This window comes from uncultured Cetobacterium sp., assembly GCF_947038635.1.
Lineage (GTDB): Bacteria > Fusobacteriota > Fusobacteriia > Fusobacteriales > Fusobacteriaceae > Cetobacterium_A.
The window spans coordinates 1-57,557 of sequence record NZ_CAMQXC010000003.1 but is presented as its reverse complement, the minus strand read 5'-3'; the positions used below and the strand labels follow the sequence as shown (position 1 = coordinate 57,557).

46 protein-coding genes, 3 tRNA genes and 1 riboswitch are annotated in these 57,557 nt (G+C 29.2%); of the genes, 41 read left to right on the top strand and 8 right to left on the bottom strand.

Features of this window, described 5'->3' with window-relative positions; genetic code table 11:
• The 11 genes from Q0V08_RS00835 to Q0V08_RS00785 form a co-directional block, all read left to right on the top strand.
• A partial coding sequence (locus tag Q0V08_RS00835; RefSeq protein ID WP_297431225.1) for a nicotinate-nucleotide--dimethylbenzimidazole phosphoribosyltransferase occupies positions 1 to 604 on the top strand: 604 nt, incomplete at its 5' end.
• A 35-nt stretch (positions 605 to 639) separates the two neighbouring features.
• Positions 640 to 1,317, top strand: coding sequence for a DNA repair protein RadC (radC, locus tag Q0V08_RS00830; protein WP_297431227.1), 678 nt, complete (start codon positions 640 to 642; stop codon positions 1,315 to 1,317).
• Between the two features lie 52 nt (positions 1,318 to 1,369).
• A complete protein-coding gene (uvrA, locus tag Q0V08_RS00825) occupies positions 1,370 to 4,210 on the top strand; it encodes an excinuclease ABC subunit UvrA (RefSeq protein ID WP_297431223.1) in 2,841 nt (946 codons plus the stop codon).
• A gap of 4 nt (positions 4,211 to 4,214) precedes the next feature.
• The gene (ruvA, locus tag Q0V08_RS00820) at positions 4,215 to 4,814 is read left to right on the top strand and encodes a Holliday junction branch migration protein RuvA (protein ID WP_297431221.1); all 600 of its coding nucleotides are present in this window, start codon (positions 4,215 to 4,217) and stop codon (positions 4,812 to 4,814) included.
• 4 nt (positions 4,815 to 4,818) lie between these two features.
• Entirely contained in the window at positions 4,819 to 6,123 is a 1,305-nt protein-coding gene (locus tag Q0V08_RS00815; RefSeq protein ID WP_297431219.1) for a PhoH family protein, read from the top strand.
• A gap of 77 nt (positions 6,124 to 6,200) precedes the next feature.
• Positions 6,201 to 6,425 (top strand): preprotein translocase subunit SecG, encoded by a 225-nt coding sequence (gene secG / locus Q0V08_RS00810; RefSeq protein WP_023051568.1) that lies wholly within the window; start codon positions 6,201 to 6,203, stop codon positions 6,423 to 6,425.
• Positions 6,426 to 6,494: 69 nt separating this feature from the next.
• Positions 6,495 to 7,724 carry a replication-associated recombination protein A gene (locus Q0V08_RS00805; RefSeq protein ID WP_297431217.1) on the top strand — a complete coding sequence of 410 codons (1,230 nt, stop codon included), beginning with the start codon at positions 6,495 to 6,497 and terminating at the stop codon, positions 7,722 to 7,724.
• 13 nt (positions 7,725 to 7,737) lie between these two features.
• Positions 7,738 to 8,979: a histidine--tRNA ligase gene (gene hisS, locus Q0V08_RS00800; protein ID WP_297431215.1), complete on the top strand. Its 1,242-nt coding sequence runs from the start codon at positions 7,738 to 7,740 to the stop codon at positions 8,977 to 8,979.
• A 16-nt stretch (positions 8,980 to 8,995) separates the two neighbouring features.
• The gene (gene aspS / locus Q0V08_RS00795; RefSeq protein ID WP_297431213.1) at positions 8,996 to 10,780 is read left to right on the top strand and encodes an aspartate--tRNA ligase; all 1,785 of its coding nucleotides are present in this window, start codon (positions 8,996 to 8,998) and stop codon (positions 10,778 to 10,780) included.
• A gap of 323 nt (positions 10,781 to 11,103) precedes the next feature.
• Positions 11,104 to 12,816 carry an arginine--tRNA ligase gene (gene argS / locus Q0V08_RS00790; RefSeq protein WP_297431211.1) on the top strand — a complete coding sequence of 571 codons (1,713 nt, stop codon included), beginning with the start codon at positions 11,104 to 11,106 and terminating at the stop codon, positions 12,814 to 12,816.
• A 105-nt stretch (positions 12,817 to 12,921) separates the two neighbouring features.
• A complete protein-coding gene (locus tag Q0V08_RS00785) occupies positions 12,922 to 14,091 on the top strand; it encodes a putative manganese transporter (protein WP_297431209.1) in 1,170 nt (389 codons plus the stop codon).
• A gap of 35 nt (positions 14,092 to 14,126) precedes the next feature.
• Here Q0V08_RS00785 and Q0V08_RS00780 read toward each other — a convergent pair whose 3' ends face one another.
• Positions 14,127 to 14,450, bottom strand: coding sequence for a hypothetical protein (locus tag Q0V08_RS00780; protein WP_297431206.1), 324 nt, complete (start codon positions 14,448 to 14,450; stop codon positions 14,127 to 14,129).
• A 20-nt stretch (positions 14,451 to 14,470) separates the two neighbouring features.
• Positions 14,471 to 15,673, bottom strand: coding sequence for an SAM-dependent methyltransferase (locus Q0V08_RS00775; RefSeq protein WP_297431204.1), 1,203 nt, complete (start codon positions 15,671 to 15,673; stop codon positions 14,471 to 14,473).
• A 144-nt stretch (positions 15,674 to 15,817) separates the two neighbouring features.
• Here Q0V08_RS00775 and Q0V08_RS00770 point away from each other — a divergent pair, with 144 nt between their 5' ends.
• Positions 15,818 to 17,947: a heavy metal translocating P-type ATPase gene (locus tag Q0V08_RS00770; protein ID WP_297431203.1), complete on the top strand. Its 2,130-nt coding sequence runs from the start codon at positions 15,818 to 15,820 to the stop codon at positions 17,945 to 17,947.
• Between the two features lie 76 nt (positions 17,948 to 18,023).
• Positions 18,024 to 19,013, top strand: a complete 990-nt coding sequence (locus Q0V08_RS00765; RefSeq protein WP_297431201.1) for a hypothetical protein — start codon at positions 18,024 to 18,026, stop codon at positions 19,011 to 19,013.
• A 9-nt stretch (positions 19,014 to 19,022) separates the two neighbouring features.
• Here the strand turns inward: Q0V08_RS00765 and Q0V08_RS00760 are convergent, their stop codons facing one another.
• Complete coding sequence (locus Q0V08_RS00760; protein ID WP_297431200.1) at positions 19,023 to 20,492, bottom strand: ATP-dependent helicase; 1,470 nt, start codon at positions 20,490 to 20,492, stop codon at positions 19,023 to 19,025.
• A 228-nt stretch (positions 20,493 to 20,720) separates the two neighbouring features.
• On the opposite strand from Q0V08_RS00760, the gene adhE reads away from it, so the two are divergent.
• Positions 20,721 to 23,345, top strand: a complete 2,625-nt coding sequence (gene adhE, locus Q0V08_RS00755) for a bifunctional acetaldehyde-CoA/alcohol dehydrogenase (protein WP_297431198.1) — start codon at positions 20,721 to 20,723, stop codon at positions 23,343 to 23,345.
• A 74-nt stretch (positions 23,346 to 23,419) separates the two neighbouring features.
• Here the strand turns inward: adhE and Q0V08_RS00750 are convergent, their stop codons facing one another.
• Positions 23,420 to 23,881 (bottom strand): DUF2147 domain-containing protein, encoded by a 462-nt coding sequence (locus Q0V08_RS00750; protein ID WP_297431196.1) that lies wholly within the window; start codon positions 23,879 to 23,881, stop codon positions 23,420 to 23,422.
• Between the two features lie 235 nt (positions 23,882 to 24,116).
• Here Q0V08_RS00750 and Q0V08_RS00745 point away from each other — a divergent pair, with 235 nt between their 5' ends.
• The 6 genes from Q0V08_RS00745 (at position 24,117) to Q0V08_RS00720 (ending at position 31,036) form a co-directional block, all read left to right on the top strand.
• Positions 24,117 to 25,619, top strand: coding sequence for a glutathione ABC transporter substrate-binding protein (locus Q0V08_RS00745; protein WP_297431194.1), 1,503 nt, complete (start codon positions 24,117 to 24,119; stop codon positions 25,617 to 25,619).
• Between the two features lie 72 nt (positions 25,620 to 25,691).
• Positions 25,692 to 26,618, top strand: a complete 927-nt coding sequence (gene nikB / locus Q0V08_RS00740) for a nickel ABC transporter permease (RefSeq protein ID WP_297431192.1) — start codon at positions 25,692 to 25,694, stop codon at positions 26,616 to 26,618.
• 14 nt (positions 26,619 to 26,632) lie between these two features.
• Positions 26,633 to 27,514 carry a nickel transporter permease gene (nikC, locus tag Q0V08_RS00735; RefSeq protein ID WP_297431190.1) on the top strand — a complete coding sequence of 294 codons (882 nt, stop codon included), beginning with the start codon at positions 26,633 to 26,635 and terminating at the stop codon, positions 27,512 to 27,514.
• Between the two features lie 23 nt (positions 27,515 to 27,537).
• Positions 27,538 to 28,539 carry an ABC transporter ATP-binding protein gene (locus Q0V08_RS00730; RefSeq protein WP_297431188.1) on the top strand — a complete coding sequence of 334 codons (1,002 nt, stop codon included), beginning with the start codon at positions 27,538 to 27,540 and terminating at the stop codon, positions 28,537 to 28,539.
• Positions 28,529 to 29,503, top strand: a complete 975-nt coding sequence (locus Q0V08_RS00725; protein WP_297431186.1) for an oligopeptide/dipeptide ABC transporter ATP-binding protein — start codon at positions 28,529 to 28,531, stop codon at positions 29,501 to 29,503. The genes Q0V08_RS00730 and Q0V08_RS00725 overlap by 11 nt, the downstream gene beginning before the upstream one ends.
• A 63-nt stretch (positions 29,504 to 29,566) precedes the next feature.
• Positions 29,567 to 31,036 (top strand): nucleoside kinase, encoded by a 1,470-nt coding sequence (locus Q0V08_RS00720; protein ID WP_297431184.1) that lies wholly within the window; start codon positions 29,567 to 29,569, stop codon positions 31,034 to 31,036.
• Positions 31,037 to 31,072: 36 nt separating this feature from the next.
• On the opposite strand, the gene folP is transcribed toward Q0V08_RS00720, so the two are convergent.
• The 3 genes from folP to folE are packed head-to-tail and all read right to left on the bottom strand — an operon-like array spanning position 31,073 to position 33,298.
• Entirely contained in the window at positions 31,073 to 31,900 is an 828-nt protein-coding gene (gene folP / locus Q0V08_RS00715; protein WP_297431181.1) for a dihydropteroate synthase, read from the bottom strand.
• 9 nt (positions 31,901 to 31,909) lie between these two features.
• On the bottom strand, positions 31,910 to 32,731 hold the full coding sequence (gene folK, locus Q0V08_RS00710) for a 2-amino-4-hydroxy-6-hydroxymethyldihydropteridine diphosphokinase (RefSeq protein ID WP_297431179.1): 822 nt from the start codon (positions 32,729 to 32,731) through the stop codon (positions 31,910 to 31,912).
• 12 nt (positions 32,732 to 32,743) lie between these two features.
• Positions 32,744 to 33,298: a GTP cyclohydrolase I FolE gene (folE, locus tag Q0V08_RS00705; RefSeq protein WP_297431177.1), complete on the bottom strand. Its 555-nt coding sequence runs from the start codon at positions 33,296 to 33,298 to the stop codon at positions 32,744 to 32,746.
• A gap of 129 nt (positions 33,299 to 33,427) precedes the next feature.
• On the opposite strand from folE, the gene ylxM reads away from it, so the two are divergent.
• From ylxM to Q0V08_RS00640, 13 genes are all read left to right on the top strand, one after another.
• Complete coding sequence (gene ylxM, locus Q0V08_RS00700; RefSeq protein WP_023051403.1) at positions 33,428 to 33,739, top strand: YlxM family DNA-binding protein; 312 nt, start codon at positions 33,428 to 33,430, stop codon at positions 33,737 to 33,739.
• An 11-nt stretch (positions 33,740 to 33,750) separates the two neighbouring features.
• Positions 33,751 to 35,094 carry a signal recognition particle protein gene (gene ffh / locus Q0V08_RS00695; RefSeq protein WP_297431175.1) on the top strand — a complete coding sequence of 448 codons (1,344 nt, stop codon included), beginning with the start codon at positions 33,751 to 33,753 and terminating at the stop codon, positions 35,092 to 35,094.
• 66 nt (positions 35,095 to 35,160) lie between these two features.
• Positions 35,161 to 35,424, top strand: coding sequence for a 30S ribosomal protein S16 (gene rpsP / locus Q0V08_RS00690; protein ID WP_023051405.1), 264 nt, complete (start codon positions 35,161 to 35,163; stop codon positions 35,422 to 35,424).
• Positions 35,425 to 35,538: 114 nt separating this feature from the next.
• Entirely contained in the window at positions 35,539 to 37,704 is a 2,166-nt protein-coding gene (locus Q0V08_RS00685) for a Tex family protein (protein ID WP_297431173.1), read from the top strand.
• 3 nt (positions 37,705 to 37,707) lie between these two features.
• Complete coding sequence (locus Q0V08_RS00680) at positions 37,708 to 40,047, top strand: sensor histidine kinase (protein ID WP_297431171.1); 2,340 nt, start codon at positions 37,708 to 37,710, stop codon at positions 40,045 to 40,047.
• Positions 40,047 to 42,842, top strand: coding sequence for an isoleucine--tRNA ligase (ileS, locus tag Q0V08_RS00675; RefSeq protein ID WP_297431169.1), 2,796 nt, complete (start codon positions 40,047 to 40,049; stop codon positions 42,840 to 42,842). The genes Q0V08_RS00680 and ileS overlap by 1 nt, the downstream gene beginning before the upstream one ends.
• A 19-nt stretch (positions 42,843 to 42,861) precedes the next feature.
• Positions 42,862 to 43,320 (top strand): signal peptidase II, encoded by a 459-nt coding sequence (gene lspA, locus Q0V08_RS00670; protein WP_297431167.1) that lies wholly within the window; start codon positions 42,862 to 42,864, stop codon positions 43,318 to 43,320.
• 11 nt (positions 43,321 to 43,331) lie between these two features.
• Positions 43,332 to 44,204 (top strand): glycine--tRNA ligase subunit alpha, encoded by an 873-nt coding sequence (gene glyQ / locus Q0V08_RS00665; protein ID WP_023051410.1) that lies wholly within the window; start codon positions 43,332 to 43,334, stop codon positions 44,202 to 44,204.
• 25 nt (positions 44,205 to 44,229) lie between these two features.
• The gene (gene glyS / locus Q0V08_RS00660) at positions 44,230 to 46,305 is read left to right on the top strand and encodes a glycine--tRNA ligase subunit beta (RefSeq protein WP_297431165.1); all 2,076 of its coding nucleotides are present in this window, start codon (positions 44,230 to 44,232) and stop codon (positions 46,303 to 46,305) included.
• Between the two features lie 53 nt (positions 46,306 to 46,358).
• Positions 46,359 to 46,446: riboswitch (SAM riboswitch) on the top strand.
• Between the two features lie 81 nt (positions 46,447 to 46,527).
• Positions 46,528 to 47,682, top strand: coding sequence for a methionine adenosyltransferase (gene metK, locus Q0V08_RS00655; RefSeq protein WP_297431163.1), 1,155 nt, complete (start codon positions 46,528 to 46,530; stop codon positions 47,680 to 47,682).
• Positions 47,683 to 47,766: 84 nt separating this feature from the next.
• Entirely contained in the window at positions 47,767 to 48,123 is a 357-nt protein-coding gene (locus Q0V08_RS00650; protein ID WP_297431160.1) for an arsenate reductase family protein, read from the top strand.
• Positions 48,124 to 48,192: 69 nt separating this feature from the next.
• A tRNA-Glu gene (locus tag Q0V08_RS00645) sits at positions 48,193 to 48,267 on the top strand.
• Positions 48,268 to 48,270: 3 nt separating this feature from the next.
• Positions 48,271 to 48,346, top strand: a tRNA-Val gene (locus tag Q0V08_RS00640).
• Positions 48,347 to 48,425: 79 nt separating this feature from the next.
• On the opposite strand, the gene Q0V08_RS00635 is transcribed toward Q0V08_RS00640, so the two are convergent.
• Positions 48,426 to 48,932 carry an OmpH family outer membrane protein gene (locus tag Q0V08_RS00635; RefSeq protein WP_297431159.1) on the bottom strand — a complete coding sequence of 169 codons (507 nt, stop codon included), beginning with the start codon at positions 48,930 to 48,932 and terminating at the stop codon, positions 48,426 to 48,428.
• Positions 48,933 to 49,029: 97 nt separating this feature from the next.
• Here Q0V08_RS00635 and Q0V08_RS00630 point away from each other — a divergent pair, with 97 nt between their 5' ends.
• From Q0V08_RS00630 to Q0V08_RS00595, 8 genes are all read left to right on the top strand, one after another.
• A complete protein-coding gene (locus tag Q0V08_RS00630; RefSeq protein WP_297431157.1) occupies positions 49,030 to 51,138 on the top strand; it encodes a penicillin-binding protein in 2,109 nt (702 codons plus the stop codon).
• A 9-nt stretch (positions 51,139 to 51,147) separates the two neighbouring features.
• Entirely contained in the window at positions 51,148 to 53,430 is a 2,283-nt protein-coding gene (gene priA, locus Q0V08_RS00625) for a primosomal protein N' (RefSeq protein ID WP_297431155.1), read from the top strand.
• Positions 53,431 to 53,471: 41 nt separating this feature from the next.
• Positions 53,472 to 53,975 carry a peptide deformylase gene (def, locus tag Q0V08_RS00620; protein WP_240218840.1) on the top strand — a complete coding sequence of 168 codons (504 nt, stop codon included), beginning with the start codon at positions 53,472 to 53,474 and terminating at the stop codon, positions 53,973 to 53,975.
• Positions 53,975 to 54,244 (top strand): septum formation initiator family protein, encoded by a 270-nt coding sequence (locus Q0V08_RS00615; RefSeq protein ID WP_023051418.1) that lies wholly within the window; start codon positions 53,975 to 53,977, stop codon positions 54,242 to 54,244. Before def ends, Q0V08_RS00615 begins: the two co-directional genes overlap by 1 nt.
• A gap of 8 nt (positions 54,245 to 54,252) precedes the next feature.
• Entirely contained in the window at positions 54,253 to 55,278 is a 1,026-nt protein-coding gene (gene glpX, locus Q0V08_RS00610) for a class II fructose-bisphosphatase (RefSeq protein WP_297431151.1), read from the top strand.
• 70 nt (positions 55,279 to 55,348) lie between these two features.
• Positions 55,349 to 55,843, top strand: coding sequence for a hypothetical protein (locus Q0V08_RS00605; protein ID WP_297431149.1), 495 nt, complete (start codon positions 55,349 to 55,351; stop codon positions 55,841 to 55,843).
• Between the two features lie 10 nt (positions 55,844 to 55,853).
• On the top strand, positions 55,854 to 57,365 hold the full coding sequence (locus tag Q0V08_RS00600; protein WP_297431147.1) for a family 10 glycosylhydrolase: 1,512 nt from the start codon (positions 55,854 to 55,856) through the stop codon (positions 57,363 to 57,365).
• A 54-nt stretch (positions 57,366 to 57,419) separates the two neighbouring features.
• Positions 57,420 to 57,495: transfer RNA gene (locus Q0V08_RS00595), tRNA-Gly, on the top strand.
• Positions 57,496 to 57,557: the final 62 nt, after the last annotated feature.

Here is a 57,557-nt window from a genome sequence, read left to right as displayed (position 1 = left end):
GGTAGTAAGAGCAATCTTAGTTGGAGTAGAAATAATAAAAGAAAAAAAAGAGTATGATTTCTTCTCTAATGGGGAGATGGGAATAGCTAATACAACAACAAGTTCAGCTATATTATACGCTTTAACAAAAGAGGATATAGAAAAAGTTGTAGGTTGTGGTGCAGGACTTTCAGATGAGGGATTGAGAAGAAAAAAAGATATAATAAAAGGTGCATGTGTGAAATATGATTTGTTTAATAAGGAGCCAATAGAAGTTTTAAGATGCGTTGGTGGACTTGATATAGCATGTATGGTTGGACTTTACTTAGGTGCAGCATTAGAAAGAAAGCCTATGCTAATAGATGGTTTTATATCAGCAGTAGCAGCATTAGTTGCAACTAGAATAGAACCAAAGGTAAAAGATTATCTAATAGGAACTCATATGAGTGAAGAACCAGGAATGAAAGTCGTTATGACAGCACTAGATTTAAAAACATTTTTACATATGGAGATGCGTTTAGGAGAAGGAACTGGAGCAGTTTTGGCGTATCCTATTTTGAAAGCAGCAGTAGAAATTCCTAAAATAATGAAAACAAAAGATGAGGTTTATGAAATATTTCAATAAAGTAATAAGGGGTGATTATTTTGGAAAAAAACCAAATGCAAGGACACCGAAAGAGATTACGAGAGAAGTATTTAAAAGTTGGATATAAAGGGTTAGAAGATTATGAAATTTTAGAGCTACTGTTAACTTATTCAATAAAATTAAAAGATTGTAAAGGTATTGCAAAGAATTTATTGTCAAAATTTAAAAGCATAGATAAAGTGATAAATGCTGAATTAAATGATTTAAAAGAAATTGAAGGTATTGGTGCAGAGACAGCTTTATATTTAAAAGTAATTGGTGAGACTATGTCTAATCACTATTTCAAAAATGTGAAAAATGCTGATTTAACAACTTTAAAAGGCAAAAATGATTTAGTAAATTATTTGAAAGACGATGTAGGTACTTTGAAAAGTGAAGAGTTTAAAGTGATTTACCTAAGTAGTGATAATAAGATTGTATGTGATGAGATTTTATTTAAGGGAACAATTGATAGAAGTGTAGTTTATCCCAGAAAGATAATGGAAAGAGCAATTGATAATAGAGCTAAAGGAATAATATTTGCTCATAACCATCCAAGTGGAAATTTAACTCCATCTAAAAAAGATATTGAATTAACATTAGAAATGCAAGAGTTACTAGAAAAGGTAGATATAAAATTATTAGACCATATTATTGTTAGTGATGAGTCTTATTTTAGTTTTTATGAAAATGGACTAATTGAATATTATTAAAAAGTTTAGCCCTCTTACGTTGATTAAGAGGGTCTTTTAGTAAGGAGGAAAAATGTTAGACAAAATAATTATAAAAGGTGCTAGAGAACATAATCTTAAAAATTTTGATATAGAAATTCCAAAGTATAAATTTGTTGTTGTAACAGGAGTAAGTGGAAGTGGAAAGTCATCACTAGCATTTGATACTATTTATTCAGAAGGGCAAAGAAGATATGTAGAAAGTTTATCGGCTTATGCAAGACAATTCATTGGACAAATGAAAAAGCCAGAGGTAGATAGCATAGAAGGGTTAGCGCCGGCTATTTCAATTGAACAAAAAACAACAAATAAAAATCCAAGATCAACAGTAGGGACAGTAACAGAGATATATGATTATATGAGATTATTATTTGCACATATAGGTAAAGCACATTGTCCAATATGTGGAAAATTAGTAGAGAGACAAAGTGTTGATGAAATTGTAGAAAATGTATATGAAAAATTCAATAATGGCGACAGACTAATGATTTTAAGTCCTGTTATTAAAGATAAAAAAGGCACACACAAAAATCTATTTTTAAATCTTGTAAAAAAGGGATTTGTAAGAGCAAGAGTTAATGGTGAAATTCTTTATATTGAAGAGGAGATAAACTTAGATAAAAACAAAAAGCATAATATTGAAGTTGTTGTAGATAGAATTGTTGTAGATAAGGAAGATGAGGAGTTTAAATCAAGATTAACTCAAAGTATAGAGCAGGGTATAGAATTATCAGAAGGAAAAATAATAATAAACTGGGGAGAGGGAGAACAATTATATAGTGAAAATTTTTCATGTCCAGATCATGAAAATGTAAGTATTCCAGATTTAAATCCGAGACTATTCTCTTTTAATGCTCCTTTTGGAGCTTGTCCTGAATGCAAAGGAATAGGGAAAAAATTAGAAATTGATGAAAGTAGACTAATAGAAGATGAAAATTTATCAATATTAAAAGGTGGATTATATATTCCAGGAGCAGCATCAGCTAAAAAGGGTTATACATGGACAATATTTGAGTCTATGGCAAAAAAATATAAAATTGATTTAGATAAACCAGTAAAAGATTTAACTAAAAAAGAGATGGATATAATTTTTTATGGAACTGATGGAGAGAAATTTAGAGTGGACTATACATCAAAAGAGTTTAGTTTTCATGGAGAAAAGGATTTTGAAGGAATTATAAAGAATTTAGAAAGAAGATATAATGAATCGTTTTCAGAGAGTTCTAGAGAAGAGATAGAAAATAGATTTATGATAGAAAGAATATGTAAGGTGTGTAATGGAAAAAGATTAAAGCCAGAAGTTTTAGCTGTAACTGTTTATAATAAAAATATAATTGAGATAACAGAACTAAGTATAAAAGATGCTTTAAATTTTTTCGAAAATATAGAGTTAACAGAAAAAGAGAAACAAATAGCAGCAGAGATTTTAAAAGAGATAAAAGAAAGAATATCGTTTATGATAAATGTGGGATTAGATTATTTGAGTTTAGCTAGAGAAACAAAAACATTATCTGGAGGAGAGTCTCAAAGGATTAGATTGGCAACTCAAATTGGATCAGGATTAACAGGTGTATTGTATGTTTTAGATGAACCAAGTATTGGATTGCATCAAAGAGATAATGACAAGCTTTTAGCTACCTTGAATAGATTGAAAGAGTTAGGAAATACACTTATCGTTGTTGAGCATGATGAGGATACAATGCATCAAGCTGATTATATTTTAGATATGGGACCAGGAGCAGGAGTGTTCGGTGGTGAAATTGTAGCTGCAGGGACACCAGAAGAAGTTATGAATAATGAGATTTCAATGACTGGTAGATATTTGAAAGGCGAAATAGGCATAGCTATACCTGAAAAGAGAAGAGAACCAAAAGGATATATAACTTTAAAAGGAGCAAAAGGAAATAATTTAAAGAATGTAGATGTAGATATACCTTTAGGTATTTTAACTGTTGTAACAGGGGTAAGTGGAAGTGGAAAATCAACACTAATAAATCAGACTCTTTATCCAATTTTATTTAATAAATTAAATAAAGGGAAACTTTATCCATTAGAATATTCTTCTATTGAAGGACTAGAAAATTTAGATAAAGTTATAGATATAGATCAAAGTCCTATTGGAAGAACACCAAGATCAAATCCAGCTACATATACAAAGGTATTTGATGATATTAGAGATATTTTTTCCCAAACAAAAGATGCAAAAGCTAAAGGGTACTCAAAAGGGCGTTTTTCTTTTAATGTAAAAGGTGGAAGATGTGAAGCGTGTCAAGGTGCAGGGATAATAAAAATAGAAATGAATTTTTTACCTGATGTTTACGTTGAATGTGAGGTATGTAGAGGAAAAAGATATAATAGAGAAACACTGGAAGTTTATTACAAAGGGAAAAATATTTCAGATGTATTAGATATGAGTGTGGGAGAAGCATATGATTTCTTTAAAACAATACCAACATTGGAAAGAAAATTAAAGGTATTAGTAGATGTAGGATTGGATTATATAAAATTAGGTCAACCTGCTACAACGCTATCTGGAGGAGAAGCTCAAAGAATAAAATTAGCAAGTGAATTGTCTAAAGTGTCAAAAGGAAAAACTGTATATATTTTAGATGAACCAACAACAGGATTACATTTTGAAGATATAAGAAAACTTTTAGAAGTAATTAATAGATTGGTAGAAAAAGGTAATACAGTTATAATTATAGAGCATAATTTAGATGTAATAAAAAATGCTGATTACATAATCGATATAGGACCAGAAGGTGGAGATGGAGGAGGAAAAGTTATTTTAACAGGAACTCCAGAAAAAATAGCCTCTTCTAAAAAAGGTTATACAAGCAAGTACTTAAAAAAAGCATTAAAAGGAGAGAGATAAGATAATGTTTGAATACTTAAATGGAGTAATAAAAATAAAAAAACCAGAATATTTAGCAGTGGATGTAAATGGGATAGGATATAGAGTTTATATAACTTTAAAAACTTATGATCAAGTACAAGTTGGAGAGAAAAGAGAGTTATATATATATAATGTGATAAAAGAAGATGCATTTAAATTAGTAGGATTTTTACAAGAGAGAGAAAGAGTTCTTTTTGAGATGTTAATAGGAATTAGTGGAATAGGTTTATCATTGGCACTTTCGATAATGTCAACATTTTCAATAGATAACATTAGAGAGATTGTTTTAACAGAAGACTTTAAAACATTAAAAAGAGTTCCAAAATTGGGAGAAAAAAAATCAAAGCAGATAATTATAGATTTAAATAATAAGATTAAAACATTAAACTTAATGTCTATGGAAGACCCATCAGGAGATATGTTAAATAATGCTATTGAAGAAGAGCTATACATGGCATTAGACTCTTTAGGATACAGTAAAAAGGAAATAGATTCTATGATAAGTAAAGATGAGTTAAATAGTTATTCTACTTTAGAAGAAGCAATTAAGGGAGTTTTAAAAAAAATTCAATTAAGGGGATGATTTTATGAGAAAAATCTATGTTCTAGATACCAATGTTTTAATACATGACCATCGTAGTATTTATAGTTTTGAAGATAATGAAGTTGTTGTTCCTATATATGTAATAGAGGAGATAGATAATTTAAAAAGAAATAGTACGACAGCAATACAAGCTCGTTTAGCAGCTAGAGAGCTTGATACCATAAGAAAGAAAGGGTGTATTGCAAAAGGGGTAGAGCTAGAGAAAAAGATTTTTTTCAGAGTAGAGATAGAAAGTGACTTAAATTTATTACCACCAGTATTAAAAAAAGACTCAATGGATAATATGATAATAGCAACAACTCTCGGAATTAAAAATAAAAATCCAGATATGAAGGTAATATTGATAACTAAAGATATAAATATGAGAATTAAAGCAGATTCTTTAGGATTAGAAGTTCAAGATTATGAAACAGATAGAACGGATTATACAACATTATATGATGGTTATGAAGAAATAGAAGTTTCAAGAGATGTGTATAATAAATTTGATAAGTCTGGAAAAATAAATGTTTGGGAGTTAGGAGAAGAGTATCATTTTACAGAAAATATGTTTATTAAATTTAGATGTGGAGAAGATAAGACTTTTGGAAGATATATAGGTGGAAAAATTAGAAGAAATTTAGAAGGACAAATATCAGCTTGGGGTGCAAGGGCTAGAAACGATGAGCAAGAATACGCAATGGAGCTTTTAATGGATGAAAATATAAAAGTTGTAACATTGGTAGGAAGAGCCGGAACTGGAAAAACTTTGTTAGCAATAGCAGCGGGTTTAGAGCAAGTTGTTGAAAGAGGTAAATATAAAAGATTACTTATAGCTCGACCAATAATACCAATGGGAAAAGATTTAGGATATCTACCTGGAAGTGAAGAAGAGAAGTTAAGACCGTGGATGCAACCTATATATGACAATATAGATTATTTAGCTGGAGAAAAAGGTGAAAAAACTGGAGAGAAAGTAATTTTAGGGCTTCAAACTATGGGACTTTTAAAGATAGAAGCTCTTACCTATATAAGAGGAAGAAGTATTCCTAATGGATATATAATAATAGATGAAGCACAAAATTTAACTCCTCTTGAAGTAAAAACGATAATAACAAGAGCAGGTGAAAATACAAAGATAGTGTTAACAGGAGACCCTGATCAAATAGATAGTCCATACTTAGATTCAGATACGAATGGACTTACATATCTATCAGAAAAATTAAAAAATGAAAGTATAGTAGGACATGTTACTTTGAAAAAAGGTGAACGTTCAGCATTAGCTGAGTTAGCAGCAAAACTTCTATAATTTTTTCTTTTATTTTATCAATATATATATTATAATAATGTATAAGATAAAAGACGAAATTTGGGAGGAGTAAAGTTATGGAGACACTTTTAACACTGTTTTTATTTATTTTTGCTGTAGCTTTAATAATATTAGTTCTTGTTCAACCAGATAGAAGCCATGGTATGTCAGGTAGCATGGGAATGGGAGGTTCAAATACAGTATTTGGAGTTTCAAAAGATGGAGGACCACTAGCCAGAGCAACTGAAGTAGTAGCATTTTTATTCATACTTTCAGCACTTCTTCTGTATCTAGTAAAATAGTTAAAAGAGTTAAAGGCGTGTTGGGGTACACAATACGCTTTTTTATTTTAAAAAATAGGTTGTGATTGAATGCAAAGTATATTTGGTGGAAATTTTGAAGATGCAAAACCTCTATCTACTCGTTTAAGACCTCAGAAGTTTGTGGATTTTAAAGGGCAAGAAAAACTTCTAGGAAAAAATGGTGTTCTTAGAAAAATAATAGAGGGTAAATCTTTATCTAATATGATTTTATATGGACCATCAGGCTCTGGAAAAAGTTCATTAGGTGAAATAATCTCTAAAGAGTTAAACTATAATTTTGAGACTTTAAATGCAACGGTGGCAAGTTTAAATGATTTAAGAGAGATTGTAGAAAAAGCTAAAAGAAATTTAGAGTTATATGGAAAAAGAACAATTTTATTTTTAGATGAAATTCATAGATTTAATAAAACTCAACAAGATGCGTTGTTGTCTTATACAGAATCAGGAATATTAATTTTAGTTGGAGCTACTACTGAAAATCCTTATCATAGTCTAAATAATGCACTATTATCAAGGTGTTTAATCTTTGAATTTAAACCCTTAACAAGAGATAATATAAGAGAGATTTTAATAAAAGGTGAAAATTTATTAAATTTACAACTTCCTGAAGAGATTAGAGATGTTATTTTAGATATCTCTCAAGGAGATAGTAGAGTAGCTTTAAATTACTTAGAATTATATAAAAATAGTTGTATGGGATACTCTAAAGAAGAGATAATAGATATCTTCAGAGAAAGAAAAGCCTCTTATCATAAAGAAGAGGATAAATATAATATAATTTCAGCTATGATAAAAAGTATAAGAGGAAGTGATCCAGACTCAGCAGTATATTGGTTAGCAAGACTTCTTCATGGTGGAGAGGATCCACGATATATAGCAAGAAGAATATTTATTCATGCAAGTGAAGATATTGGTATGGCTAATCCAGAAGCTATGTTAATAGCAAATAGTGCTATGAATGCAAGTGAAAAAATAGGAATGCCAGAAATAAGGATAATTTTATCTCAGGCAGTTATTTATTTAGCAATATCAACAAAAAGCAATTCAAGCTATATGGCAATAGATAAAGCTTTAAAAGATATAGAGGATGGAGACTTAGAACCGGTTCCAATACATATAGGGACTGGAGCGGTAGGATATAAATATCCACATAGTTATGAAAATAATTTTGTGGAGCAAAAATATAGAGCAAATAGAAAAAAATACTATATTCCAGGAAATAACAGAAATGAAAAACTAATTGAAGAAAAATTAGATAAATTATGGAAATTAAAATAATTGAGGTGATAAAATGAAGCTAATTAAAGCGGTTAGAGGAACTAAAGATATATTTGGAGATGAAGGAATAAAGTATGACTATATAACAAGAACAGCTCAAGAGTTTTTTGGAAATTATGGATACTCAATGATAAAAACTCCTATATTTGAAGAAACAGATCTTTTTAAAAGAGGAGTAGGAGAGGGAACAGATATTGTTGAAAAAGAGATGTACACTTTCCAAGATAGAGGAGAGAGAAGCATTACTTTAAGACCAGAGGGAACAGCAGCTGTTGTAAGATGTTATTTAGAAAATAAGATATATGCAAAAGAGGAAGTTTCAAGATATTTTTATGCAGGTTCTATGTTTAGATATGAAAGACCTCAAGCAGGAAGACAAAGAGAATTCAATCAAATAGGTGTAGAAGTTTTAGGTGAAAGCTCACCAATATTAGATGCAGAAGTAATTGCTATGGGATATTCATTTTTAAGTAAAATAGGAGTTACTGATTTAGAAGTAACTATAAATTCTGTAGGAGAAAAAGAAAGCAGACAGAGATATAGAGAAACTCTTTTAAACTTTTTAGAACCAATGAGAGAAGAACTTTGTGATGATTGTAAAATGAGAATGGAGAAAAATCCACTTAGAGTTTTAGATTGTAAAGTAGATAGATGTAAAGAGTTAACAGCTAACGCACCAATTATAACAGACTCTTTATCAGCAGAGGAAAAAGCACACTATGAAACAGTAAAAAAATATTTAACACTATTTAATGTAAAGTATAAAGAAGATCCAAGATTAGTTAGAGGGTTAGATTATTACTCAAGTACAGTTTATGAGATTGTGACAAATAAATTAGGATCACAAGGAACTGTTTTAGGTGGTGGAAGATATGATAATCTTTTAAAACAACTTGGGGATAAAGAGATACCTGCATTTGGATTTGCAGCAGGAGTTGAAAGAATTATGATGCTTTTAGGAGAAGATTTTCCTAAAAGAGAGTTAGATGTATATATAGCTTGGTTAGGTGAATCTACTATGGATTCTGCATTTAAAATAGCTAATGATTTAAGACTTTCTGGAAAATCTGTTGTAATAGATTATGCTTCAAAAGGGATGAAAGCTCATATGAAAAAAGCTGATAAAGTTGGAGCAAAAAATGTTATTATAATAGGAGAAGATGAAATGAATAAAGGTATTGTTATGCTAAAAGATTTCATCAATAGAACTCAAGAAGAAGTAAGTATAGAAAATATAAAAAATATATTAAAATAATAGAAGGAGAAAAGCGATGACGTATTATAGAACTCATAACTTAGGGGAATTAAGAGCTTCAAATATTGGTGAAACAGTTACTTTATCTGGATGGGTTGATACAAAAAGAGACTTAGGTGGATTAACATTTATCGATTTAAGAGATAGAGAGGGAAAAACACAAATAGTTTTTCATACAGATGTAGCAGAAGTTTCAGTTGTAGAAAGAGCACAAAAATTAAAAAATGAATCAGTTATAAAAGTTGTAGGAGTTGTAAAAGAAAGACAAAGTAAAAATGCTAATATACCTACTGGAGATATCGAGGTATTTGTAACAGATTTAGAAGTTTTAAATAACTGTGATGTTTTACCATTCCAAATATCTGGAGATGAAAATTTAAGTGAAAATATAAGATTAAAATATAGATATTTAGATTTAAGAAGATCTCAAATGACTAGAAATCTAAAAATGAGACATAAAATGATTATGTCAATAAGAAATTATATGGATGAGAAAGGATTCTTAGACGTAGATACTCCAATTTTAACAAAGTCAACACCAGAAGGAGCAAGAGACTTCTTAGTTCCAAGTAGAATTAATCCAGGAGATTTCTATGCTTTACCACAATCACCTCAATTATTTAAGCAACTATTAATGATTTCAGGAGTAGAAAAGTACTTCCAAATTGCTAAATGTTTTAGAGATGAAGATTTAAGAGCTGACAGACAACCTGAGTTTACTCAATTAGATATCGAGATGTCTTTCATAGAACAAAAAGATATTATGAACGAGATAGAAGGATTAGCTAAAAGAGTATTTAAAAATGTAACAGGAGAATCAGCTGATTATGAATTCCCAAGAATGCCTTATGCAGAAGCGATGGAAAGATTTGGTTCAGATAAACCTGATACAAGATTTGCTGTTGAATTAAAAGATTTAACAGATATAATGGCAACTTGTGGATTCAAAGGTTTTAAAAGTGCAGTGGAAGCTGGTGGAATCGTTAAAGCAGTTGTAGCTCCAGGAGTTGCGGAGCAATTCTCAAGAAAAATTTTAACTGAATATGAGGATTATGCAAAAACATATTTTGGTGCAAAAGGAATGGCTTGGATAAAGTTAACAGAAGAGGGAGTTAATTCGCCAATAGCTAAGTTCTTTACTGAAGAAGAGATGAATGCAATCATAGCTAGAACTGAAGCAAAAGTTGGAGATGTAATAATGATTGTGGCAGATAGAGCAAAAGTTGTGTATGGAGCTTTAGGTGCTGTAAGATTAAAATTAGGAAAAGAGCTAGGATTAATCAACAATGATGAATTTAAATTCTTATGGGTAGTAGATTTCCCTATGTTCGAATATGATGAAGAGGAGCAAAGATATAAGGCTCAACATCACCCATTCACTTCAATAAAAGCTGAAGATATGCAGTTATTCTTAGATGGAGAAATGGATGAAGTTAGAACTAATTCATACGACTTAGTATTAAATGGATCTGAAATTGGTGGAGGATCAATAAGAATATTTAATCCTGAAATTCAAAGCAAAGTATTTGAAAAGTTAGGTTTATCTAAAGAGGAAGCACAAGAGAAGTTTGGATTCTTTGTGGATGCATTTAAATATGGAGCACCACCACATGGAGGATTAGCTTTTGGTATTGATAGATGGTTAATGGTAATGTTAAAAGAGCAATCAATAAGAGATGTAATCCCATTCCCTAAAACAAATAAAGGTCAATGTTTAATGACAGAAGCACCAAGTAAAGTTGATGATAAGCAATTAGAAGAGCTTTATTTAGATTCAACATATAATTCAGAAATAGTTTAGTTATAAAAAATATACTATTCATAAGGATTTTTTAATTGAAAAAATAATATAGAAGTGATATAATTGTCTTAAGAATAAATATTTCTGGTCTACTCGCTATTATCTGGAGGTTTTGGGCCTAAGGTCGCTATTGGGATTGGCGCTGTTATTTATAGTTCAGAAAAGTCACGGAAACCCTTGTTTCACGGACCCTGTGTATAGATAATATCTGGTTACCACTTATAAGAAATGGCGACCAAAACCGTAAGGAAGGCGGTAGACTGGAGTTATTCTTTTTAGGACTTTCGAGTCCTTTTTTTTATTTCACGATGAAAGGAGAATAAATGTTAACTATTGAAAAACAAATAGAAATAATTTTATTAGAAACAGTAAATAATCTTTATCCAGATAAAGAATTAAAACCAATAGAGATAACTGTAGCAACAAATGAAAAATTTGGAGATTTTCAATCAAATTTTGCTATGATGAATTCTAAAATAATTGGTGGTAATCCGAGAGCTATTGCTGAGAATGTTGTAAATAACATAGTTGAAAATAGTGTAATTGATAAAATAGAGATTGCAGGACCAGGATTTTTAAATATATTTTTAAAAGATTCATATTTAGGAGATTTAGTTAAAAAGATTTCAAAAGAGGGTTATGAATTTAAGGGACTTAATACAGAAGGAGATGTAATAATAGATTACTCTTCACCAAATATAGCAAAGAGAATGCATATTGGTCACTTAAGATCAACTATAATCGGAGATTCAATTAAAAGAATGTATAAGTATCTAGGTTATAATGTTGTGGCAGATAATCATATTGGAGATTGGGGAACTCAATTTGGAAAACTAATAATAGGATATAGAAACTGGCTTAATCAAGAAGCTTATAAAGAAAATGCTATTGAGGAATTAGAAAGAGTTTATGTTGAGTTTACAAAACAGAGTGAGGAAAATCCAGAACTTGAAGATCAAGCTAGAGAAGAATTAAAGAAGCTTCAAGATGGAGATGAGGAAAATTATAGATTATGGCAAGAGTTTATAAAAGTTTCTCTAGATGAGTATGCAAAGCTATACAATAGAATGGGTATAAATTTTGATACATATTATGGCGAATCTTTTTATCATAATTTAATGCCAGGAGTAGTTGAAGAGTTAGAAAATAAGAAAATAGCAGTTGAAGATCAAGGTGCAAAAGTTGTATTTTTCCCAGAGGAAGAGAAGCTACACCCTTGTATTGTTCAAAAGAAAGATGGAGCATTTTTATATGCAACTTCAGATATAGCAACTGTTAAATTCAGATTAGCTAATTATAATGTAAATAAATTAATATATGTAACGGATGAGAGACAGCAGGATCACTTTAGACAATTCTTTAGAATTACAGATATGTTAGGATGGAATGTTGAAAAGCAACATGTTTGGTTTGGAATAATGAGATTTGCTGATGGAGTATTCTCTACTAGAAAAGGAAATGTAATTAGATTAGAGGAACTTTTAGATGAAGGTAAGAGAAGAGCTTATGAAATTGTAAATGAAAAAAATCCAGAATTATCAGAAGAAGAAAAAGATAATATAGCAGAAGTTGTAGGAACTGGAGCTATAAAATATGCTGATTTATCACAAAATAGACAAACAGCAGTTATTTTTGAATGGGATAAAATTCTAAGCTTTGAAGGAAATACAGCTCCATATTTACAATATTCTTATGCGAGAATTAAATCTATCTTAAGAAGAGCAAAAGAGCAAAATAAAGATATTAAAGAGGATATTACAATAAAGTTTGTTGATAAAACAGAAAGAACTTTAGCTCACCATTTAACACAGTTCCCAGGAGTTATATTAAAAGCTGCAGATAGTTGTAGACCAAATTTAATAGCTGATTATTTATTTGAATTATCAAAAAAATTCAATAGTTTCTACAATGCGTGTCCAATATTAAATCAAGAGGATGAAACTTTATATTCAAGATTGTTATTAGCTGAAAGAACAGCAGCTGTATTGAAAGAAGGATTGAATCTTTTAGGAATAAATACATTAGAGAGAATGTAAAATTAAAACCAGTGTGAGAGCACTGGTTTTTTTATAAAAAAGAATAAGAAAAAAACTAAGTATAACAAGTTTAGATAATAAGAATTTGTAATACGAGGTGGAAGAATGGAGTGGATTTATCTTTTTTATAATGTTACTGTGGAGGTTTTTTATAAAGTTGGTGTTTTTGTATCGATATCTTTATTATTAATTAGTTTAATAGATTATAAGTTTAATGGAATAATAATAAAACTATTAGAAAAAGATAAGAAGAATCAAGTTTATTTTTCAGCGTTATTAGGGTTAATTCCAGGTTGTGGAGGCGCAATAGTTGTGGTTCCAATGTATATTTTAGGAAAAGTGACTTTTGGTAGCTTGGTTGCAGCTTTTATAACAACAATGGGAGATGCTGCCTTTATTTTAATTGTAGGAGATATAACTACATACTTTAAAGTATTGATAATAAGTGGAATAACAGGATTAATTTGTGGTTTATTTATAGATTATTTTAAAATTGGTGAAAATATAGTTATAAATAAAAATAAACAAATGGAAAAAGGGATGGAGTATGTAAATGAAGAGAGTGGACATAAACACCATAAACATATAGCACATAAAAAAGGGGATATAGTTGATAAAGTTTTACATAGAAGAACAGATTTTAAATATGTATACTTAATAACTCATAATATATGGTATAAAATATTTTGGTTTTTAGTAATAGTTTCTTTTCCGTTTGCATTAGAACATCTATTAGATGCTCATACGCATGAAAATCATTTTATAATTGAGTATATGAATATAAGTGGTAGTATAGGAACAATTTTATGTATTTTATATACTTTACTAAGTAGAAAAGGAATACAGGGTAGTAATTTTGATAAAACTGAAAGTAAATTAGGGTCAGTAAAAGAAACGTTGATACATACAGCAGAAGAAGTGGCATTTTTAGTGAGTTGGGTTTTTGTGGCATTTTTTGGATATGAACTATTGTTAAAATATATAGGGGGAACTGATGGTTTAAAGTTATTTTTAGAAAATAAAGGTTTTTTAGTAGTAATAGGTGCAGTTTTAATTGGATTAATACCAGGGTGTGGACCTCAAATATTATTAGCAGCCATATATATATCAGGTGGAATTCCATTTTCAGCTTTGGTAGCTAATGCAATATGTAATGATGGGGATGCATTATTTCCATTACTAGCCTTAAGTAAAAAATCAGCTTTATTAGTTACTTTATATAATGTAATTCCAGCTCTGCTAGTTGGAGGTTTTTTATATTTATTAGAAACTTAAAACAGATGGCCTATGACCATCTGTTTTAATATTTTTTAAATTTCATCTAAAAAATCATCTAATGAAACTAAAGGCTCTAAAAGCTCTAAATAGTTTTTATTTGTAGTAGTTGTTACTCGATTAATTTTTATAAGCTCCTTATCTGCTAAAATAGAGGCATTTTCATTTATCTCATTTAGAGAATAATCTTGAAAAAGAGTCTGTAAATCAATTGTTGTTAAGATTTTCTTTTGTAATTCTTTTGTGCTTCCATTAGCCATACATCCAAGAGTTATAATCTCTTTTTCTTCAAAAATATCACCTTGAGAATGAAAATTTAGAAGTTCTCTAAAAATTTTGTCTTGCAGTAATTTGTTCATAAAAATCATCTCCTAATATATTATTTTTTAAAATAATTTTTAAGTAAATTATCTAAAAGTGGATTAACACCTAAAAACTCTAAGTATTTGTCATATTCTTTTCTTTTTTCTTCTAATTTTTCTTTTGAAGGAGAACCTAAAATAGCTTTAATTAGAATATTTTTAGGAGTATGCTCCATATCTATAAATTCCATAACCTTTGTATTATAACCACAAAGTTCTAAAGAAAGAGCTCTTAGTGCATCTGTAGCTAAAGAACTAAATCTTTCTTGTAAAATACCATGATTTCCAAAAGGTGATAAAACTCCATTTAATTGTGTTGTAGAAGATTTGTCTATTTTTTGATTTATTTCTGACTGACAGCAAGGAACAGCTAAAATAGCTTTAGCACCTAATTCTAATCCTTTAAGGATTGAGTAGTCAGTAGCATTATTACAAGCATGTAATGAGAATATTAAATCAACATCTTTAAAAATATCAAAGTCTTTAATATCTCCTTTTAAAAATTGAAGATTATTAAAGTTCAAATCTTTAGCAATAGTATTACAATGATTAATAACATCCTCTTTCAAGTCTAGACCTATAACATCAATATCTAAATTTTTAATGTTTTTTAAATAATGATACAAAGCAAAAGTTAAGTATGATTTACCACATCCGAAATCAATTATCTTCATTGAATTACCAACAAGTTTTTTTTCTTGTAACTCTTTTAATGTATCCTCAATAAATTCTAAATATCTATTTATTTGTCTAAATTTATTAAATTTTTCTTTACTAACTTTTCCGGCTTCAGACATAACTCCAAGTCTAATTAAGAATGGAATGGGTGTATTATCTTGTAAGATATAATTTTTTTGTTTATTATGAGAAAGCTCTAATGTTTTACTTTCAGTATTTTTTCTTTTTATAGAAAAACCTTTTTTATTTTGTAAAATTTGAATCTCTTGATTAGATGTAACTATTAAAATTTGTTTAAAGGTATCAATAATTTCATCTAAAATTTTAAAACTGTCAATTAAGTTCTCATTTTTATGAAAAGCTTTATTATCCACAAAACTTTCAAATTGTATAAAAAACTCTTCTTTTATTTGAACAGGTTTTAAGTTTATTTTTTTATAAGAACTTTCTTTTGTAGGATTTGAAAAAATCCCTTTTATAAAATTATTATTATTAATACTATCTTTAAAAATATTTAAAATATCATTTTTTAGGTATTTCATATTAAACTCCTTATTTTCAATAATCTATATTATACTCTGTAAGAGAAAAATATTCAAAAAATTTTTGACAAAAATGGTAAATTATGGTATTTTAGAATCATAGATATAGGGGGTATAGGTATATCGATGTAAGGAGATGAAATGATGAAAAAAGAGTATGAGATTGAAAATCTCCACTGTGGAGGTTGTGCATCAAAAATTCAATATGAATTGGATAAATTAGCTGAGTTAGAAGGTGTTAACGTTGATTTTTATACAAAAAAATTGAAGTTTACACTGAAAGAAGAGGTAAATGAAGATGAACTTATTGAAAAATTAAATAAAATTGCAGATAAAGTAGAGCCAGGAACATATTTTAAAAAATTAAAAAATGATGATGTCGAATTAAATGAAATTGAAAATTCTCATGAACATGATCATTCTCATGGCAATGAATTAATTTCAAAAATAGATGTAATTATTTTAACAGTTGGAGTTACACTTTTCGTTGTTGGATTAACATTACCTAAGAGTTTACAAAAAGATATAATTTTAATTATTGCATACGGGTTATCAGGATATGATATCTTATTAAATGCTTTAAAAAATATAAAAAGAGGAAAATTTTTAGATGAGAATTTCTTAATGAGTATAGCTACAGTTGGAGCTTTAGCTTTAGGTGATTTTGGAGAGGCTGCTGGTGTTATGATTTTCTATAAAATAGGAGAATTTTTTCAAGATATGGCAGTTAATAACTCAAAAAAATCTATAGAAAAATTGATGAGTATAAAGCCAGAATTTGCAAATGTAAAAGATAAAAATGGTGTTATAGAAATGATGAATCCTTCAAAAGTAAAAGTGGGAGATATATTAGTTGTAAAACCAGGAGAAAGAGTCCCATTAGATGGTATTATAGTGTCAGGGACAACAACACTAGATAAATCAGCTTTAACAGGAGAGTCAGTTCCTGTAATAGGTGAGGCAGGGAGTGAAATATTAAGCGGATCTATAAATATAAATGGAACTATTGAAGTAAAAGTTACAAAATTATACTCTCAATCAACTGTTAGTAGAATAATAGATATGGTTCAAAGTGCAGGAAGTAAAAAAGCTCACGCTGAAAAATTTATAACAAAATTTGCAAGATATTATACACCGATAGTTGTATTTATGGCTATTTTAATAAGTATTGGAGTACCTGTATTTTATGATGGTAATTTTAAATTATGGTTTAGTAGAGCTCTTATATTTTTAGTAATATCTTGTCCATGTGCATTAGTTTTATCAGTACCTCTTACATTCTTTAGTTCTATTGGAAAAGGATCAAAAGATGGAATATTGATAAAAGGTGGAAATTATTTAGAAAGATTAAAAAATATAGATACAGTTGTATTTGATAAAACAGGGACTTTAACAAAGGGAAGTTTTAAAGTAACAAAGGTTGAAGTTATAAATGGATCAGAAAAACATCTAATGGAGTACGCTAAAGCAGGTGAGTTTTATTCAAATCATCCTATAGGAAAAGCTATATTAAATTATGGAGATGTAGAAGTTTCAGAATGGGATATACAGGGGCATAATGAGAAAGCAGGATACGGAGTTAATGCTCTTTACTCTGGAAAAGAGATTCTAGTAGGAAGTAGAAAATTTTTAGAGAGTCATAATATCAGCGTTGAATTGCCAGAAGCTTTTGGAACAGTAGTTTATGTTGCTGTAGACTCAGAGTTTGTGGGTAGAATTTTTGTAGAAGATGAAATAAAAGAAAACTCTAGAAGAACAATAGATGAATTGAAAGCACAAGGTATTGATGTATATATGTTAACTGGAGATAATAAAAAAACGGGTAAACATATAGGAGAAATATTAGGAATTGATGAAGATAAAGTGTGTACAAATCTTCTTCCTCAAGATAAAGTTAGTAAATTAGAAGAGATAAAAAGTAAAAGTAAAAAAGGAACAATATTTGTAGGCGATGGAATAAACGATGCACCAGTATTGGCAATGGCCGATATAGGAATTTCTATGGGGAAATTAGGAAGTGATATTGCAATAGAAAGTTCAGATATAGTTTTAATGAATGATGATCCTTATAAAATAATAGAAGCTTTACACTTAGGAAAAAGAAATAATCAAGTTGTTTTAGAAAACGTAGGATTTGCTTTAGGTGTAAAAGTAGTAGTTATGATTTTAGGAGTTCTTGGAATTGCAAATCTATGGTTAGCTATTTTTGCAGACGTAGGAGTATCAGTATTAGCTGTTTTAAATGCCTCTAAAATTTTAAGTAAAAAAAATTAAAGAATAAAAAGAGAGTACATATACTCTCTTTTATTTTTTGTGTTATAATATATAAAAAAAGAAAAGGGAGATAGATATGTTTTATTTTGTTTACGGAGACACTCCACTTCCATTAAAATATGAAGAGTTAATGGAAAAAATAAAAAAGTCAAATCCTAATATTCCAATGAAAGTATATGATGCTTCTCAAAGTGAGGAAGATAGCTTTTTAGAAAGTATTTCAATAAACTCTATGTTTGTTCCAAAGGAGTTAGTAGTTTTAAAAAGAGCTGAAAAGAGTAAAAAGCTAGATCAACTATTAAAAATAGTTGGAGAGTATGATCTAACGAAAAAAGAGGTTGTAGTTGTTTATGAAGAAGAGTTAAATGATTACGGTAAAGCAATAAATGAGGTTGGAAAAAAGGTTTTAACAAATGCAGAAAAATTAGGAAAAGTAATTACAGCAAGAAAAGCTTTAGAGAAAAAAGGAATACATTTTTTTATAGAGAAAGAGTTGGAAATATCTGAGTATGAAGCTGAAAAATTAGCGGAGATTTTGGGAGATGATTTCTTTAAGGTAAAAAATGAAGTAGAAAAAATAAAAAATTTCTTAAATGGAAAAACATTTATATTAGAAAAAATTCTACCTATTTTATCAGTAAGTGATGAGTATAATTTAAAAAAATTAGTAGAAGACTTTATGATTGAAGATAATATGGAAGTGTTATTAGATTATTTAAAGAAAAGTAAAGAGTATATGTTATTTTTGTATTTAATTTCAGAAGAGTTAAGTTTAGCTTTAAAATTAGTAGGGTTAAAGAAAAGTGGAGAATTAAGAGAAAATATTTCATATAATGATTTTAAAGGAAATACATATGAAAAATTAAAAAAATATTTTAAGAATAATAGAGGTTATATTAGAGAGTATCCTATTTTTTTAAAATTAAAATACATGTCTTTATTTAATGAACAATTTTTATTAAAAAAACTAGAAAAATTATTAAATGTTGAGTTTTTAATAAAAAATGGTGGAATAGAAGAGAGTATAGGAATAGAAAAGTTTATAATTGATTTTAAAAGAGGATAGTTCTTTAAACTATCCTCTTTTTATATTAAAAAAACTAGAATTAATATTTTCTATAAATTGAGATGGAGTTTTAAATAGTCCAAAGTCACTATAGAAAGATAAAGGATAAGACAAAAAAAGTTCTTTTTTAGCTCGAGTTAAAGCTACATAAAAAAGTCTTTTTTCCTCTTCTAGATTTAGAGCATCACCTATTGAACTTGGAATGATACCTTCTAAAAGAAGAGGAATAAAGACATAATCCCATTCTAATCCTTTAGAACTATGAATAGTTGAAAATGTGAGAGTTGTATTTGTATTATAAAATTTATTTTTAAAAATATTTTCTAAAAATGGATTAGAAGCAATGTTAAATTTAGTATTAGAAGATTCAAAGAATTTGATAAACTCTTCCATATAGATAAAATTTCTAAAAAGAATTCCAATTGTAGCATTTGGATTTAAATCTAAAATATTTTTTACTTTTTCAAAAATAAATGAAATTTCATTAAAATGGTTTTTAAAAATATTTAAGTTAGGTTTTTTTAAGGATGTATCTTTAGTTATAAGTGATTTTCTGAAACAATACTTTAATTTTTTAGAAAATTCATTTGATAAATTTAAAATAGGGTAGGTACTTCGATAATTCTCTTTTAAAATAATAGTTTTAACATTGGAAAATTCATTGGAAAAATTTAGGATATTTTCCATGGAAGTTCCTTTAAAACCATAAATACTTTGATAATCATCTCCTACAACCATGAGATTAGAATTTTTAGCTAGTAATTTTAAAATATCAACTTGTAAATTATCAGTATCTTGATATTCATCAATCATAATATATTGAAAATTGTTAGTAATTAAATTAAGATTTAATAATTTATAAAATTGAAGAAGTAAATCATTAAAAGAATAGAAATTCTCTGTTTTTTTTAATATTTCAAAATTATTAAAAAAATTTATAACTAAAGTTTTTGATTTTTCATCTAGCTTTTTAAAATAGTATTCTTTTAAAAGAGAGGATGATGTTAGAGAGATAATTTTTATTAAAATATCCTTAGAAAATATTTTTAAAAGTTCTTCATAAAGAGAAGTTTTTTTAGCTAAAATTAAAGCATCATCAACAGTAAGAATTTTAAAATATTTATTTTGGCTATATTTTTTTAGATATTTATATGCTAAAGAATGAAAAGTTTCAATACAAATATTTGAATCGGGTAAAAAAGAGTTAATCCTTATTTTTATTTCATTAATAGCTTTTCTGGTAAAAGTTAGAATCAGAATATTTTTAGAAGGAACTTTTAATTCAATTAAAAGAAAAGCTCTGTATATAATGGTTCTTGTTTTTCCAGAACCTGCTCCTGCTATAATTAAAAAATGGCCATTTAAATTTATTACGGCTATTAATTGATCAAAATTCAAATTATTTATTAAAAAATTTTTGAAATTATCAGATAAATCTAAATTTTTTAAAGATATATTTTTTAAATGAGTTTCGTTCATAAAAGTAATCATCTCCCCTACAAAAATAAAGCTTAATAGAATATACCTCAATAAAGTAAAAAAATCTAATAAAAGTAACAAAAAATTGAATAACGAGTCTAAAAAAATAAAATGATCAAAAATTGATGGTTAAAAATTAGAAAAATTATCGAAAAAAAATTTTAAAAAACACTAAAACACAAGTATACTAGCATTATAAAAATAAAAATTCACACAGGAGTGATGTTTATGACACTAATAAATACAATAGAAAAAGTAAGATTAGCACAAAAAGAATATTCTAAATTTACTCAAGAACAAGTTGATGAAATTTTTAGAGAAGCTTCATTAGCTGCAAATAATGCTAGAATAAAATTAGCTAAAATGGCAGTTGAAGAAACTGGAATGGGAATTGTTGAAGATAAAGTTATAAAAAATCACTTTGCTTCAGAATATATATATAATTCATATAAGGATACAAAAACTTGTGGAACAATAGAAATTGACGCAGCTTATGGAGTTGAAAAAATAGCTGAACCAATTGGAGTTATAGCTGGAATCGTTCCAACTACTAACCCAACATCAACAGCAATATTTAAAGCATTATTAGCTTTAAAAACAAGAAATGGAATTATTTTTTCTCCACACCCAAGAGCAAAAAATGCAACAATAGAAGCAGCTAAAATAGTTTTAGAAGCAGCAGTGAAGGCTGGAGCTCCAAAAGATATAATAGGATGGATTGCTGAGCCATCAGTTCAAGCATCTAATGATCTTATGAAAATGGCAGATTTAATATTAGCAACTGGAGGACCAGGAATGGTTAAAGCTGCTTACTCATCAGGAACACCTGCAATTGGAGTAGGAGCTGGAAATACACCAGTAATAATAGATGAAACAGCACACATAAAAATGGCAGTAAACTCAATTTTATTATCAAAAACTTTTGATAATGGAGTTATCTGTGCTTCTGAGCAAGCAGTAATAATTCCAGCTTCAATTTATGATAAAGTAAAAGAGGAATTTACAGCAAGAAATGCTTATATCTTAAAAGGTGACGAAGTAGATAAAGTAAGAAAAACAATAGTAATAGATGGACATTTAAACGGAGATATCGTAGGACAATCAGCTTATAAAATAGCTCAAATGGCTGGAGTAACTGTTCCAGAAAATACAAAAGTTATTATAGGAGAAGTTGAATCAGTTGAGTTAGAAGAAGCATTTTCACACGAGAAATTATCACCAGTATTAGCAATGTACAAAGCTAAGAATTTTGAAGACGCTTTAAAGAAAGCTGATAGATTAATAGAGCTTGGTGGAATGGGACATACATCAGTTTTATATGCAGATGAATTAGTTGCAAAAGATAAAATTGATTTATTTGGAAAAACAATGAAAACAGGAAGAACATTAATTAATATGCCAGCAGCTCAAGGAGCTATCGGAGATGTATTTAACTTTAAACTAGCACCATCATTAACACTTGGATGTGGATCATGGGGAGGAAACGCTGTTTCTGAAAATGTTGGAGTTAAGCATTTAATAAACATAAAGACAGTTGCTAAAAGGAGAGAAAATATGCTATGGTTTAGAATTCCTGAAAGAGTATACTTCAAATTCGGATCTCTTCCAGTGGCTTTAGAAGAATTAAAAGGAAAGAAAAAAGCTGTAATTGTAACAGATCAACAATTAGCTTCTTTAGGATATACAGATCATATAACAACAGTTTTAGAAAATATTGGAGTAGATTTTAGAGTATTCTCAGATGTACAAGCGGATCCAACTTTAAGTGTAGTTGAAAAAGGTGCAGAATTAATGAGAAACTATAATCCAGATGTAATCATAGCTTTAGGTGGTGGTTCAGCAATGGACGCGGCTAAAATTATGTGGGTTATGTATGAGCATCCAAAAGTAAACTTTAAAGATTTAGCTATGACATTTATGGATATCAGAAAAAGAATAGTTAAATTCCCTAAAATGGGAGAAAAAGCAGAGTTCTGGGCAGTTGCAACTTCAGCAGGAACAGGATCAGAAGTAACTCCATTTGCTGTTATAACAGATGATACGACAGGAGTAAAATATCCATTAGCTGACTATGAAATTACACCAAATGTAGCAGTAGTAGATCCTCAATTAATGTTATCAATGCCAGCTGGTTTAACAGCAGCATCAGGAATAGACGTAGTAACTCATGCTATTGAAGCATATGTATCTATAATGGCATCAGAGTTTACTAATCCATTAGCATTAGAGGCAACTAGATTAACATTTAAATATCTTCCTGAATCAGTTAAAGGTGGAGCATTAGCAGTTAAAGCTAAAGAAAAAATGGCAAATGCATCTTGTATGGCTGGAATGGCATTCTCGAATGCATTCTTAGGAATATGTCACTCAATGGCTCATAAATTAGGAGCAGCATTCCACTTACCTCATGGAGTAGCAAATGCATTATTACTTGATGAAGTAATTAGATTTAATGCAACAGATAGACCATTTAAAATGGCAGGATTTGCACAATATAAATATCCACATGCAAAAGAGTGTTATGCAAAATTAGCTGACTACTTAGGATTTACAAAAGGAAATGAAACTCCAGAAGAGAAAGCTAAAATATTAAGAAAGAAAATATCAGAATTAAAAACTGAGATTGGAATAAAATCAACAATAGCAGAATACGGAATTTCAGAGCAGGAGTTCTTATCTAAATTAGATCAAATGGTTGAAGATGCATTTGATGACCAATGTACTGGAGCAAATCCAAGATATCCATTAATGAGTGATTTAAAAGAGATGTACTTAAGAGCTTATTATGGTCCAGAAAAGTACTTAGCTATGCAAAAGAAAAGCGAAGAAAAATCTGAGAAAAAAGCAAAATAAAATTAGCCACCTTAATTAAATTTAGTCATATAGAAAATAAAACCTCCTAAATATTTAGGAGGTTTTATTTATAATTATTTAATTTTTGACCATATTTGTTTAGATCCAATAAAGCCTGATTTATCAAGACTTCCTTTTACTATAAGGGTATTTGGGTCTTTAAAAGAGATAGAACAGTAGTAAGTTTTTCCATTTTCTGGATTATAAATAAACCCATTTTCAAAACGGTCTTTTTCAGGGTTGTATGTGAAATCACTAACGAAATTTATGCCAACTAATGATCTTGTTTTAAGTTTTTCATCAGGATTAGCTAAATCAAGTTTTGTTTTTCCTTCTAACTTATGACCTTTCTCATAAATTGGGATAGTTAACTGTATGATCTTTCCAAAATATCTATTGTCTATTTTTTCAAACTCTACTATGATTTGGTTTCCATTTTTAGCTTTCTCAGTAATCCATTTACCTTGAATATTCTCTTCTTTTGAAAAAGTTAAGGTACTAAATATAAGTGTAATTAATAAAAATATTTTTTTCATTTTATTCCTCCAAAATATTTGTTTTTAATATTATAACAGGTGTAATTAAATAAATCAATACTGAAAAAAAGAACAAAATAAAAATATTTTTTCTTTTTTTAGTAATAATAAAAAAAATTTATTTTTTAAATAGAACATATTCATTAAATAAATTTGATTTGTACGATATAAAAGGTTATATTTTATTAACAATATTAAATTATTGAAAAATAAAATAGAAATGCAGGGGGGAAAAATGAAGAAAAAAATACTTTTATTAAGTACTTTAGCAATTTTTTTAGGAATGAATTTAGAGGCAAGAGCTGACAAGAATACCCTAGTTATAGCTAATGGAGCAGACGCTAAGACATTAGATATACATGCAACAAATGATGCACCATCAGCAAAAGTATCTGGGCAAATATACGATACTTTGGTGAAACAAGATACTAATATGAATATAGTTCCTGGATTAGCTGAAAGTTGGACTCAAGTGGATGATAAGACAACAGAGTTTAAATTGAGAAAAGGTGTAAAATTTCATAATGGAAAAGAATTAACAGCAAACGATGTTAAATTTTCTTTAGATAGAATGAAAGCATCACCTCAAGTATCTCATATAATAAAAGCAGTTGATTCTGTAGAAGTTGTAGATGACTATACTGTAAGAGTAAAAACATCGACTCCTTTTGGTCCACTATTAAGTCATTTATCTCATAATGCATCAGGAATTTTAAATAAAGAAGCTGTAGAAAAAGCTGGTGGGGCTTATGGACAACATCCAGTAGGAACAGGGCCATATAAGTTTGTTGATTGGCAAGCAGGGGATAGAATAACATTGGAAGTTAATCCAGACTATTATTTAGGAAAGGCTCCAACAGATAAGGTTATCTTTAGAAGTATTGTTGAAGGAACAAATAGAACGATAGGATTAGAAACAGGAGAGGTAGATATAGCTTTTGATATTGATCCTGTAGATAAAAATATGGTTAGAGATAATGAAAGATTAGAATTAATTGAGGAACCATCTTTATCTACAACATATTTAGGATTTAATATGGAAAAAGATTCGTTAAAAGATAAAAAAGTAAGACAAGCAATAGCTTATGCTTTAAATACTCAAGATATAGCAGATGCGGTGTATCAAGGATCAGCTCAAACAGCTAATTCGTCAATAGGACCAAAAGTTTTTGGATATAATCCCAATGCAAAAGCATATGAATATAATCCAGAAAAAGCAAAAGAGTTATTAAAAGAAGCTGGATATGATAAAGGATTAAAATTAAAGTTATGGATAAATGATAATCCGATTAGAAGAGATATAGCTGTTATAGCTCAGGATCAATTAAAACAAGTTGGAATTGATGTAACAATAGAAACTCTTGAGTGGGGAGCATTTTTAGATGGAACAGCTAGAGGAGATCATGATTTATATATATTAGGTTGGGTTTCTGTAACAGGAGATGCTGACTATGGATTAGATCCACTATTTAACTCAGCAAATAAAGGTGGAGCAGGTAATAGATCATTCTATTCAAATCCAAAAGTTGACGAGTTATTAGTAAAAGGAAGAAGTAGTGTTAATCCAGAAGAGAGAAAAACTTATTACTATGAAATTCAAGATATAGTACAAGAGGAAGTTCCAGTGTTAACATTAGTTTATCCAACACAAAATGTAGGAGAACAAAAAACTGTACAAGGATTCAAGATGCATCCTGCAGGACACCATAAAGTTTATGGGACTTATAAAACAAAGTAAAATATTTAAATTTTAGAAAGGAAACCTAAATGGTTTCCTTTCTAGTATAAAGCAAATAAAGGGGGCTACACAATGTACAAATATGTAGTAAAGAGAATACTATTGTTAATACCTGTATTACTAGGAGTTTCATTCTTAGTATTTACAATAATGTCATTTACACCAGGAGATCCAGCTCAACTTATCCTAGGAGAAAGTGCTCCTAAAGAGGCCGTGGCACAATTAAGATTAGAAATGGGATTAAATGACCCTTTTATTGTTCAATATCTAAGATTTGTAAAAAATGCAGTAGTTGGAAATTTTGGACAATCTTATACAACAGGAAGAGAAGTGTTTGGAGAAATTTTTTCAAGATTTCCAAATACATTAATATTAGCAGTTTTAGGAATAATTATAGCTGTTTGCATTGGAATCCCACTAGGGATTATATCGGCAACAAGACAATATACATTAATTGATAGTGTTAGTATGATAGGAGCTTTATTAGGAGTATCAATGCCCGTTTTCTGGCTTGGATTAATGTTAATTTTAACATTCTCAGTTAATTTGAGATGGTTACCTTCTGGAGGATTTGATGGATTAAAAAGTTTGATACTTCCATCCGTAACCTTAGGAGTGGGATCAGCAGCCATAATTACTCGTATGACTCGTTCTTCTATGTTAGAGGTTATAAGACAAGATTATATAAGAACAGCAAGAGCTAAAGGAGTAGCAGAAAAAGTTGTTATAAATAAACATGCTTTAAAAAATGCTTTAATTCCAGTAATAACAGTAGTGGGATTACAATTTGGAGGACTTTTAGGTGGAGCGGTTTTAACAGAATCAGTTTACTCATGGCCAGGTGTAGGAAGAATGATGGTAGATGCCATTAGACAAAAAGACACGCCAACAGTTTTAGCATCAGTAATTTTCTTGGCAGTGACATTTAGTGTTGTAAATCTAGCAGTAGATATACTATATGCTTATGTTGATCCAAGAATAAAATCGCAATACAAATAAAGGGGTGAATAAAAGTGGCTACTATAAAAAATGAAAATGTGGGGAAAAAAAGAAGCCAATGGGCAGAATTATGGAAAAATCTAAAGAGAAATAAGATGGCCCTATTAGGTTTAATAATAATAACAATAATAGTTTTACTTGCAATATTTGCAGACCAAATTGCAAATTATGATCAAGTTGTAATTAAGCAAAATTTAAGAATGAGATTGAAACCACCTTCAGCACAACATTGGTTAGGAACTGATGAATTTGGAAGAGATATATTTGCTAGATTAGTTCACGGTGCTAGAGTATCTTTAAAAGTTGGTATATTAGCAGTAGGTATAGCAATAGCAATTGGAGGCTTCTTAGGAGCTGTAGCGGGATATTATGGTGGAAAATTAGATAATATAATAATGAGAATAATGGATATATTTTTAGCTGTACCGAGTATACTTCTTGCTATAGCTATCGTATCAGCATTAGGTCCTAATCTTTTAAATCTAATGATTGCAGTAAGTATATCATCTGTTCCAAGATATGCTAGAATAGTAAGAGCTTCGGTATTATCGATAAGAGATCAAGAGTTTATTGAAGCAGCAAGAGCAATTGGAGCAAATGATGCAAGAATAATATGTAGACATATTATTCCGAACTCGCTAGCACCAGTAATTGTACAAGGGACATTAGGTGTTGCAGGTGCCATATTATCAACGGCGGGATTAAGCTTTATTGGATTGGGAATTCAGCCCCCTGCTCCTGAATGGGGATCAATGTTATCTGGAGGAAGACAATATCTTAGATATGCATGGTGGGTAACAACATTCCCAGGTGTATCAATAATGATAACAATACTATCTTTAAATCTTTTAGGGGATGGTCTAAGAGATGCATTAGATCCAAGATTAAAACAATAATTACAGTGGGGAGATGGACGTAAATGGAAAAACTATTAAATATAAAAAATTTATCTATAAATTATGAAGCAAATGATGAAAAAGTTATGGCAGTAACAGATTTAGAGATAGAATTAGCAGAGGGAGAAACATTAGGATTAGTTGGAGAAACAGGTGCAGGTAAAACGACTACAGCGTTAGGAATAATGAGATTAGTTCCAAATCCACCTGGAAAAATTGTATCTGGTGAGATTAATTTTCAGGGAAGAAATTTATTGACTATTTCAGAAGAGGATATGAGAGCAATAAGAGGAAGACAAATAAGTATGATCTTCCAAGATCCGATGACATCTTTAAATCCAGTATTAACTGTAGGAGATCAAATTGCAGAAGTAATACAAATTCATGAAAAGTTATCAACAAAAGATGCTATGGAAAAAGCAAGTGAAATGCTAGAATTAGTTGGAATTCCAGGAAATAGATTAAATGATTATCCACATCAATTTTCTGGTGGAATGAAGCAAAGAGTTGTAATAGCTATAGCATTAGCGTGTAATCCAAAATTATTGATTGCAGATGAACCAACAACAGCTTTAGATGTAACAATCCAAGCTCAAGTTTTAGATTTAATGAACGATTTAAAAGAGAAATTAAGAACGTCAATGTTACTAATAACTCATGATTTAGGAGTAGTTGCACAAGTATGTGATAAGGTAGCAATAATGTATGCGGGAGAAATTATAGAATCTGGAACACTGTATGACATATTTGAAAAACCAAAGCATCCATATACACATGGACTATTTGATTCAATACCTAGTTTAGATGAAGATGTAACTAGATTAAAACCTATAAAAGGATTAATGCCAGATCCTACAGACTTACCATCTGGATGTAGATTCCATCCTAGATGTCCATATGCACAAGAGGAATGTTCAAAAAGAAGTCCAAGAACATCTATTGAGAATGGACATAAAGTAAAATGTTTGGCTTACGAAGGGGTAATAAATGTACCAGAGCTACAGGAGGGAAGAAATGGCAGATAAAATACTAGAGGTAAGAAACTTAAAAAAATATTTTAATACTCCAAAAGGACTTTTACATGCTGTAGATGGAGTTACTTTTTCAATAGAAAGAGGAAAAACTTTAGGAGTTGTTGGAGAATCAGGATGTGGAAAATCTACTACTGGAAGAGTAGTTTTAAGACTTCTTGAAGCAACTGATGGAGAAATAATTTTTGAAGGAAAAAATATAAGAGATTATGGAAAAGCAGAGATGGTTAAACTAAGAGAAGAGATGCAAATTATTTTCCAAGATCCATATGCTTCTTTAAATCCAAGAATGACTATAAGTGAAATAATAGCAGAACCATTAATAATTCATAAAAAATGTAAAAATAAAGAGGAGTTACAAGAGAAAGTAGCTAAGTTGATGGAAACAGTAGGACTTAGTGAAAGATTAACTAATACATATCCTCATGAATTAGATGGTGGAAGAAGACAAAGAATTGGTATAGCTAGAGCATTGGCATTAAATCCTAAATTTATAGTTTGTGATGAGCCGGTTTCAGCCTTAGATGTTTCTATTCAAGCGCAAGTATTAAACCTTATGAAAGATTTACAAGAGGAATTTGGTTTGACATATATGTTTATAACTCATGATTTATCAGTTGTAAAACATTTTTCTGATGATATAGCAGTAATGTACTTAGGAGAACTTGTAGAAAAAGCACCAGCAAAAGAGCTATTTAAAAATCCAGTACACCCATATACAAAGGCTTTATTATCAGCAATACCTATTCCAAGTATAAAACATAAGATGAGTAGAGAGAGATTAAAGGGAGAGATAACGTCACCAATTAATCCAGGAGTAGGATGTAGATTTAGAAAAAGATGTAGTATGGCAATTCCTGAATGTGGAAATTCAACACCAGTTTTAAGAGAGATATCACCAGGACATTTCTATGCATGTCATTTGATAGGAAAAGAAGAGAAAAAAATAGAAGAATAAAAAGGATAACTCTAAATTAGGCTAAATACTAATTTAGAGTTATTTTTATAAAGGAGGAATTTTATGGAAAAATTTAAAAGTAGAAAATATCATTTAACATCAAAATTAGTTTTATTAAAAGCAATTAATGATATTTATCCAGCATTTCAAGTAGTATTTAGAAACTCTTTAAATAATGGTGTCTATGTAACTATAAATGAAAAAAAATATATTACAGAAGAAGAGATAAAAAAAATAGAGAAGAGAATGAGTGAAATAGTAGCAGAAAAAAAAGTTATAAAAAAAATTCAATTTACTTCAGAGGAGATAACAGAAAAACATTTAGAAAATATTCGTGAGGATTTGAAAGAGCTTTTAGAAACTACAGGAATAATCTCTTTTTTCGTATATGAATTAGAAAATTATAGAACTTATTTTATAGAAGAATTATATGAAAATACGGAATATGTAGATTTATTTGAAATATATCCATATGATGAGGGATTTATATTTAAAACACCAAAAGAGATAAATGGAGTTATTCAAATTCCACCAATGATTGATGATCGAAAATTAGCTAAAGTATATAAAGAAAGTTCTAAGTGGAATGATATAATGGAAGTATCATGTGTTGGAAGTTTAAACAGGATTAATCTACAAGGAGATATAATAGAATTAATTAGAGTTAATGAAACTCTTCATGATAAAAAAATAACTAATATAACTGAAAAGATATTAGAGGATAGAGAGATAAAAATAGTTACGATAGCTGGTCCAAGTTCATCAGGAAAAACAACTTTTAGTAATCGGTTAAAATTACATTTAATGGCATCTGAAATAAGGCCATTAATGATATCTTTAGATGATTATTACGTAAATCGAGATCAAATCCCTATTGATGAAAATGGAAAAAAGGATTTTGAGACAATAAAAGCCCTTGATATAGAACTTTTAAATAAAAATTTGAGAGATTTAATGCTTGAAAGAGAAGTAGAGATTCCAAAATATGATTTTACAAGTGGTCAAAGAAAAGAAAAAGGGGAAATAGTAAAAATATCAAAAAATACAATTATAATTTTAGAGGGAATACATGGTTTAAATAATAGTTTAATTGAGGGAATTTCTCAAAGTCATATTTTTAAAATTTATATCAGTTGTTTAACTCAATTGAATATAGATGCTCATAATAGAATAAAAACTAGTATTGTAAGAAAAATGAGAAGAATAGTTAGAGACAGTATTTCAAGAAATTTTGATGCAGAAGAAACTTTAGAGATGTGGAGTAGAGTTAGAAAAGGTGAAAGCAAAAATATATTCCCATACCAAGAAAATGCGGATGTTATATTTGATACGAGTTTAGCCTATGAAATAGGTGTCTTAAAACCAGCTGTGGAGAGAGAGTTAATTAAAATAAAGATGGGGAGTCCACACTATGATGAGGCTAGAAAACTTTTAAGATTATTAAGTTATTTTACAACAATTTCAGATAGATACGTACCAGATGAATCTATATTAAAAGAGTTCATAGGTGGAAGTTATTTTTATAATTATTAAATAAATTATTAGGAGAGCGATGAGGCTCTCCTAAGTTTAATTATTTTTAGAATAATAGATAATTTTATCAATAATAGATAGAGCTTTTTTATGTTCTAAAACATTATGAACACGAATTATTTTTGCTCCGTTAAGGATACCTAATGTGTTAACAGCAATAGTTCCTTCGACTCTATCGTTAGGATTAAGATTTAAATCTTTTCCTATGAAACCTTTTTTTGAAACACCTAATAAAATAGGAGCAATAAAAGTAAGCTCTTTTAAACGATTTAAAACCTCAATATTTTCATTATAACCTTTTCCAAATCCAATTCCAGGATCGATTATAATTTTATTTGGATTAAGTCCATTTTTTTCTGCAATTTCAAAAGTTTTTTTAAAGAATTTTTTCATAGAAAGAATAATATCCTCTTCATAAATTTTTGAATTTTGATTATGCATAGCAATAACAACACAGTTATATTTTGCGGCAATTTGAGCCATTTCACCATTGTCTTTTTGAAGACCCCAAACATCGTTGATGATGTGAGCACCGGCCTCAATTGCTGCTTTAGCAACTTCTGCTCTGTAAGTATCAATAGATATAATACAATCTAACTCTTTTGATATTTTTTTAATAATTGGAATAACTCTATTTATTTCAGTTGTTAAATCAACCTCTTCATGTCCAGGTCGAGTTGATTGTCCACCTATATCAATTATATGAGCTCCTTGAGCAACTAAAGTTTTGGCATGTTCAAAAGCTAAGTCAATAGAATTAAATTTTCCACCATCAGAAAATGAATCAGGAGTAACATTTAAAATACCCATAATTAGAGTTTCTTTATTTAAAATAAAAGTTTTACCTCGAGATGAAAAAATCATAATAACCTCCTATAAAGATTTATCAAGTATTCTTTTTAATGTTGAAATATATTTGTTTTCTAAAGGATGAATAACATTTGGAGCAATTTCATTTAATGGATCTAGAACAAATGAACGTTCACACATCCAAGGATGAGGAATAGCTAAATTTTCTTCTTCAACAATTAGATTGTTAAAAAGTAAGATATCTATATCAATAACTCTAGGACCCCACTTTATCTCACGTACTCTTCCCATTTTAACTTCAATCTCAAGAAGCTTTTCTAAAAGCTCTTCTGGAGTAAAAAGAGTTTCAATTTTAAGGCAAGCATTTAAAAAGTTATCTTGTATAACGTCACCAAAAGGTTCAGTTTCTAAGAAACTACTAACTTTAGTTACTTGAGTATTTTCAAGGTTTGATATATGAGAGATAGCAGTATCTAAATTAAATTTTAAATTTCCAATATTTGTACCTATAGAAAGGTATGAAATATTTCTAGAACGTGAAATTTCAACTGCGACATAATCAAAATGTTTTTTAATAGGAGCCCAAGGTTTTTTTATTTTAACTGTAACATTTTTAATAAGAGAATACTTTATAAGAATCTCTTTAGCGATTGCTTCAGCAAGAGCTTCAATTAAGTCAAATGATTTTGAAAAGAAGACTCTTTCTACATCATCAGAAACTAAACCATAGTGCGTAGAGTGATTTAAATCATCATTAACACCAGCTTTTCTGGTACACGTTTCCATTTCAATAGAAATAATAAATTTTTGTTGTAAAAATTTTTCTTCAGCAAAAACTCCATGATTTCCTATAAATTCTAAATTTTTAATATATATTTTATCCATTAAATTCTCCCTCTAATTTTTAACTAAAGTTAAAAATTCTGTTTTTAAACTATTATTAGTGTTGAAAATACCTTTTGAAGATGTTGTAGTAACTTTAGTACCAATAGATTTTACTCCTCTCATAGTCATACACATATGTTCAGCTTCCATTAAAATATATACTCCTTGACACTCAAGTCCTTTATAGATTGTTTCAGCAATTTCTTCACAAAGTCTTTCTTGTAGCTGTGGTCTTTTAGAATAAGCTTCAATAACTTTTATAATATCTCCAAAACCAACAATTTTATTATTAGGAATATAACCAATAGAAATTTTACCAAAAAAAGGTAAAAAATGATGTTCGCACATAGAATAAAAAGAAATATTTTTTTCAATGACTAAATCATTATTTTGTATTGGAAATGTTCTTTTTAAAAAGTCATAAGGATTTAAATGAAGACCTGAAAAAATTTCTTTATAAAAAGTTTCAATTCGTTCAGGTGTATTTTCAATAACTTCATCAGAGATTAAGTTATTGTCGCTGTTTATTTCAAGAATTATATTTTTAATATGTGTTTTTAAATTCATTAAATCACCTCGAAAGTTTGATATAAATTAATTATATCATAGAATAGTAAAGGTAAAAAACTTAAAGTTTTGTAAAGAAAAAATGCTTGACAAAAAATATAAATATGGATATAATATGTTGGTGATATTATGGAATTGAATGAGATGTTAGAAGTCTCTATTCTGCTTGACTATTATAGAAATCTTTTAAGTGATAGACAAAAAGAATATTTGTTAGAGCACTTCGAGGAAGACCTGTCTCTTACAGAGATTGGAAAGAAGTATAATGTAAGTAGACAAGCTGTCTATGATAACATAAGAAGAGGAATAAAAATTTTGAGAGATTATGAAGAAAAGATAGGATTTCATAAAAGAGATTTAGAATTACTATCGCAGTTAAAAGAGCTGAAAAAAGATTTCACAATTAAAAAACTGGATGAAATAATCGAAAAAAACTTTTAGTAGGGGTGGCCATGTTAGAAAATTTAGGAAATAGATTCCAAGACATAATGAAAAAAGTAAGAGGTCATGGAAAACTAAGCGAAAGTAATATAAAAGAGGCTTTACGTGAAGTTAGAATGTCTTTACTAGAGGCCGATGTAAACTACAAAGTTGTTAAAGATTTTGTTGCAAAGATTCAAGAGAAAGCTATTGGAGCTGAAGTTTTAACTGGAATTAATCCAGGGCAACAATTTATAAAAATAGTAAATGATGAGTTGGTAGAGTTATTAGGTGGTACAAACTCTAGACTTACAAAAAGTGCTAAAAATCCTACAGTAGTAATGCTTGCAGGACTTCAAGGTGCTGGAAAAACAACTTTTGCAGGTAAGTTAGCAAAATACTTAAAAAAACAAGGTGAAAAGCCATACTTAATAGGAGCAGATATTTATAGACCTGCTGCTATGAAGCAGTTAGAGGTTTTAGCACAACAAGTTGGTGTTGATGTTTACTTTGAACTTGGAAGTAATGATGCTGTTGGAATTTGTGAAAGAGGTTTAGAAAAAGCAAAAGAGGCTGGAGCAACATATTTAATTATAGATACTGCCGGAAGATTACATATAGATGAAAAATTAATGGAAGAGTTAAAAGAGGTTAAAAAAGTTGTAAGACCTCAAGAAATTCTGTTGGTAGTTGATGCAATGATAGGACAAGATGCAGTTAATCTTGCTCAATCATTTAATAATGCATTAAGTATTGATGGAGTTGTGCTTACAAAATTTGATGGAGATACTAGAGGTGGAGCAGCACTATCTGTTAAATCTGTAGTAGGAAAGCCTATTAAGTTTGTTGGAACTGGAGAAAAAATTGATGACTTAGAGTTATTCCATCCTGAAAGATTAGCTTCAAGAATTCTTGGAATGGGAGATGTAGTTTCTTTAGTTGAGAAAGCACAAGAAGCAATTGGTGAAGAGGATGCTAAGTCTCTTGAGGAGAAAATTAGAACTCAAAAGTTTGATTTAGATGATTTCTTAAAACAATTACAAAATATAAAAAAATTAGGTTCTCTAGGAAACATATTAAAAATGATTCCTGGTATGGGACAAATTGGAGATTTAGCACCAGCTGAAAAAGAGATGAAAAAAGTTGAGGCTATTATTCAGTCAATGACTAGAGAGGAAAGAAAAAAACCTGAAATACTAAAAGCTAGTCGTAAGTTAAGAATTGCAAAAGGTAGTGGAACAGAAGTTGCTGATATAAATAAACTACTGAAACAATTTGAACAGATGAGAGAAATGATGAAAATGTTCTCAACTGGAAAGTTCCCACAACTTCCTGGAATGGGTGGAAGAAAAGGTGGAATGAAGTTTCCATTTTAAATAGAGAAAAATAGAGGCAATACCAAAAATAAAAAAATAGAAATATAAAAGGAGAAGTGATTTTAGATGTTAAAATTAAGATTAACTAGAATGGGAAGCAAAAAGAGACCTGTATACAGAATAGCTGCAATGGAAGCTTTATCAAGAAGAGATGGAAAGGCAGTAGCTTACTTAGGAAACTACTATCCATTAGAAGAAGGAAAAGTAACTCTTAAAGAAGAGGAAATTGTAAAATTCCTTATGAACGGAGCACAACCTACAAGAACAGTTAAGTCATTATTAGACAAAGCTGGAGTTTGGGCAAAGTTCGAAGCTGCAAAGAAAAACTAATTGTAAGAATTTAGGTGCCTGTAAAGGCACCTTTTTTTCTGTTTGTGTTAGACATTGATTATTAAAATGTGGTATAATACAAGGTAAATTCAACTATGAAAAGGAGATGGATTAATGGATACACTCTTTAATAGAATTGCAAAAGAAATGGGATTAAAAGTTGAGCAAGTTACAAATACAATAAAACTTTTGGACGAGGGGTCAACAGTACCATTTATAGCAAGATATAGAAAAGAAGTTACTGAAAATTTAGATGAAACAAATATTTTAAAAATATCAGAGTTAATAACTTACTTAAGAAACTTAGAAATAAGAAAAGAAGAGGTTATTAGATTAATTGAAGAGCAAGGAAAATTAACAGATGAGTTAAAAAATCAAATACTTTTAGCTGAAAAGCTTCAAATGGTAGAAGACTTATATTTTCCTTATAAGAAAAAAAGAAAAACAAAAGCGGACGTAGCAAAAGAGCAAGGATTAGAGCCATTAGCTGAAAAAATCTATCAATTAAAAACTTTAGCTGAACTTGAGAAGGAAAGTTTAGCATTTGTAAATGAAGAAGTAGAGAATGTAGAAAAAGCTATTGAAGGAGCAAAATTAATTGTAGCTCAAAATCTTTCAGAGACATTAGAGTACAGAGAAAGATTAAGAGAGGATATGCTGAAAAAAGCTATTATAATTGCTAAGAAAAGTAAAAAAGCAGAAGAGCTTGATACAAAACAGATATATAAAGATTACTATGAATATACTGAACCTGTAAAAAAAGCTTTATCTCACAGAATTTTAGCTTTAAATAGAGGAGAAAATGAGGGAGTATTAACAATTTCTTTAAATTTTGAAGAAAAAGATAGAGAGAGTGTAGAAAGATATTTATTAAAAGATTTTAAAAATAAAGAGTTAAACTTTTTACACAAAGAAATTATAGTTGATGCTTTAGATAGATTGATTTTACCTTCTATTGAAAGAGAAGTTAGAAATATTCTAACAGAAAAAGCAGAAGATGAGGCTATTGTAGTATTTAAAGAGAATTTAAAAAATCTTTTAATGCAACCGCCACTTAATGAAAAAAATATATTAGCTTTGGATCCTGGCTATAGAACAGGATGTAAAGTGGCAGTTATAGATAAAAATGGATTTTTTAGAGAAAATACAGTGTTTTATTTAGTAAAAGAAATGCATCATGAGAATCAATTAAAAGATGCTGAAAGAAAAATGAAGGATTTCATAAAAAAATATAACATAGATATAATTGTTATTGGAAATGGAACTGCTTCGAGAGAGACAGAAAGTTTTGTAGCTAAAGTTTTAAAAACTGTAGATAGTGATGTAAAATATCTAATTGGAAATGAAGCGGGAGCATCAATCTATTCAGCTTCTAAAATTGCAGTTGAAGAATTTCCTGATTTAGATGTAACAGTTAGAGGTGCTATTTCAATTGGAAGAAGAATTCAAGATCCTTTAGCAGAGTTAGTTAAGATTGATCCAAAATCTATAGGAGTAGGAATGTATCAACATGATGTTAATCAAAAAAGATTAGACCAATCTCTTACAGAAGTTATAGAGTTAGTGGTAAATAATGTTGGAGTAAATGTAAATACAGCTTCTTGGGCATTACTTTCATATGTTTCTGGAATTAAGAAGAGTGTTGCAAAAAATATTGTAGATTATAGAAAAGAGAATGGAAACTTTAAGAATAGAAAAGAGTTATTAAAAGTTAAGGGCTTAGGAGCTAAAGCTTATGAGCAAATGGCTGGTTTCTTAATTATTCTTGATGGGGAAAATACTTTAGATAATACAATAATACATCCAGAATCTTATAAAATTGCTGAAGAAATATTAGCATCTGTTAATCTTTCTTTAAAAGAATATGGTGGAGATTTAGTTAAAGCTAAAGAAGTTTTAGAAGGATTTGACTATAAAACATTTGCTCAAAAAAATAACTATGGATATGAAACAGTAAAAGATATATATGAAGCACTGGTTAAAGAAAGAAGAGATCCAAGAGATAGTATCCAAAAACCATTATTAAAATCAGATATCTTAAATATAGATAATCTTCAACCAGGTATGGAGTTAGAGGGTACAGTAAGAAATGTAATTAAGTTTGGTGCTTTTATAGATATAGGATTGAAAAATGATGCATTACTTCACATCTCAGAAATATCAGATAAATTTATAGATGATCCAAGTAAAGTTCTTTCAGTTGGTCAAATAATAAAAGTTAAAATAAAAGATATAGATAGAGAGAGGGAAAGAGTAGGCTTAACTAAAAAGGGGCTTTAAAGGATGAGAATAAGAAAAGATTCCTTGTTAATAAAAATAATTTTTTATAATGATATAGCAATATTTTTGACATCTATTTTAATCGCAATAGTTGTAATATTAACTTCATTTCAAGATATGGAACAAAGAATCGAAGATACAACTAAAAATAAGATGAATCTTCTTATGGGAAATTATAAATCTTATTTTGGAGAAATTAGAAATGATGTCTATAAAGAGATTGGAAAATATAGAATCAGTGAAGGGAATCAACAAATAGCAGAGATGCTAAAATATAATCTATTAAAAGAGGATTTTAGAAACTATTATAACTCTGTAGTAACAATACTATCATCAGATGGAGAATTGTTAGGGGAATATGGAAATAAAGGAAATCTAGGGACATTAAATGAAGATAATATTCATATTTTACTTGAAACTTCTAACAAAAAAGAGTTTGAAGAAACAGGATATTATTTAGCTCAAGTGGATAACAAAATTTATGGAAGAGTAGTTATTCCCTATGGAAATGAAACAACAACTTTTTATTTAGTAGTCTCAATTCCTATAAATAGAGATTTTTTGACTTCCTTAACAGATGGATTGGAACTTAGTTCAAAAGATAGAGTATACTTTGTAACTAATAGTCCAGATAAAGATGAGCTTCAAGCAAAGTTTTTCTTTTCAAATAGAACGTATAAAGAGATTCTGAGAAAAGATTATAAAAACTACTATTTAAATAAAAAAATCAATGGTTTATCATATTATGTTGGAATTTATAATTTAATAGGTTATAATGATAGTTATTTAGGAAGTTTTATACTATCTTTATCAAAAGAAAGATTAACTGAAGAAAAACTAATGACATCTATTTATATAGGTATTTTGGTTCTTTTAATAATGATTATAAGTTCTACAGTTTCTAGTAAGGTATTTAGAAAGCTATTGATGCCTCTTACTCAAATAGCTGACTTAGCTGATGAAATTTCAAAAGGTGAAAAGGTTGAAGATATAAAAGTTATTGGTCAGGGAGAAATTAGAACACTATCAATATCTTTTAAAGAGATGATTGAAAAGTTGAATATTGCTCAAGAGGATTTAACTATTCAAAATAAAGAGTTAGTTAGAAATATTGAGAGAATAGAAGCTATTGATAAACTTCTGATGGGGATGAATATAGAACAAGATACATTTAAAACTATAAAAAAACTAGTTTCAGGATTTACTTCAGAAGTTGGTCTTGGTTATAGTAGAGCGATGTATTTTAGATATAGTAGAGAAAATGATTATCTAATTGGAGAAGAGGTTGCTATAAATCGTAGTTTGAATGAGGAGAGCAAAAAAGGTTTTAAGTTTCAATTGAAAAATTTGAAAGAACTAGTTTTATTTGCAAAAGTTCCTATAAATAATGATAATTTATTAGCGAAATCATTTAAAGAGCAAAAGATAATTTATAAGAACGATACAGGATATAAATATGATTTAGGAAATGATGTTTTAAAAGCTATCGGACTAAAAAATTTCTTTATTTTTCCTATACATGGTGCTGGAAAATTTTCTGGCGTAGTGGTAGTAGACAACTATGCAAAGGACATCAGAATTAACCAGGAAGAGTTAGAGTTATTAAACTTACTTTCAATGAATTTTTCTATCGGAATAAATAATAAAGAAACAATCTTAGATACTTTAGAAAGTGAGAGAGTTTTAACAATAGAAAAGCTAGCCACAAGATTTTTAAAGTTAAGAGGAGAAGTTGTTGAAAAATTGTTGAAATGTGTTGATTCAGAAAATCCTGGAGAAAAAATAATAGAAGAGTTAACAACTATAAAGCCTTATTTAGCAAGAATTAAAGAGGATAATGAATCACTAAAAATTTATTCTGAAGAGATTGAAGATAAATATGAGCGAGTTAGTTTAGATAAAATAATAAATGAGATAATAACAGATTATAGTCAAAAATTTAAAAGTGAAAATATTTCAATTTCATTTTTTAATGCTACAACTGGAAGTGTCTTAGGCAGTAGAAAGAAATTAAAAAAAGTAATAAAAGAGCTTATAGATAATGCTTGTAACGCTCTCTTAGATAAACAAAGTAATAGAAGGATAGATATAATTCTTTCTAAAAGAAAAATTAATGAAAAAATTGAATTGAAGATTATTGATAATGGTATTGGAATATCTCCGAAACAATTGGAAGATATTTATGAACCATTTATAAGTTATTCTCCTCAAACCTTAGGGTTAGGATTGTTTTTTGTTCATAAGGTGATAAAAGACCATGGTGGAGTAATAAAACATTTCTCAGAAGAGGGGAACAGTACTGAAGTAAAAATAACTTTAAATGCATATAAGGAGGAAGTCTAATGGAAGAAAAAGATTACGGGAAAACGTTGAACCTTCCGAAAACAAGTTTCCAAATGAGGGCAAACTTACCAACGAAGGAACCAAACATCTTAAAAAAGTGGGAAGATGAAAAAATTTATGAAAAGGGATTACAAAAGGGAAGTAAAACATTTATACTTCACGATGGACCTCCATACGCAAACGGTGGAATCCATATAGGTCATGCTTTAAATAAGATATTAAAAGATATAATTTTAAAGTATAAAAGATTATCTGGATACACAGTGCCTTACGTTCCAGGATGGGATACTCATGGATTACCAATAGAATTAAAGGTAAGTGAGGAACTAGGTGCAAAAATGAAAGAAATGTCACCTCTTGAAATCAGAGAGAAGTGTACAGAGTATGCTAAAAAATGGGTAGAGATTCAAAAAGAAGGATTCCAAAGATTAGGAGTTTTAGGAGAATGGGATAAACCATACTTAACTTTAAATCCTGAGTATGAAGCAAAGCAATTAGAAGTATTTGGTGAGCTTTATGAAAATGGATATATTTTTAAAGGGTTAAAACCAATTTACTGGTCACCAGTAACAGAAACAGCTTTAGCGGAAGCTGAAATAGAGTATAAAAATCATGTTTCTCCATCTATTTATGTAAAAATGGAAGCAAACAAAGAGATTATGGACAAGTTAGAAATGACAGAACCATTATATCTAGTTATTTGGACAACTACTCCATGGACTTTACCTGCAAATACAGGAATTGCTTTAAATGGAGAGTTTGAATACGGAATATATAAAACAGAAAAAGGAAATCTAATTTTAGCAAAAGTTTTAGCAGATAAAGCATTTAGCGACATGGGAATAAAAGAAATGGAGCTAATAAAAGAGTTTGTAGGAGCTGACTTAGAAAACTTAACATATAAACACCCATTCTTAGATAGAACAGGAAAAGTAGTGTTAGGAACACACGTAACTGCTGAAGCTGGAACAGGAGTTGTTCATACTGCACCTGGACATGGTCAAGACGACTATGTTGTAGGAGTTAGATACGGATTACCAATCATTTCTCCAATTAATAATAAAGGAGTATTAACAGAGGAAGCTGGACAATTTGCTGGATTATTCTATAAAAAAGCAAATAAAGTTATAGCAGAGCACTTAACAGAAACAGGACATTTATTAAGTTATAAAGAGTTTGAACACTCTTATCCTCATGATTGGAGATCAAAAACTCCAGTAATCTTTAGAGCAACAGAGCAGTGGTTTATAAGATGTGAAGGATCAGATTTAAGAGAAAAGGCGTTAAAAGCTTTAGACGACGTTAAATTTGTTCCAGAGTGGGGAAGAAATAGAATAGGTTCTATGTTAGAGACAAGACCTGACTGGTGTATCTCAAGACAAAGAACATGGGGAGTACCAATTCCTGTATTCTATAACGAAGTAACTGGAAAAGAGATATTTGAAAGAGAAATTTTAGATAGAGTTATTGAACTTGTTAAAAAAGAGGGATCAGCAGCTTGGGTTAAATATTCACCTGAGGAGCTAATTGGAGAAGAGTTATTAGTTAAATACAATCTAAAAGGATTAGAATTAAGAAAAGAAACTAATATAATGGACGTTTGGTTTGATTCAGGAGTATCTCATAGATCTGTTTTAGAAACTAGAGAGGGATTACATAGACCAGCTGATTTATATTTAGAAGGATCGGACCAACATAGAGGATGGTTCCAAACATCGTTATTAACATCTGTTGGATCAACAGGAGATGCACCATTTAAGATGCTATTAACTCATGGATTTGTAAATGATGGAGAAGGTAAAAAGATGTCAAAATCTGTAGGAAACGTTGTAGCACCTCAAGATATAATTAAAGTTTATGGAGCAGATATATTAAGATTATGGTGTGCATCAGTTGATTATAGAGAAGATGTAAAAATATCTGACAATATTTTAAAGCAAATGGCAGAAGCTTATAGAAGAGTAAGAAATACAGCTAGATATATACTAGGAAACTCAGCAGATTTTAATCCGGTAACAGATGCAGTAGCTTATGAAGATTTAATGGAAATAGATAAGTGGGCATTAAATAAGTTAGAAAGATTAAAAAGAGTAGTAACAGAATCATATGAAAAGTATGAGTTCTATAACTTATTCCAAGAAATCCACTATTTCTCAGGAATTGATATGTCAGCATTCTACCTAGATATAATAAAAGATAGATTATATGCTGAAAAAGCTGATTCTAAGGAAAGAAGAGCTGCACAGACAGTAATGTCAGAAGTTTTAGTAACATTAACTAAAATGGTAGCTCCTATATTATCATTTACAGCTGAAGAGATTTGGGAAACTTTACCAGAATCATTAAAAGATTCTGAATCAGTATTATTAACTGATTGGTATGTAAACAATGATCAATACTTAAATGATGAGTTAGATACAAAGTGGGAAGAAATTGTAAAGTTAAGAAAAGATGTTAATAAAACATTAGAGTTAGCAAGACAAGGTGAAAATAAAATAATAGGAAACTCTTTAGATGCAAAAGTTATTTTAAGTGCAGATAATGCAGAGTTAGCAAAATTCTTAGAGGATAATAAAGAGATTTTAGAAGAGGTATTTATTGTTTCTCAATTAGTAATTGCTAATGAAAAAGATGATTCATTTGTAAAAGGTGAGGAGCAAGAGGCGCTATTCGTAAAAGTTGAGCATGCAGATGGAGAGAAGTGTGAAAGATGTTGGAAATACTCGACAGAGTTAGGAACTAATCCAGAGCATCCAACAGTATGTCCAAGATGTACATCAGCACTAGTTGATTAATTATTCAAAGAGGTGAGCTGTGTTATATATAGGGATAATATTTTTATTAGTATTCTTAGATCAAATATCCAAATATGAAATAGACACTTGGTTAGTAGAAGGAGAAACTTTCCCAATTTTGGGAGAGTTTTTCCATCTAACTTATGTAAAAAATAGAGGTATAGCTTTTGGAATGTTTCAGGGAAAACTTGATATAATCTCTATTTTAACAATTATAGTGATATTTGGATTAGGTTTTTACTTTTTTAAAAATAGAAAGAAATTTTCAGTTATTGAGAAATTAGGATACTCATTTATTTTAGGTGGAGCAATTGGAAATATCATAGATAGAATCTATAGAGGATTTGTTATTGATATGATTGACTTTAGAGGTATATGGGTATTTGTATTTAATTTAGCTGATGTTTGGATAAATGTAGGAGTTATTTTAATAATAATAGATAGCTTACTAGATAGTAAAAGGAAAAAGAAAGATTAGGAGGAAGTGAAATGACATTTCAAGAGATGATATTTGCTCTTCAGCAGTATTGGAGTTCAAAAGGGTGTATCATTGGAAATCCATACGATATAGAAACAGGAGCTGGAACATTTAATCCGAATACATTTTTAATGTCTTTAGGACCAGAGCCATGGAACGTAGCATATGTTGAGCCATCAAGAAGACCAAAGGATGGTAGATATGGAGAAAATCCAAATAGAGTTTATCAACACCACCAATTTCAAGTTATAATGAAGCCATCACCAGATAATATTCAAGAGCTTTATTTAGAATCGCTAAAGGTTTTAGGAATAGATCCTTTAAAGCATGATATTCGTTTTGTTGAGGATGATTGGGAGTCACCAACATTAGGAGCATGGGGATTAGGATGGGAAGTATGGCTAGATGGAATGGAAGTAACTCAGTTTACATATTTCCAACAAGTTGGAGGATTAGAGTTAGAAGTTGTTCCTGTTGAAATAACATACGGATTAGAAAGATTAGCACTATATATTCAAAACAAAGAAAATGTGTATGATTTAGAGTGGGCACCAGGAATTAAATATGGAGATATGAGATATCAGTATGAGTATGAAAATTCAAAATACTCATTTGAAGTAGCGGATTTAGAAAGCCACTTTAGATGGTTTGATGATTATGAAAAAGAAGCTGATAGAGCATTAAACGAGAATTTAGTAATGCCAGCATATGACTATGTTTTAAAATGTTCTCACACATTCAACGTTCTAGACTCAAGAGGAGCAATCTCTACAACAGAGAGAATGGCTTATATTTTAAGAGTTAGAAACCTAGCTAAGAGATGTGCAGAAGTATTTGTACAAAATAGAAAAGAACTAGGATACCCTTTACTGAAAAAAAAGTAAAAGGAAAAAAGAGGAGGAATAGAAAGTGAGATTACTTTTTGAAATAGGAATGGAAGAGTTACCTGCAAGATTCCTTGTTCAAACTCTAAAAGAGATGAAAGAGAACTTAGAAGGTAAGTTAAATGAAAAAAGAATAAAATTTGATGAAATAAAGACTTTTGGAACACCAAGAAGACTTGTTGTTTTAGTAGAGGGATTAGCAGAAACTCAAGAAAACCTAGATATCTTAAATATGGGACCTGCAAAGCAAGTTGCTTTTGGTGAAAATGGAGAGATTTCAAGAGCGGGATTAGGATTTGCTAAATCTCAAGGAGTAGAAGCTACTGATTTAGAAATCATAGAAACTCCTAAAGGTGAGTATATAGCAGTTAGAAAGTTTTTAAAAGGTGAATGCACAAAAGCTTTACTTTCAGATCTTTTAAAAGAATTAGTATTAGAGATTAATTTCCCTAAATCAATGAAGTGGGGAATGAAAAAATTAAAGTTTGCTAGACCAATTCAATGGTTTTTAGCTTTAGTAGATGGAGAAATAGTAAACTTTGAAATAGAAGGAATAAAAAGTGGAAGAGCATCAAGAGGACATAGATTCTTTGGAAGCAATTTTGAAGTTTCTACTATTGATGAATATTTTGAAAAAATAAAAGAAAATAATGTAATTATAGATGTTGAAGAGAGAAAGAACTTAATTAAGAAACTTATAAAAGAAAAATGTGAAGATTCTAATGAACAAGTTTTAATAGATGAAGATTTATTAAAAGAGGTTGCAAACTTAGTGGAGTATCCATATCCAATAGTTGGAACATTTAATTCTGATTTCTTAGAAGTTCCTCAAGATGTTTTAATTATATCTATGCAAGTTCACCAAAGATATTTTCCTATTTTAGATTTAGAAGGAAAACTTTTACCTAAATTTGTTGTAATTAGAAATGGTATTGAAGATTCTGAGCAAGTTAGAAAAGGAAATGAAAAAGTTTTATCTGCAAGACTTGCTGATGCAAGATTCTTCTATCATGAAGATTTAAAGAAGCCTCTAGTAGAAAATGTTGAGAAATTAAAACAAGTTGTATTCCAGAAAGATTTAGGAACTATATATAACAAAATTGAAAGATCTCAGAAAATAGCAGATTATTTAATAGAAGCTACTGGAATGGAAACTAGAAAAGAAACAATTGATAGAACAATTTTATTAGCGAAAGCTGATTTAGTTTCTAATATGATTGGAGAAAAGGAGTTTACAAAACTTCAAGGATTTATGGGAGCGGACTATGCACTAAAATCGGGAGAGTCGGAGTTAGTAGCAAAAGGAATTGAAGAACATTATTATCCAAGATACCAAGGAGACCTTTTACCAAAAGGTGTGGAAGGAATCATAACAGGAATATCTGATAGAATAGATACTCTTTGTGGATGTTTTGGTGTTGGAATAATTCCAAGTGGTTCTAAAGATCCATTTGCTTTAAGAAGAGCAGCTTTAGGTATTGTAAATATTGTTTTAGATTCAAATTTAAATATTTCTTTAAAGGCTTTAGTAGAAAGAGCTCTAGATACACTTGCTGCAGCAGGAGTATTAAAAAGAGATAAAGCTGAAGTTTTAAATGAAGTAATGGAATTCTTTAAACAAAGAGCATTAAATGTATTTACAGAAATGGGATATTCAAAGGATATTGTATCTGCAGTTGTAGATAAGAGCTTTGATAATTTAGTAGATACTTTATTAAGAATAAAAGCTGTCGATGAGTTTACAAAAATGGATAGCTTCAATAACTTAGTTTCATTAATGAAAAGAGTTGGAAATATCTCTAAAGGATTTGAAGGAGTTATGGTTGATCCTAATCTTTTAAAAGAGGAGATAGAGAAAGAACTATTTGATAAATCTCAAGAAGTTGCAAGAGATGCAAAAGAGATGTTAGTTGCTAAAAACTATATAGGTTACTTAAATGTACTTTTATCAACTGAAGATATTATCAATAGATACTTTGAGTCTATAATGGTAATGGACAAAGATGAAATTATAAAAAATAATAGATTATCACAACTTAATTATATTGCTACAATTTTTAATAAGATGGTTAACTTAACGTTAATTGAAGAGAAAAAATAAAAAAATATTGACTAAATAATACAAATAATATATAATTTAATTACAAAAAAACAAAATCATCAAGAGAGACTGAGGGACTGGCCCTATGACGTTTCAGCAACCTACCTTAGAGGTGTGGTGCTAATTCCAGAAAGATGACTAATAAGAGCATAAAGCCTTTTATCTTTCTGGAGAGATAAAAGGCTTTTTTTATCTCTTTTGATTAATATTTAGGAGGAAATAATGAAAAATTTAACTTACTTTACTTCAGAGTGTGTATCACCAGGACATCCAGATAAAATAGCAGATCAAATATCAGATGCGGTATTAGATGCGTGTATTAAAAATGATCCAGCAGCAAGAGTAGCTTGTGAGGTTTTCTGTACAACAGGACAAGTTGTTGTAGGAGGAGAGATTACAACAACAACTTATATTGATATACAAGATATAGTTAGAAATAAAATAGATGAAATTGGATACAGACAAGGAATGGGATTTGATTCAGATTGTGGAGTTTTAAATGCAATTCATTCTCAATCTCCAGATATAGCTATGGGTGTAGATGTAGGAGGAGCAGGAGATCAAGGAATAATGTTTGGTGGAGCTGTAAAAGAAACTCCAGAATTAATGCCATTAGCATTAGTTTTAGCAAGAGAAATAATTGTAAAGTTAACTAGATTAACAAGATCAAAAGAGCTTGTTTGGGCAAGACCAGATGCAAAATCTCAAGTTACATTAGCTTATGATGAGAATGGAAAAGTTGTAGGAGTGGATACTGTTGTAGTTTCAGTTCAACATAATCCAGATGTAACTCAAGAGCAAATTCATAAAGATGTAAAAGAACTAGTAATAAAGCCAGTTTTAGAAACTTATAATTTAAATGCAGAAGAAGTAAAAAATTATCATATAAATCCAACTGGAAGATTCGTAATTGGAGGACCACACGGAGATACGGGATTAACTGGAAGAAAAATAATTGTTGATACTTATGGTGGATTTTTCAGACATGGAGGAGGAGCGTTCTCTGGAAAAGACCCTTCAAAGGTTGATAGATCAGCCGCATATGCAGCTAGATGGGTAGCAAAAAATATTGTTGCAGCAGACTTAGCTGATAAATGTGAAGTTCAATTATCATATGCTATTGGAGTAGTTGAGCCAACATCAGTAAAAGTAGAAACATTTGGAACAGGAAAAGTAGATGAAATTAAATTAGCTGAAGCTGTTCAAAATGTATTTGATTTAACACCAAGAGGAATTGAAAGAGATTTAGAGTTAAGAAGTGGAAACTTTAATTATCAGGATTTAGCAGCTTTTGGACATATTGGAAGAACAGATTTGGATTTACCTTGGGAAAGAGTAAACAAAGCTGAAGAGTTAAAAAAATATTTAGATAGATAATACTATACGAAAAAAGGGAAGAATATACTTCCCTTTTTTTTATTTTAGTGTTAAGCTATAAAAAAAGAAAAGGAGAGGTGAGTTATGAAATATTTATTTGTAAATTATCCTAAGTGCTCAACATGTGTAAAAGCAAAAAAATGGTTAGAAGAAAATGGTATAGAATTTGAACCAAGACATATTGTTGAAAATAATCCAACAAAAGAGGAGTTAAAAAAATGGATTGCTTTAAGTGGTCAACCAATAAAAAAGTTTTTTAATACAAGTGGTATTTTGTATAGAGAGATGAATTTAAAGGAGAAAGTAGCTCAAAATAATGAAGATGAACTTTTAGATATCCTCTCAACTAATGGAATGTTAGTAAAAAGACCTTTACTTATAGGAAATAACAAGGTTTTAATAGGGTTTAAAGAAAAAGAATGGGAAGAACTAAAAAAATAAAAAACTGTTGACAAAGAATGAAAAAAATGGTACTATTATTATGTAGCAACAACGCATCAGCGTTTAGTTGCCCCGTTCGTTCAGTGGTAAGGACAATAGATTTTCACTCTATAAACAGGGGTTCGATTCCCCTACGGGGTACCATTTGGAAGCATAGCTCAGTTGGGAGAGCACCTGCCTTACAAGCAGGGGGTCACTGGTTCAAGTCCAGTTGTTTCCACCATGTAGATTTTAAAAGCACATAAGTGCTTTTTTTTATTTTTTGTAAAATAAAAAAGGGATAAATTCTGTTTAGTCCCTTTTTACAATTGCTTCTTTAAAAGATTAGTTGTATCTAATTTATAAGATTCTTTATTATTTAAAAAATTAAGAACATCTTCTGTTAAGTCAACACCACCATAAATTGTAGCACTTTTTTCAATAACCATTTCTAAATTTTTTTGTTTTCCAATTAAAATAGCAACAGAATCTATTTCAAATTTAATATCATAAATGAAATTTTGTTGATCCTCTTGAAAAACACGTTCAGAAGTTTCAATCTTTTCTTGAAATTGTTTTTTTAAATCTAATAATTTTTTTTTATCATCTTCTGTAATTTTTGAATTTGATTTAATAACTTTCTCTTGTTCTAATAAGCTTTGTCTTAATCCTTCAATTTCTGAATTTAACTCTAATCTTTTATTTTCAAGTTTTTCTTCCATTTCAAAACGCTTATTGTATTGACTAAAGATGTATTCAGAGTCGATAACTCCAATATTGAGTGCAAAGGCTGAAGTGGTCATAAAAAGCAATAGAAATAAAACATTCATATAAATACTCCTTTTTGTGGAATTTTATTCTTATTATACATTATTTTGCTAATATTTGATATAATATTTAAAAGAAAAATAAAAAGAGGGTGGAGAATTGAATAAGAAACTAAAAATATTTTTACTTTTGATACAGATATTTGGTATCGGGCTTTCTTTATATTATAGAAAATTTTTATTAACAGTTGCAGTAGTTTTAATGTTAATATATAATCTATACGTTTTTTTTAAGTGGAAAAAAATAAAAATGAAAAATAATTTTATACTAAGATCTTTTATAGCTTCAGATATAATTTTATTTTGTTTTTTTATTCTAATATTTAGAATGATTCAGATACAACTATTTGATTCAAACAATTATAAAGAAGCGATAAATAAGCAGATAAATGTTGAAAGAAGAGAGGGTGGAGAAAGAGGGAATATATATGATTCAAAGGGAAAAGGATTAGCATATAGTATTAATATGTATGAATTATCAGTAGATCCAAAAAGATTCATAAAATCTTTAGAAGCTCCAGAAGCCTTAAAAGAGTTGGTAAACAAAAAATACATAAGAGATAACTATAGACCACTATTAAATACGATAAATAAGCTTGGTAAAGAAGAACGAGTTTATAAAAGATTAAATAGAAATATAGATGATGTAGAGAAAAAAGAGATTGAAGATATTTTAGAAAAGTATAATATAAAAGGTAAAAATATTATATTTTTAAGTGGAAGAAAGGAAAGACGTTATTATAAGCCAGATCAATATTTCTTTTTAGTTGGAAATATCGGGTTTAAAAAAGGAACAGAAAAAGAGGGGATTTTTGGAATAGAACTTTTTTATGAAAATTATTTAAAAGGAGACAAAATATCTAGAATTATCCCAAGTATTAGGAGTTTAGGAATTGGATTACCTACTTCTAGTGCTAGAACAAAAGTCAATTTAGATGGAATGAATATCCATTTAACTGTTGATAATGATTTACAATATATTTTGAATGATGAAATGGAAAAACAATTTAAAAAAACAAACTCAGAAGAGGCATATGCTGTTTTAATGGATCCAAATAATGGTAAAATATTAGCAACTTCATTTTTTAGAAAAAATAAAAAAAATGTGGCTAATCCAATATTTCAATCTCAAGTAGAACCAGGGTCTATATTTAAACCACTTGTGATAGCTGCAGCGTTACAAGAAAAAAAAATAAGAAGAAATACTAATTTTGATATAGGAAATGGAACTATAACAAAATATAAACATACTATAAGAGAAAGCAGCAGAAGTGTAAAAGGTATTTTAACAACAGAAGAGATATTAAAAAAATCAAGTAACGTAGGTATGGTATTGATTGGAGATAAGTTTACAAATGAGGAGTTTGACTCTTATTTAGAGAGGTTTGGATTGTATGATAAAACAGGTGTTGATTATCCTTATGAGAAAAAACCTAGAAGAGAATCCGTAAAAAGATGGAATGGTTTGAAAAAAAGTACAATGTCCTTTGGACAAGGAATTGCAGTAACACCGATTCAAATGATAACAGCTTTTTCAGCGGTAATTAATGGTGGAATAATGTACCAACCATATATAGTTGATAAGATAACAGATAAAGATGGTTTAGTAGTGAGAAGAAATTTACCTATACAAAAAGGTAAAGTCATAACAGAAGCAGTATCAAAAGAGATGAGAGCTATGATGGAGTTAGCTGTATTAGAAGGAACTGTAAAAAAAGCTCATGTTGATGATTATAGAATAGGTGGAAAAACAGGAACTGCTCAATATAGTGAACATGGAAGATATGTAAAGCACGAGTACTTATCATCTGTAATGGGATTTTTCCCTGTAGAAAAACCTCAATATATATTGCTAGCTATGTTTTTTAAGCCTCAAGGAGATGTTTTATACGATAAATATGGTGGAACAGCGGCAGCTCCAGTTTTAGGTGAAGTTGTAAAAAGAGTAACTAAGACAAAAAATATTTATTCTCAAAAAATAGAGAATATAAGAGTCCAAGGAAAGCGAAGTTTGAGAAGCATCGAAAATAATGAAGAACTAGTCATAATGCCAGATTTAAAAGGATTAAGTGCTAGAGAAGTCATTGAAATTTTTAAAGGTAGTGATATTGAAGTTGAGCTGACAGGAACAGGTGTTGTTCAAAGTCAAAGTGTTGAACCACAAAAAGAATTAGTTGATATAAAGAAAATAAAAATAAAATTAAACTAGGAGAAAGTAATGAGATATTACAGTGTCTATATAGAAAAGACAAAAGATTTCTATACTTATGCCAGTGATGAAGAGAATATAAATATTGGAGATAGAGTCTTAGTATCTTTTAGGAATAAAGATAAGGTTGGACTGATTATTGAAGAGGAGAAAGATAAAGAATATACTTTTAAAGTTTTAAAAATAAAAAAAGTATTATATGAAGAGTTAAGTTTTTCTAAAAAATTTATAAAATTACTCTTATGGATAAGAGATTATTATATGAGTCCTTTTGATCAAGTTTTTTCTACAGCAGTACCTTCAGGAGTAAAAGTAAAATATGAAGATATTTATCGACCTAAAAATCTTAGTAGTACTTTAATTAAAGATGAGATTTTAGAATATTTTTTGAAGAAAAGTTTAGTTAGAAAAAAAACATTAATTGATAGATTTTCAAAAATTAAAATACAGGAATATCTAGATAATAATTATTTGAAAATTGAAGATAATTGGTATGGTCTTCAAGAAGGTATTGAAGATGTTGATATAGAACTAAAATTATATTTTCAAGAGAGAGTAGAAATTGGAAAAGTAACTTTGGAAAAGAAATTTGATAAAAAAACTATTGAAAATCATTTGAAGAATGGAACATTAATACTTGAAAGAAAAATAAAAAGTTTTAATGAAGAGAAATTAAAAAAAGATATTGAAAAAGAAGAGTATAAAGAAGATACTAAGTTAAATTCAGAGCAGGAAAGAATAAAAAGTGGTATTGAAACTTCAAATAAAAGACATTTTTTAATAAGAGGAGTAACAGGTTCTGGAAAGACTGAGATATATATACAACTTATAAAGAGAGCTTTAGAAAATGGAAAAGGATCAATATTTTTAGTTCCAGAAATATCTTTAACTCCTCAAATGGTAAAAAGATTTAAAAAAGAGTTTGGAGAAGAAGTGGCAATACTTCACAGCAGATTATCTAATATAGAAAGAGCAAAAGAGTGGTATAGTATATATACAGGCGATAAAAGAGTTGTTTTAGGAGTTCGTTCAGCAATTTTTGCTCCTGTAAAAAATCTTGAATATATTATTGTAGATGAAGAGCATGAAAATAGTTATAAACAAGATAGTACACCAAGATATAATGCAAAGTATGTAGCTATAAAGAAAGCTGAATTAGAAAATGCAAAAGTAGTTTTAGGTTCAGCAACTCCATCAATTGAAAGTTATTATTATGCTAAAAAAGGGATATTTCAACTTTTTGAAATAGATCATAGATATAAGGATGCAAAATTACCAGAGATAGAGATTGTAGATATGAAAGAGGAGAAAGATAGTTTTTTCAGTGAAAAACTTTTAGAGGAGATAAGAGGAGCACTTTTAAGAAAAGAACAGATAATACTTCTTCTAAATAGAAAAGGATATTCTACATTAGTTCAATGTCAAGAATGTGGACATATGGAGGAGTGTGAGCATTGTTCTATAAAATTAAACTATTATGCAAGTAATAATAGCTTGAAGTGCAACTATTGTGGTATATCAAAAAGATTTTTAGGTCATTGCTCTAAATGTGGAAGCAAAAATATATCTTTTAGTGGACGTGGAGTTGAAAGGGTAGAAGAGGAACTTCGAAAAAGATTTCCTGTAAACATAATTAGAGTTGATGGAGATGTTTCAAAAGAAAAGAATTTTTATGAAAATATGTATAATGATTTTTTAGGTGGGAAATATGATATTATGATTGGAACTCAAATGATATCTAGAGGATTACATTTTCCCAATGTAACTTTAGTTGGAGTAATAAATGCAGATACAATTATGAGTATCCCTGATTTTAGATCAGGTGAAAGAACATATCAAATGATAACTCAAGTAGCTGGAAGAGCTGGAAGAGGAGAGAAAAAGGGGAAAGTTATAATTCAGACTTATCAACCTGAAAATTATATAATAGAAAAAATTCAGGAAAATAGTTATATAAATTTTTATGAAAAAGAGATAGAGAAAAGAGAGATACTTTTTTATCCCCCATTTTCAAAAATAATAAATATTGGAATATCTTCAAATGAGGAATATGGATTAGAAGAGTATTGTCATCTGGTATTTAAAGAGATTGAACATGAGAAGGTAGAGCTTTATGGACCTATGAAATCCTTAGTTTATAAAGTGAAAGGAAGATATAGATGTAATATATTTATAAAAGGGGATAGAAGAGAAATCAATGAGTATAAAGTATTTTTAGAAAATAAACTGAAAAAAATAGAGAATAAAAAATATAGAATAGTTGTTGATGTAGACCCGATTAATCTAATATGATATAATATATATTGAAAAAAAAGAGAATTGGAGGAAAATACATGTTATACGACATAAAAATATATGGAAATGAATGTTTAAGAACTGTAGCTGAACCAGTAACAGAAATAACGCCAGAGATACTTGAAATTTTAGATAATATGGTAGAAACAATGCATGAAGCTAATGGAGTAGGACTTGCAGCGCCACAAGTTGGAATAAGCAAGAGAATGTTTGTAATTGATATTGGAGATGGAATTGTAAGAAAGATTATAAATCCAGAATTAATAGAGTTATCAGATACTGTTGAAAATATAGATGAAGGGTGTTTAAGTGTTCCTGGAATTTATAAACCTGTAAAAAGATCAGTAACAGTAAAGATAAAGTATTTAAATGAAAAAGGTGAAGAGGTAATAGAAGAGGGAACAGAACTTTTAGGAAGAGCATTCCAACACGAGTATGATCATTTAGAAGCTATTTTATTTGTAGATAAAATATCACCAGTAGCTAAAAGAATGGTATCTAAAAAATTACAACTTTTGAAAAAAGAGGTAGGTAAAAACTAATGAAAAATCTACTTTGGATAGTCCCGTTAGTTATACATTTTGCATTTTTAGGACAAAATATATTTAGATCATTTGTTAAAATCGATAAGTTAAAAATGGAGCAAGAGATAAAGATTAAACAAAAAAAAGAGATTGAAAGCTTAATTGTTAGATATGATGAAATGATTGAGAATATAAATAATCCCTTTTACAGAGAAAAAGTAGCTAGGAATCAACTCCAAATGGTTTTACCAGGAGAAAAAATTTATAGATTAATTGAAACAAAGTAGGAGGAAAAATGAAAAGAGAGTTAGCTTTAGAGTTTGCTAGAGTTACAGAAGCAGCAGCCTTAGCAGCTTACAAATGGGTAGGTAGAGGAGATAAGGAGGCAGCAGATCAAGCAGCGGTAGACGCTATGAGAACTGTACTAAATGGGATAAAAATTCAAGGGGAGATTGTAATAGGAGAGGGAGAGATTGATGAAGCTCCTATGCTATACATCGGTGAAAAGGTAGGGATAGATTCTCTTGATAAAGAAAGATATTCACAAGTGGATATTGCTGTAGATCCAGTTGAAGGAACAAGAATGACAGCACAAGGTCAGGCTAATGCAATTGCAGTTTTAGCAGTAGGGAATAAAGGTAGCTTTTTAAAAGCTCCAGATATGTATATGGAAAAATTAATAGTAGGACCTGAAGCAAAAGGTGTAATCGATTTATCAAAACCTTTAATGGAAAATATAGATAATATTTGTAAAGCTTTAAATAAACCATTAAATGAGCTAACGGTAGTGGTATTAGACAAACCAAGACATAAAACTATAATAAAAGATTTACAAGATTTAAATATTAAAGTTTACGCTCTACCAGATGGAGATGTAGCGGGGTCAATACTAACATCAGTTGTAGATTCAGATGTAGATGTACTTTATGGTATAGGTGGAGCTCCAGAAGGTGTTATATCAGCTGCTGTAATCAAAGCTTTAGGTGGAGATATGCAAGCTAGGTTAAAATTAAGAAGTGAAGTAAAAGGTGTATCATTGGAAAATGATAAAATATCTGCATATGAAAAGTCTAGATGTGAAGAGATGGGACTAAGAGTAGGAGATGTTTTAAAAATGGATGATCTTGTAAAAGATGATGAAGTTATTTTCTCAGCAACAGGAATAACAAGTGGAGATCTTTTAGAAGGTGTAAAAAGAAAAGGGAATATAGCTAGAACTCAAACTTTAGTTATAAGAGGAAAAAGTAAAACAGTTAGATATATAAATGCTGTTCACAACCTAGACTATAAACCCGAAGATATAATGGAATTAGTAAAATAATTAAATAATAATTGAATAGAAAAGTAGAGAATATTCTCTACTTTTCTTCATTATTAAATGAGGAGGATAAATGTTTTTTTATGATGATTTTATAAAAAAAATAGAAAAGACAAAAGTACAATATAAACCATTAAAGAAGTACACTCTTGAAGGAAAAAAAATGATTGTATGGTTAGGAACGGGAGTACCACTTTTATTAATTGGAGCTCTTCAAGGATATATAGGATATACAAAGAATTTCAGCATACCATATATAGGAATAGCTGCATTACTATTATTTTTAGGATTTAAACATTTAAAAAATCTTTTTAAATATAAAATAATTTTAGACTGTGAAAATAAAAAGATTTTAGGTCAAGGATTGAATCTATCTTTTGATGAAATAGATACATGTACTATGAAAGAAGGAGTAGTAGGAAAAGGAAATAGATTACAAGTTATAATAAGAATAGTTACAAATGATAAAAGAGAGATAATTATCCCTTTAATTATGGGAAATAAAATTGACTTTATCTGTACTTTAAAGGATGAACTAAAGGGTAAGTTTTCAATAATAAAGGGATAGGAGTGATTCTATGAAAAAATTAACTTTTTTGCTTTGCTTGTTTTTAATAAGTTTTTCTTTTGGTTTTGGTAAAAGTAATGAAAGAGAGTTTAGAGGAGTTTGGATAGCAACAGTTGACAATATAAACTGGCCCTCTAAGCAAGGTTTAACTATCGAAGAACAAAAGCAAGAGTATATTGCTATTTTAGATGAAATAAAAAGTTTGAATATGAATGCTATAATAATGCAGGTGAGACCTACAGCAGATAGATTTTATAAAAAAGTTAATAAAGAGCCATGGTCTAAATATATAACTGGAAAAAGTGGAAAAGATCCAGGATATGATCCTTTAGAGTTTTTTGTAGAGGAAGCTCACAAAAGAAATTTAGAATTTCATGCATGGTTTAATCCATATAGAATAACATTAAAAAATAATGAAAAAATTCCTGAAAATCATATAGCTAAAAAGAATCCTAACTGGGTTATTGAATATGGTGGAAAATATTATTATGATCCTGGAAATCCAAAAGCTAGAGAGTTTACAGAAGATGTTATAGTTGATGTTGTAAAAAATTATAATATAGATGGTGTTCATATGGATGATTATTTTTATCCGTATCCAGTGTTAGATAAAAATAAAAAAGTTGTTCCTTTTGGAGATGCTAAATCTTATAAACTATATGGAAAAGGAATGAAACTTGAGGATTGGAGAAGAAAAAACACAGATACTTTTGTAATGGAACTATCGAAAAAAATAAAAAAGACAAAACCATATGTGAAGTTTGGAATAAGTCCTTTTGGAGTTTGGAGAAATAATGATAAAGATCCAACTGGATCAGCAACAAGAGCAGGTGCAGAAAATTATGATACTTTATATGCAGACACAAGAACATGGATACAAAATGAATGGATAGATTATATAGTTCCACAAATATATTGGGATTTTAATTTAAAAGTTGCTCAATATGATATTTTAGTTAATTGGTGGATAAATGAAGTAAAGAATAGTAATGTTCATTTATATATAGGCCATGCAGCTTATAAAATTGGAAGTAATAAAGCTTGGAAAAATGAAGATGAACTTGTAAATCAGATAAAGTATAATAGAAATTTTGAAAATGTTCATGGAAGTGTATTTTTTGGATTTGATAAGATTCAAAAAAACAGCCTTAATATTAAAACAAATTTAAAAGAAAAAGTTTATGAGACGCAGATATTACCCCCAACAAGCCCATGGATAGATACAGTTGCTCCGAATCCCGTGGCTAATGTAAGAGCAAAAATTATAAAAGAGGGAGTTCTTTTAACTTGGGATGATCCTGCTAATAATTATGCTGACTACTATGCTATATATAGAAGCACAAATAAAGAATTTGATGAAAAAAATTCTAAATATCTTTTGACTACTATAAAAAGAAAATATGGACTAAAATATTTAGATGAGAATATTGAAAAAAATAAAACTTATTATTATAAAATAGCTCCAGTAGATAGAGTTCATAATCAAGGTGAAGTAAAAGAAAAAATTATTTTAAAAAAATAAAAAAAGTTTGTTGACAAACAATATAAATTGTGGTACTATATCTTTGTAAGTGATGCGGGAGTAGCTCAGTTGGTAGAGCGTCAGCCTTCCAAGCTGAATGTCGCGAGTTCGACCCTCGTCTCCCGCTCCATACAAAGATGCGTCATTAGCTCAGATGGTAGAGCACACGACTTTTAATCGTGTTGTCACTGG

Excerpts from the sequence above, each read along its gene's own strand:
- glpX (WP_297431151.1), top strand. The coding sequence starts at position 54,253 with ATGAAAAGAGAGTTAGCTTTAGAGTTTGCTAGAGTTACAGAAGCAGCA.
- Q0V08_RS00765 (WP_297431201.1), top strand. The coding sequence starts at position 18,024 with ATGTTTTATTTTGTTTACGGAGACACTCCACTTCCATTAAAATATGAA.
- aspS (WP_297431213.1), top strand. The coding sequence starts at position 8,996 with ATGACGTATTATAGAACTCATAACTTAGGGGAATTAAGAGCTTCAAAT.
- secG (WP_023051568.1), top strand. The coding sequence starts at position 6,201 with ATGGAGACACTTTTAACACTGTTTTTATTTATTTTTGCTGTAGCTTTA.
- Q0V08_RS00600 (WP_297431147.1), top strand. The coding sequence starts at position 55,854 with ATGAAAAAATTAACTTTTTTGCTTTGCTTGTTTTTAATAAGTTTTTCT.
- Q0V08_RS00815 (WP_297431219.1), top strand. The coding sequence starts at position 4,819 with ATGAGAAAAATCTATGTTCTAGATACCAATGTTTTAATACATGACCAT.
- ruvA (WP_297431221.1), top strand. The coding sequence starts at position 4,215 with ATGTTTGAATACTTAAATGGAGTAATAAAAATAAAAAAACCAGAATAT.
- Q0V08_RS00680 (WP_297431171.1), top strand. The coding sequence starts at position 37,708 with ATGAGAATAAGAAAAGATTCCTTGTTAATAAAAATAATTTTTTATAAT.
- Q0V08_RS00725 (WP_297431186.1), top strand. The coding sequence starts at position 28,529 with ATGGCAGATAAAATACTAGAGGTAAGAAACTTAAAAAAATATTTTAAT.
- folE (WP_297431177.1), bottom strand. The coding sequence starts at position 33,298 with ATGAATTTAAAAACACATATTAAAAATATAATTCTTGAAATAAACAGC.
- def (WP_240218840.1), top strand. The coding sequence starts at position 53,472 with ATGTTATACGACATAAAAATATATGGAAATGAATGTTTAAGAACTGTA.
- Q0V08_RS00605 (WP_297431149.1), top strand. The coding sequence starts at position 55,349 with ATGTTTTTTTATGATGATTTTATAAAAAAAATAGAAAAGACAAAAGTA.
- Q0V08_RS00615 (WP_023051418.1), top strand. The coding sequence starts at position 53,975 with ATGAAAAATCTACTTTGGATAGTCCCGTTAGTTATACATTTTGCATTT.
- Q0V08_RS00775 (WP_297431204.1), bottom strand. The coding sequence starts at position 15,673 with ATGAAATACCTAAAAAATGATATTTTAAATATTTTTAAAGATAGTATT.
- Q0V08_RS00650 (WP_297431160.1), top strand. The coding sequence starts at position 47,767 with ATGAAATATTTATTTGTAAATTATCCTAAGTGCTCAACATGTGTAAAA.
- Q0V08_RS00780 (WP_297431206.1), bottom strand. The coding sequence starts at position 14,450 with ATGAACAAATTACTGCAAGACAAAATTTTTAGAGAACTTCTAAATTTT.
- Q0V08_RS00760 (WP_297431200.1), bottom strand. The coding sequence starts at position 20,492 with ATGAACGAAACTCATTTAAAAAATATATCTTTAAAAAATTTAGATTTA.
- hisS (WP_297431215.1), top strand. The coding sequence starts at position 7,738 with ATGAAGCTAATTAAAGCGGTTAGAGGAACTAAAGATATATTTGGAGAT.
- Q0V08_RS00805 (WP_297431217.1), top strand. The coding sequence starts at position 6,495 with ATGCAAAGTATATTTGGTGGAAATTTTGAAGATGCAAAACCTCTATCT.
- argS (WP_297431211.1), top strand. The coding sequence starts at position 11,104 with ATGTTAACTATTGAAAAACAAATAGAAATAATTTTATTAGAAACAGTA.
- uvrA (WP_297431223.1), top strand. The coding sequence starts at position 1,370 with ATGTTAGACAAAATAATTATAAAAGGTGCTAGAGAACATAATCTTAAA.
- nikB (WP_297431192.1), top strand. The coding sequence starts at position 25,692 with ATGTACAAATATGTAGTAAAGAGAATACTATTGTTAATACCTGTATTA.
- Q0V08_RS00730 (WP_297431188.1), top strand. The coding sequence starts at position 27,538 with ATGGAAAAACTATTAAATATAAAAAATTTATCTATAAATTATGAAGCA.
- folP (WP_297431181.1), bottom strand. The coding sequence starts at position 31,900 with ATGATTTTTTCATCTCGAGGTAAAACTTTTATTTTAAATAAAGAAACT.
- Q0V08_RS00720 (WP_297431184.1), top strand. The coding sequence starts at position 29,567 with ATGGAAAAATTTAAAAGTAGAAAATATCATTTAACATCAAAATTAGTT.
- ileS (WP_297431169.1), top strand. The coding sequence starts at position 40,047 with ATGGAAGAAAAAGATTACGGGAAAACGTTGAACCTTCCGAAAACAAGT.
- folK (WP_297431179.1), bottom strand. The coding sequence starts at position 32,731 with ATGGATAAAATATATATTAAAAATTTAGAATTTATAGGAAATCATGGA.
- metK (WP_297431163.1), top strand. The coding sequence starts at position 46,528 with ATGAAAAATTTAACTTACTTTACTTCAGAGTGTGTATCACCAGGACAT.
- rpsP (WP_023051405.1), top strand. The coding sequence starts at position 35,161 with ATGTTAAAATTAAGATTAACTAGAATGGGAAGCAAAAAGAGACCTGTA.
- glyQ (WP_023051410.1), top strand. The coding sequence starts at position 43,332 with ATGACATTTCAAGAGATGATATTTGCTCTTCAGCAGTATTGGAGTTCA.
- ffh (WP_297431175.1), top strand. The coding sequence starts at position 33,751 with ATGTTAGAAAATTTAGGAAATAGATTCCAAGACATAATGAAAAAAGTA.
- priA (WP_297431155.1), top strand. The coding sequence starts at position 51,148 with ATGAGATATTACAGTGTCTATATAGAAAAGACAAAAGATTTCTATACT.
- radC (WP_297431227.1), top strand. The coding sequence starts at position 640 with ATGCAAGGACACCGAAAGAGATTACGAGAGAAGTATTTAAAAGTTGGA.
- adhE (WP_297431198.1), top strand. The coding sequence starts at position 20,721 with ATGACACTAATAAATACAATAGAAAAAGTAAGATTAGCACAAAAAGAA.
- Q0V08_RS00685 (WP_297431173.1), top strand. The coding sequence starts at position 35,539 with ATGGATACACTCTTTAATAGAATTGCAAAAGAAATGGGATTAAAAGTT.
- ylxM (WP_023051403.1), top strand. The coding sequence starts at position 33,428 with ATGGAATTGAATGAGATGTTAGAAGTCTCTATTCTGCTTGACTATTAT.
- Q0V08_RS00635 (WP_297431159.1), bottom strand. The coding sequence starts at position 48,932 with ATGAATGTTTTATTTCTATTGCTTTTTATGACCACTTCAGCCTTTGCA.
- Q0V08_RS00770 (WP_297431203.1), top strand. The coding sequence starts at position 15,818 with ATGAAAAAAGAGTATGAGATTGAAAATCTCCACTGTGGAGGTTGTGCA.
- Q0V08_RS00750 (WP_297431196.1), bottom strand. The coding sequence starts at position 23,881 with ATGAAAAAAATATTTTTATTAATTACACTTATATTTAGTACCTTAACT.
- Q0V08_RS00785 (WP_297431209.1), top strand. The coding sequence starts at position 12,922 with ATGGAGTGGATTTATCTTTTTTATAATGTTACTGTGGAGGTTTTTTAT.
- Q0V08_RS00745 (WP_297431194.1), top strand. The coding sequence starts at position 24,117 with ATGAAGAAAAAAATACTTTTATTAAGTACTTTAGCAATTTTTTTAGGA.